At 47.0% G+C, this 57,671-nt stretch carries 51 protein-coding genes (1 of these 51 only partly in view); 23 read left to right on the top strand and 28 right to left on the bottom strand.

What is annotated here, in order from left to right:
* Positions 1-82: 82 nt before the first annotated feature.
* On the bottom strand, positions 83-1,036 hold the full coding sequence (locus RIG68_RS12610) for an L-threonylcarbamoyladenylate synthase (RefSeq protein ID WP_350122611.1): 954 nt from the start codon (positions 1,034-1,036) through the stop codon (positions 83-85).
* Positions 1,037-1,121: 85 nt separating this feature from the next.
* On the opposite strand from RIG68_RS12610, the gene RIG68_RS12615 reads away from it, so the two are divergent.
* Positions 1,122-1,283 (top strand): hypothetical protein, encoded by a 162-nt coding sequence (locus RIG68_RS12615; protein ID WP_193217886.1) that lies wholly within the window; start codon positions 1,122-1,124, stop codon positions 1,281-1,283.
* A gap of 369 nt (positions 1,284-1,652) precedes the next feature.
* Here RIG68_RS12615 and RIG68_RS12620 read toward each other — a convergent pair whose 3' ends face one another.
* Genes RIG68_RS12620 through RIG68_RS12635 form a run of 4 tightly spaced genes read right to left on the bottom strand, consistent with a single transcriptional unit; the run spans position 1,653 to position 6,050 of the window.
* A complete protein-coding gene (locus RIG68_RS12620; RefSeq protein WP_350122613.1) occupies positions 1,653-4,484 on the bottom strand; it encodes a FlgD immunoglobulin-like domain containing protein in 2,832 nt (943 codons plus the stop codon).
* 15 nt (positions 4,485-4,499) lie between these two features.
* Positions 4,500-5,030, bottom strand: a complete 531-nt coding sequence (locus RIG68_RS12625; protein ID WP_350122615.1) for an NUDIX hydrolase — start codon at positions 5,028-5,030, stop codon at positions 4,500-4,502.
* Positions 5,031-5,062: 32 nt separating this feature from the next.
* On the bottom strand, positions 5,063-5,431 hold the full coding sequence (locus tag RIG68_RS12630; RefSeq protein ID WP_350122617.1) for a carboxypeptidase regulatory-like domain-containing protein: 369 nt from the start codon (positions 5,429-5,431) through the stop codon (positions 5,063-5,065).
* Positions 5,432-5,462: 31 nt separating this feature from the next.
* Positions 5,463-6,050, bottom strand: coding sequence for a hypothetical protein (locus RIG68_RS12635; RefSeq protein ID WP_151999463.1), 588 nt, complete (start codon positions 6,048-6,050; stop codon positions 5,463-5,465).
* 82 nt (positions 6,051-6,132) lie between these two features.
* On the opposite strand from RIG68_RS12635, the gene RIG68_RS12640 reads away from it, so the two are divergent.
* Together RIG68_RS12640 and RIG68_RS12645 are read left to right on the top strand one after the other, a co-directional pair.
* On the top strand, positions 6,133-6,510 hold the full coding sequence (locus RIG68_RS12640) for a RidA family protein (protein WP_350122619.1): 378 nt from the start codon (positions 6,133-6,135) through the stop codon (positions 6,508-6,510).
* Positions 6,511-6,543: 33 nt separating this feature from the next.
* Positions 6,544-6,975, top strand: coding sequence for a DUF4174 domain-containing protein (locus RIG68_RS12645; RefSeq protein ID WP_350122621.1), 432 nt, complete (start codon positions 6,544-6,546; stop codon positions 6,973-6,975).
* A gap of 29 nt (positions 6,976-7,004) precedes the next feature.
* On the opposite strand, the gene RIG68_RS12650 is transcribed toward RIG68_RS12645, so the two are convergent.
* Positions 7,005-8,000 (bottom strand): 2-hydroxyacid dehydrogenase, encoded by a 996-nt coding sequence (locus RIG68_RS12650; RefSeq protein ID WP_350122623.1) that lies wholly within the window; start codon positions 7,998-8,000, stop codon positions 7,005-7,007.
* Between the two features lie 11 nt (positions 8,001-8,011).
* On the bottom strand, positions 8,012-10,330 hold the full coding sequence (gene topA / locus RIG68_RS12655) for a type I DNA topoisomerase (protein ID WP_350122625.1): 2,319 nt from the start codon (positions 10,328-10,330) through the stop codon (positions 8,012-8,014).
* A 151-nt stretch (positions 10,331-10,481) separates the two neighbouring features.
* Between topA and RIG68_RS12660 the strand changes: the two genes are divergently transcribed.
* Together RIG68_RS12660 and RIG68_RS12665 are read left to right on the top strand one after the other, a co-directional pair.
* The gene (locus RIG68_RS12660; protein WP_350121079.1) at positions 10,482-11,003 is read left to right on the top strand and encodes a SixA phosphatase family protein; all 522 of its coding nucleotides are present in this window, start codon (positions 10,482-10,484) and stop codon (positions 11,001-11,003) included.
* Positions 11,004-12,140, top strand: a complete 1,137-nt coding sequence (locus tag RIG68_RS12665) for a glycerate kinase (protein WP_350122628.1) — start codon at positions 11,004-11,006, stop codon at positions 12,138-12,140. It begins immediately after the preceding gene.
* On the opposite strand, the gene RIG68_RS12670 is transcribed toward RIG68_RS12665, so the two are convergent.
* Entirely contained in the window at positions 12,135-12,710 is a 576-nt protein-coding gene (locus RIG68_RS12670; protein WP_350122630.1) for a TlpA family protein disulfide reductase, read from the bottom strand. The genes RIG68_RS12665 and RIG68_RS12670 overlap by 6 nt on opposite strands.
* Positions 12,711-12,885: 175 nt before the next feature.
* Here RIG68_RS12670 and RIG68_RS12675 point away from each other — a divergent pair, with 175 nt between their 5' ends.
* The 4 genes from RIG68_RS12675 (at position 12,886) to RIG68_RS12690 (ending at position 17,035) form a co-directional block, all read left to right on the top strand.
* Positions 12,886-15,189 (top strand): Tex family protein, encoded by a 2,304-nt coding sequence (locus RIG68_RS12675; RefSeq protein WP_350122632.1) that lies wholly within the window; start codon positions 12,886-12,888, stop codon positions 15,187-15,189.
* Positions 15,190-15,263: 74 nt separating this feature from the next.
* Positions 15,264-15,524 carry a DUF6364 family protein gene (locus RIG68_RS12680; protein ID WP_350068691.1) on the top strand — a complete coding sequence of 87 codons (261 nt, stop codon included), beginning with the start codon at positions 15,264-15,266 and terminating at the stop codon, positions 15,522-15,524.
* Positions 15,521-15,943, top strand: a complete 423-nt coding sequence (locus tag RIG68_RS12685) for a type II toxin-antitoxin system VapC family toxin (RefSeq protein ID WP_350122634.1) — start codon at positions 15,521-15,523, stop codon at positions 15,941-15,943. The genes RIG68_RS12680 and RIG68_RS12685 overlap by 4 nt, the downstream gene beginning before the upstream one ends.
* A gap of 72 nt (positions 15,944-16,015) precedes the next feature.
* Entirely contained in the window at positions 16,016-17,035 is a 1,020-nt protein-coding gene (locus tag RIG68_RS12690) for a DUF3500 domain-containing protein (protein ID WP_350122635.1), read from the top strand.
* A 5-nt stretch (positions 17,036-17,040) separates the two neighbouring features.
* Here the strand turns inward: RIG68_RS12690 and RIG68_RS12695 are convergent, their stop codons facing one another.
* Genes RIG68_RS12695 through RIG68_RS12705 form a run of 3 tightly spaced genes read right to left on the bottom strand, consistent with a single transcriptional unit; the run spans position 17,041 to position 18,514 of the window.
* A complete protein-coding gene (locus tag RIG68_RS12695) occupies positions 17,041-17,544 on the bottom strand; it encodes a GNAT family N-acetyltransferase (protein WP_350122637.1) in 504 nt (167 codons plus the stop codon).
* The gene (locus RIG68_RS12700; RefSeq protein WP_350122639.1) at positions 17,541-17,978 is read right to left on the bottom strand and encodes a MarR family winged helix-turn-helix transcriptional regulator; all 438 of its coding nucleotides are present in this window, start codon (positions 17,976-17,978) and stop codon (positions 17,541-17,543) included. Before RIG68_RS12700 ends, RIG68_RS12695 begins: the two co-directional genes overlap by 4 nt.
* Positions 17,979-18,025: 47 nt before the next feature.
* Positions 18,026-18,514, bottom strand: a complete 489-nt coding sequence (locus RIG68_RS12705) for a cupin domain-containing protein (protein ID WP_350122641.1) — start codon at positions 18,512-18,514, stop codon at positions 18,026-18,028.
* A gap of 64 nt (positions 18,515-18,578) precedes the next feature.
* On the opposite strand from RIG68_RS12705, the gene RIG68_RS12710 reads away from it, so the two are divergent.
* A complete protein-coding gene (locus tag RIG68_RS12710; RefSeq protein ID WP_350122643.1) occupies positions 18,579-19,385 on the top strand; it encodes a tetratricopeptide repeat protein in 807 nt (268 codons plus the stop codon).
* Positions 19,386-19,425: 40 nt separating this feature from the next.
* Here the strand turns inward: RIG68_RS12710 and RIG68_RS12715 are convergent, their stop codons facing one another.
* A complete protein-coding gene (locus RIG68_RS12715; RefSeq protein ID WP_350122645.1) occupies positions 19,426-20,205 on the bottom strand; it encodes an NIPSNAP family protein in 780 nt (259 codons plus the stop codon).
* 150 nt (positions 20,206-20,355) lie between these two features.
* Here RIG68_RS12715 and RIG68_RS12720 point away from each other — a divergent pair, with 150 nt between their 5' ends.
* The 4 genes from RIG68_RS12720 (at position 20,356) to RIG68_RS12735 (ending at position 26,706) form a co-directional block, all read left to right on the top strand.
* Positions 20,356-22,164: a hypothetical protein gene (locus RIG68_RS12720; protein ID WP_350122647.1), complete on the top strand. Its 1,809-nt coding sequence runs from the start codon at positions 20,356-20,358 to the stop codon at positions 22,162-22,164.
* A gap of 346 nt (positions 22,165-22,510) precedes the next feature.
* On the top strand, positions 22,511-23,521 hold the full coding sequence (locus RIG68_RS12725; RefSeq protein WP_151999445.1) for a glutamine synthetase beta-grasp domain-containing protein: 1,011 nt from the start codon (positions 22,511-22,513) through the stop codon (positions 23,519-23,521).
* 739 nt (positions 23,522-24,260) lie between these two features.
* Positions 24,261-25,547 (top strand): ammonium transporter, encoded by a 1,287-nt coding sequence (locus tag RIG68_RS12730; RefSeq protein ID WP_502880634.1) that lies wholly within the window; start codon positions 24,261-24,263, stop codon positions 25,545-25,547.
* 106 nt (positions 25,548-25,653) lie between these two features.
* Positions 25,654-26,706, top strand: a complete 1,053-nt coding sequence (locus tag RIG68_RS12735; RefSeq protein ID WP_350122651.1) for an outer membrane beta-barrel protein — start codon at positions 25,654-25,656, stop codon at positions 26,704-26,706.
* A gap of 58 nt (positions 26,707-26,764) precedes the next feature.
* On the opposite strand, the gene RIG68_RS12740 is transcribed toward RIG68_RS12735, so the two are convergent.
* Entirely contained in the window at positions 26,765-27,481 is a 717-nt protein-coding gene (locus RIG68_RS12740; protein WP_350122653.1) for an RsmE family RNA methyltransferase, read from the bottom strand.
* Positions 27,482-27,653: 172 nt separating this feature from the next.
* On the opposite strand from RIG68_RS12740, the gene RIG68_RS12745 reads away from it, so the two are divergent.
* The 3 genes from RIG68_RS12745 to RIG68_RS12755 all read left to right on the top strand — a co-directional run bounded on the left by RIG68_RS12745 (position 27,654) and on the right by RIG68_RS12755 (position 31,826).
* Positions 27,654-29,813, top strand: a complete 2,160-nt coding sequence (locus tag RIG68_RS12745) for a glutamine synthetase III family protein (RefSeq protein WP_151999442.1) — start codon at positions 27,654-27,656, stop codon at positions 29,811-29,813.
* A 99-nt stretch (positions 29,814-29,912) separates the two neighbouring features.
* A complete protein-coding gene (locus RIG68_RS12750) occupies positions 29,913-30,692 on the top strand; it encodes an alpha/beta fold hydrolase (protein WP_350122655.1) in 780 nt (259 codons plus the stop codon).
* Positions 30,693-30,758: 66 nt separating this feature from the next.
* The gene (locus RIG68_RS12755) at positions 30,759-31,826 is read left to right on the top strand and encodes a DUF6340 family protein (RefSeq protein ID WP_350122657.1); all 1,068 of its coding nucleotides are present in this window, start codon (positions 30,759-30,761) and stop codon (positions 31,824-31,826) included.
* 1 nt (position 31,827) lies between these two features.
* On the opposite strand, the gene RIG68_RS12760 is transcribed toward RIG68_RS12755, so the two are convergent.
* Complete coding sequence (locus tag RIG68_RS12760; RefSeq protein WP_151999439.1) at positions 31,828-32,001, bottom strand: Lacal_2735 family protein; 174 nt, start codon at positions 31,999-32,001, stop codon at positions 31,828-31,830.
* A 196-nt stretch (positions 32,002-32,197) separates the two neighbouring features.
* Here RIG68_RS12760 and RIG68_RS12765 point away from each other — a divergent pair, with 196 nt between their 5' ends.
* Together RIG68_RS12765 and RIG68_RS12770 are read left to right on the top strand one after the other, a co-directional pair.
* On the top strand, positions 32,198-34,612 hold the full coding sequence (locus RIG68_RS12765; protein WP_350122659.1) for a TonB-dependent receptor: 2,415 nt from the start codon (positions 32,198-32,200) through the stop codon (positions 34,610-34,612).
* A gap of 17 nt (positions 34,613-34,629) precedes the next feature.
* The gene (locus tag RIG68_RS12770) at positions 34,630-35,709 is read left to right on the top strand and encodes a DUF4249 domain-containing protein (protein ID WP_350068730.1); all 1,080 of its coding nucleotides are present in this window, start codon (positions 34,630-34,632) and stop codon (positions 35,707-35,709) included.
* On the opposite strand, the gene RIG68_RS12775 is transcribed toward RIG68_RS12770, so the two are convergent.
* The 6 genes from RIG68_RS12775 to RIG68_RS12800 form a co-directional block, all read right to left on the bottom strand.
* Positions 35,706-37,190 (bottom strand): toxin-antitoxin system YwqK family antitoxin, encoded by a 1,485-nt coding sequence (locus RIG68_RS12775; RefSeq protein WP_350122662.1) that lies wholly within the window; start codon positions 37,188-37,190, stop codon positions 35,706-35,708. The genes RIG68_RS12770 and RIG68_RS12775 overlap by 4 nt on opposite strands.
* Positions 37,191-37,335: 145 nt before the next feature.
* Positions 37,336-37,941 carry a hypothetical protein gene (locus tag RIG68_RS12780; protein WP_350122664.1) on the bottom strand — a complete coding sequence of 202 codons (606 nt, stop codon included), beginning with the start codon at positions 37,939-37,941 and terminating at the stop codon, positions 37,336-37,338.
* On the bottom strand, positions 37,935-38,942 hold the full coding sequence (locus RIG68_RS12785) for a 3-oxoacyl-ACP synthase III family protein (protein ID WP_350122666.1): 1,008 nt from the start codon (positions 38,940-38,942) through the stop codon (positions 37,935-37,937). The genes RIG68_RS12780 and RIG68_RS12785 overlap by 7 nt, the downstream gene beginning before the upstream one ends.
* A 52-nt stretch (positions 38,943-38,994) precedes the next feature.
* Positions 38,995-41,043, bottom strand: a complete 2,049-nt coding sequence (locus RIG68_RS12790) for an OmpA family protein (RefSeq protein ID WP_350122668.1) — start codon at positions 41,041-41,043, stop codon at positions 38,995-38,997.
* Positions 41,044-41,153: 110 nt separating this feature from the next.
* Positions 41,154-41,852 carry an SOS response-associated peptidase gene (locus RIG68_RS12795; protein WP_350068745.1) on the bottom strand — a complete coding sequence of 233 codons (699 nt, stop codon included), beginning with the start codon at positions 41,850-41,852 and terminating at the stop codon, positions 41,154-41,156.
* 71 nt (positions 41,853-41,923) lie between these two features.
* Positions 41,924-42,919, bottom strand: a complete 996-nt coding sequence (locus RIG68_RS12800) for a YheT family hydrolase (protein WP_350122670.1) — start codon at positions 42,917-42,919, stop codon at positions 41,924-41,926.
* 266 nt (positions 42,920-43,185) lie between these two features.
* Between RIG68_RS12800 and RIG68_RS12805 the strand changes: the two genes are divergently transcribed.
* The 3 genes from RIG68_RS12805 to arsC all read left to right on the top strand — a co-directional run bounded on the left by RIG68_RS12805 (position 43,186) and on the right by arsC (position 45,858).
* Positions 43,186-44,844, top strand: a complete 1,659-nt coding sequence (locus RIG68_RS12805; RefSeq protein WP_350122672.1) for a pyruvate dehydrogenase complex dihydrolipoamide acetyltransferase — start codon at positions 43,186-43,188, stop codon at positions 44,842-44,844.
* Positions 44,845-44,969: 125 nt separating this feature from the next.
* On the top strand, positions 44,970-45,506 hold the full coding sequence (gene hslV / locus RIG68_RS12810) for an ATP-dependent protease subunit HslV (RefSeq protein WP_151999427.1): 537 nt from the start codon (positions 44,970-44,972) through the stop codon (positions 45,504-45,506).
* A 7-nt stretch (positions 45,507-45,513) separates the two neighbouring features.
* Positions 45,514-45,858: an arsenate reductase (glutaredoxin) gene (gene arsC, locus RIG68_RS12815; protein WP_350122674.1), complete on the top strand. Its 345-nt coding sequence runs from the start codon at positions 45,514-45,516 to the stop codon at positions 45,856-45,858.
* 51 nt (positions 45,859-45,909) lie between these two features.
* Here the strand turns inward: arsC and RIG68_RS12820 are convergent, their stop codons facing one another.
* Positions 45,910-47,049 (bottom strand): cystathionine gamma-synthase, encoded by a 1,140-nt coding sequence (locus tag RIG68_RS12820; RefSeq protein ID WP_350122676.1) that lies wholly within the window; start codon positions 47,047-47,049, stop codon positions 45,910-45,912.
* A 70-nt stretch (positions 47,050-47,119) separates the two neighbouring features.
* Between RIG68_RS12820 and RIG68_RS12825 the strand changes: the two genes are divergently transcribed.
* Positions 47,120-47,800 (top strand): TVP38/TMEM64 family protein, encoded by a 681-nt coding sequence (locus tag RIG68_RS12825; protein ID WP_350122678.1) that lies wholly within the window; start codon positions 47,120-47,122, stop codon positions 47,798-47,800.
* Between the two features lie 157 nt (positions 47,801-47,957).
* Here RIG68_RS12825 and RIG68_RS12830 read toward each other — a convergent pair whose 3' ends face one another.
* From RIG68_RS12830 to RIG68_RS12860, 7 genes are all read right to left on the bottom strand, one after another.
* The gene (locus tag RIG68_RS12830; RefSeq protein ID WP_350122680.1) at positions 47,958-49,274 is read right to left on the bottom strand and encodes a hypothetical protein; all 1,317 of its coding nucleotides are present in this window, start codon (positions 49,272-49,274) and stop codon (positions 47,958-47,960) included.
* Between the two features lie 173 nt (positions 49,275-49,447).
* Positions 49,448-49,705 (bottom strand): hypothetical protein, encoded by a 258-nt coding sequence (locus tag RIG68_RS12835; protein ID WP_350122682.1) that lies wholly within the window; start codon positions 49,703-49,705, stop codon positions 49,448-49,450.
* 266 nt (positions 49,706-49,971) lie between these two features.
* On the bottom strand, positions 49,972-50,649 hold the full coding sequence (locus tag RIG68_RS12840) for a M15 family metallopeptidase (RefSeq protein ID WP_350122684.1): 678 nt from the start codon (positions 50,647-50,649) through the stop codon (positions 49,972-49,974).
* An 88-nt stretch (positions 50,650-50,737) separates the two neighbouring features.
* Positions 50,738-51,967, bottom strand: a complete 1,230-nt coding sequence (locus RIG68_RS12845) for a DUF4249 domain-containing protein (protein WP_350122686.1) — start codon at positions 51,965-51,967, stop codon at positions 50,738-50,740.
* Between the two features lie 210 nt (positions 51,968-52,177).
* The gene (locus tag RIG68_RS12850; RefSeq protein ID WP_350122688.1) at positions 52,178-53,086 is read right to left on the bottom strand and encodes a hypothetical protein; all 909 of its coding nucleotides are present in this window, start codon (positions 53,084-53,086) and stop codon (positions 52,178-52,180) included.
* Between the two features lie 353 nt (positions 53,087-53,439).
* Positions 53,440-55,008 (bottom strand): M81 family metallopeptidase, encoded by a 1,569-nt coding sequence (locus tag RIG68_RS12855; protein ID WP_350122690.1) that lies wholly within the window; start codon positions 55,006-55,008, stop codon positions 53,440-53,442.
* A 211-nt stretch (positions 55,009-55,219) separates the two neighbouring features.
* Positions 55,220-57,671: the 3' portion of a S9 family peptidase gene (locus tag RIG68_RS12860; protein WP_350122692.1), read on the bottom strand. 302 nt of this gene lie beyond the right edge of the window; the window shows 2,452 of its 2,754 coding nt (coding positions 303-2,754); the start codon falls outside the window, past its right edge; it ends in the stop codon at positions 55,220-55,222.

Here is a 57,671-nt window from a genome sequence, read left to right on the forward strand (position 1 = left end):
TGAGAATGTGGGCTAATGATAGATGTAAAATTACTTTTTTTCAGCGAGTTTGAAAGAGGTTCGCCGGGTCTTTCGTTTTCCGCTACGCCTGGGCACGCTTCAGGCGGTCATTAATGGCCTTCCCCAAACCGATTTCCGGGACATATTCGGCAACAATGCAGTTCGCAGTGGTTTTGTCCATTTTTCGCATGGCTGAAAACAGATTGGCAGCCGCTTCATCAATGTTTCCCGTTTTCGACAGGATGAACTTATGGTTTTCGGGCACCTCAGGGTAGTCTTTCTGAAATGAAATAACCGCCACTTTCAGCGGGTTTAATTTGGAGATCAGCTCTTCCAGGTCGCCAATAACTACCCTTTTAACAGGAGCATAGTGGCTTTTTAGCATGCCTGGTGCGGTGGGGTCGGAGCTCATATTGGTTCTTATGCGCACTGTGCCAATGAGCTTTTCTATTTCGTCAATTCGCTTACCACCCAGTCGATAAACAACCGGCTTATTGTTTTCGAACCCGATAATGGTTGACTCGATACCGACACGGCACGGCCCCCCATCGAGGATGTATGGGATGGACTCGCCAAGCTGGTCCTGCACATGGTGTGCGGTTGTGGGGCTTACATAGCCAAATGGGTTGGCGCTGGGTGCCGCCAGCGGGTAATCAAGTTGCTCCAGTAATTCCTTCGTGAGCGGGTGGTCGGGGATTCGCACCGCCACAGTTTTTAACCCGGAGGTAAGCAGCAGCGGAATCCTTTTTTTCTTTGGAAGCAGTAGCGTAAGTGGGCCGGGCCAAAATGCCTCAGCGAGGTCAAGCGCTACATCCGGGATGTCTTTAACAAAGGTCTTAACTTTTTCGAGGCTATTGGTGTGTGCAATAAGCGGATCGAAGGAGGGCCTGTTTTTTACCTGAAATATTTTTAAAACAGCGGCATCATTAAAAGCATTTCCCGCAAGACCATACACAGTCTCAGTGGGCAACCCTATAAGTTGCCCCCGATCCAAAAAGGATTTTGCTTTGTCTGTGTCGATCCCTATTTCCGCCATGAAATTTCATCAGATACTGCGAATCTACAATTATTCTGTTTATTTCGTGATGTATTAAATTACACGCAAAAAATATTTTAAAGCTATGAGTCAAAGAACAAGATCTATCATAAAACTAATCGCTGTACTCGTTGTGCTGCTACTTGTTTTGGGTGAGTTGAGTATTGTCATTATCCCAGCTATTGCTGCCTACAAATTTTGGCTGATGGTCATCGCCTTTATGTTGGTGCTGATTAGCTCCAAATAGGATAAAACAAAGATTATCTTGCAGATGCCTCTGATGAAGTTTTGACTATTCAAAGGTATGAATTAACGCTGCCTACGATTAATAGCCTAATATTTTGCAGAAAGTAAGGAAATACTTACATCAGTTTTTTGCTTTCATAGCACTATTTTGATGTGTTACCTTCCTGAAAGGCGTGCAAGTGTTGTTTTTTGCACCAAAACTTACATGTATAATATCGCCAGGTTTAATACCTGAATAGTATCATTGCAGCGCTCTACCTTTGAGTTAATTAATCAAATGGAAAACGATCCAATTGATTAGGTTCTTTAAGGTTTAATTAAGGTTGATGGTGGGCCCCGAGCAGATTTTGTCTGCCGGGGTTTCTTATTTTTAGTGGTTGAGTATCAGCCTGACAGTTTTTTGTTCACCAGAGGCCAATTGTATCCGGCAAAAGTAAACTCCATCCACCACTGCCGTGCCCGTTACGTTCGTTCCATCCCATGTCATAGTAGTGGCCCCTTCAAACTGTGTGCCCCAAACAAGCGTTTTGATCTGCTGTCCGGCGGCATTGTAAATGATGGATTTCACAATTTGTTTTTTTGGTATTTCGAAAGGAATGCTAATCAAATCAGTGAAAGGGTTGGGGTAGGGGGCACCGACAATAAATTTCTCAGAAGACGACGGTCTTTCGATCACCAAATGATCGGATATAAAAGTTTCAAATATGCCATTTCCATGGGTAGCAATCGCCAGTCGCCCGTCAAGCGGATTGTAGCTCAGCATAGGCACCACGCTATAGCCAACCACGTCTGCACCTTCTCTGGCCCAGGTGGTGGTGGTTCCCGATAGCGCTTCGGTTGCGTAAAGCCCCGACCCGGTGCCAACAGCAGCCATTAGCTCACCGCCTTTCATAGGGATGAGCTGCCCCCAACGGACACTGGGGCCATTTCCCGTTCCATCTGCATGCTCTTCTAGGTTACCACTTATGTCGGTGAATGAAAGGCCGCCATCGTCTGAAAAGAAGACACTGGGAATGCCGTAGTTGGAAAAGACCACCATGATGTTGTGGTGATCGGACGGGTCAATGGAAATGGAGCTGATGAACGCTTGCGGGAAATCAGCACCTGTAATTTCTTCCATATCAAAGGCTGTGTCTCCTGCTGAAGTCAGCTTGAAAAGCCTGCCGGTACTGTTACCATACAGTAGCCATTTTTCTCCCGTGGTGCTTATTTCCATAGCTGTAATTTGCCCTTCGGGGATAACCGACGACTCGATTCGCTGCCAGTTAGTGCTCGTCTTTTCCTGCGAGCCGTTAGTGATCTGGCTTAGGTTTGAGTTCCTCCAAATGATGTTTCCACCGGCCAGGAACATGATATTGTTATTGCCCGGGTCAAGCCTGAAAGGGTTCACGAACAGGTAGCCATTGTCGCTGTCAAGCCCCCCATTTGTTGGGTCTACCCTGGCATAGCCGGTGAGTTCGAATTTAGTATTGAACGTAAGCCGGTAGATTTGCGCCATTTGTGCCGACACATACCAAAATGTGCCATCGGAGGTGGTTTGGCAATAGCTGCCATCTCCAGAAAAAACCTGGTCCCACGGAGGGTTTTCGCCGGGCGCACTTCTCAGGTAGGTACCATTGTCCTGCATGCCGCCCACCATCAGGTCGCTGTACTCATATTTGGGGATGTCGATGGTGAAAAACTGGGAAGTCAGGTAGCCATTGTTGAGGCTTAGCCAGTTGACTTCTTTCGACAGTCCACTCCAGGTAATCGACACGCCGGCGTCGTGACCAGAAAGCATTTTTGCCGGATCAGCGCTGTAGAAGGTGAGTACATGCTGGTCGGCGTGGTGGTTTGGGTACTGGCTGGCATTGTTTTCCGGGTCGTATCCTCCAATCCACTCGGTGTTGTCCTTGCTTTTAAAGCCGTCGGACGAACGAAACAGATTGGTACCGCCCATGAACACGATGTTTTCATCAGTTGGGTGAACCTCCAGTAGCATATTGTAGCCGTTTTGGGTGTCAAACTCACCCACTCTGCCACCAAAGTCTGGTATGTTGGCCGATAGGTTCTCCCAAATATACTTATTGCCAGAAGGCAGGTAGGTGGCTTTCCACAGGTTAGTGGCGGCGGCATCAACTAAAAAGTAGATGACTCTTTCGTTGGAAGGCGACGGTGTGATGACTATCCTTCTGTATTGAGCTGGAAACCCTGTGGGGGTAATGTCAACCCAGGATAGTCCATCTTCTGATCTGTAAATGCCGGCTTTTGCCCAGTTGTTGTCGGCATTGCTTGTGGTACTCAATGCTCCATACTTAATCCCGTTTTTTGTAACTGACACGTCGCTAAAGAACGGAAAGGTTTTGTCATTCAAATCGGTACCGGGTGGCTCGCTCAGCAGGTCTGCACCCAGCACAGTTGCCCAGGTCTTGCCGCCGTCGGCAGAGCGGATGATGCCTCCAATGGTGGCGGCGTACAGTTCGTCTTCATTGCTGTTGGCCGTATTGATGGCCAGTTTGTAGATATACTGAAAAGGACTTCCAAAAGTGGTGACATCCCCTGATACAGTAGCACTCAGTGGTTGCCAGGTGAGCCCTTTGTCGGTCGATTTGAAAATACCGTCGCCTCTGTACGGTGTGGAATTATTCGCTCTGGCTGAGTTGAAAAGGGAATATTCGCCCGTGCCGAAGTACCAGGTATCGGTGTGGCCAGCCCGAGTGTCCTGCACCAGGCAACTCACGCTGTTGATCATCTCGGGGGGAGTGATTCTTTTCCATATAATCCCCTCATTTTCAGTTCGCCACAATCCACCGGAAACGCCTCCCGCCAGAATTACCTTTTCATTGCTGCGGTCGATGGCCAGCGCACGGGTACGGCCGCCTACGTTGAAGGGTCCTCGTGGGATGTATGCCCTTTCCTCGGTTCTCGCAAAACCACCGAGCTTCATTTCTCCGCTTGTAGGCAGATGTCGGGTAAACTTGAGGGCCTTGCTGTGAATACCTGCGGGGATTGCTCCTGACACCGGATCCGCCAGCATCATGCGTTCAAAGTTGGCTCTGGCATCCGGATCTTCCTCAACGCCCAGGCTGGTGGGCGTAAACGGCGTGGCCAGCACTTCAACTGACTGCTGGTCGCCGTCGTTTGAAAACTTTCCTAAAAAGTAAATCGAAAGGAGGCCGCTGCCAAGTAAAAGTGCGGAGATAAAGAGAGCCCTTCTGTTCATATCAACTTCACGGTATCAGGTTAGCGATTCCTTTAGCTTGTGTGTTTTCTTAACCATTCGGAGAATCGATTCTTCAAAGCCCGCTTCTGCTGTAACAGACGACAAGGACACCCACCTTACATCTCTGCTTTCGTTGCTTACAACAAGAGGAGCAGAGGCTTCAGCCATGGCAATAAACCTGATGTCGTAGTGAAAATGGACAGGCTCGTTGCCTCTTTCAGGAATAAGGTGGATATCGATATCAAAAATATCTTTGGTGAGCCATTTATAGTCACCAAGCCCTGTTTCTTCTTCGAGTTCTTTGGCGGCCACTTTCAACACGTCCTCTTCACCATCGGCATGACCGCCTGGCTGCAGCCATTTGCTGAGCTTTTTGTGGTGCAACAGTACTACCTGATCGAGGGCTGGAGAAACCACCCAGGCAGAGCCGGTGATGTGGCCAGAAACCAAATCTCTGCGGAAGCAACCTGGAAAATTTTGAAGAAGAGATACAAACCTTGGAGCGTAATGAACCTCACTTGAATGCGCTGTAACGTAATGGTCCAAGAGGCTGATCAATTCTTTTCGGGACATCCGGTCTACTGAATCACAATGTTTACCTTGTTCATTCGTCCTTCTTGTAAGGGAGCTGTTTCGGCGCCTTCGCCGTTGTTGTCAAGGTCTCCTTTTCTGGCCACAACAAAGTAAGGCTTTGGCTCCAGTTTGGTAAAAGTTACTCGTCCTTTGCCGTCGGTCAACTGCGACTCCTGCACAGGGTTTTCCTCTGCAATATAATTCTCTTCTGTGTCATAAAGGGTTACAGTAACGCCCTCTTCTGCATTACCAAGACTATTTAGAACAGTGATTCTCAGGTTGGTGGGGAGCAACTGAGTGGAAGACGTGAGCAGCACGAAGCACGCAATCATTAAAATATTAATGCCTGTAATTTTGTAAGCAATTCTTTTCATTGTTTTGAGATTTATAACGGTTTTAAGTTCATCAGTCGATAGAAAACAAATGTGAGATCAATTCTCTATGGTCTTCGGCAGGCTCATACTGTCTGTCGAAGTAGATATTAGCCAATAGCTTAATATAGCTTGGCTGATCATCGATCATTATGTACTCCACAAGAATGTTACCAAAAAGTTGTTTGGACAGCTGATCAGTAGTACCCATAGGTGGTTTTAGGTAGTGTTTCTCTCTGGTTTCAATCGTGTCGTTCTTCTCCGTGATCGTCACATCGCTGTTTACCTGCCTGTAGCCCAAGGTTTTGCTGATTTCCGCCAGGTAGTCGAACAGAAACTGAAACTCCGGCTTATCGAAATCTGGCGAGTATGTCAGCGCAAATCCGTTGGACGCCGAGGAGGCAAACACGTGCACATTGGGTTCACTTTGAATTCCTGATTTTTTGAAATGGTAGGAGCGGCTGTAGTCCGAAATCATTTTGGTGGCACGGCCATCCAACTTCCATTGCTCATAGCCTTGCAGGTATTTTTCATTTCTTACAATCACCTCATGAAGGATGATCGAAGTTTCGCTGCCCCGGCTATTGAATAATTTCTGATATAACTGATCGAAGAATGCCATTTCCGAAAGATAACGAGATGCAGGGTGGATTAGTTAAAACAAGAATAGATTTTTATAGATTGGTCCAAATTATTGAGCAAACATGAAGAAAATACATTCAGACGAGGCACCTAAGGCCATAGGCCCTTATTCGCAGGCGATCAGATCCGGAGGCCTCATATTCTGTTCGGGGCAAACACCCATTGTGCCCGACACCAACAAAATGGTTGAAGGGGAGATAGGGCCGCAGACCCAGCAGGCATTGATGAATTTGTCGGCAGTGTTGAAAGCCGAAGGCTTGTCGCTGAGCGACGTAGTGAAAACGACTGTGTTTCTTAAAAACTTCAGGGACTTTCCAGCGATGAATGCTGTATATGCAGAAGTGTTTGGAGAGCATCAGCCTGCCAGGAGCACAGTGGAGGTGAGCAGGCTGCCCCTGGATGCATTGGTGGAGATTGAATGCATTGCTGAGGCCAGTTGATAACAAAAGGCGGCAGAGGCGGGTTATCATACCATGTTATCTATCGCATTGATTTTGATGTTGTCAGTTGGATTGAGTGAGGCTCAGCCTGGCGATCCACTTGAGCAGTTTGCCTGGAAAAACAGGGTCATCCTTGTCTTTCATTCCGAGTCACACGTGGGCACTGCTCTTGAGCAAGTGGCGCTATTCAAAAAACGGCAAAAAGAGTTTAATGACCGTGATCTTGTGTTAGGGGTCATTGATGGTGGAAGAAAGGGGGCAATTGATGGAACGCTGATTGATGCTAAAGATGCCGCAGGTTTGCAGCAAACCTTTAACCCAACCAATGGTGATTTTTTAGTCGTTCTGATTGGGAAAGACGGCAGCGTTAAGCTAAAGGAACAAACTGTGGTGCCGGCCAGCACAATTTTCAACTTGATAGATTCTATGCCCATGCGGCGGTCCGAAATGAGGAGAAACCAGTAGCGTCAGCTAGCCCCACCAAGGGGAGGCAACTAGCTTTTATATAAAGTGACTTCATTAACGAGTGTTCGCCTCTCGTTGAAGCTTCGAATGTTTTGCAGAGTAGTCAACGCAATTTGTTCCAACGCCTCACTGGTAAGAAACGCCTGATGTGCTGTAATCAGCACGTTAGGGAAGGTCATGAGGCGGGAGATAACGTCGTCGTCGATGATGACATCAGAGAAGTCCTGAAAGAAGAGGTGCTCCTCCTGCTCGTAAACATCGATGCCCAGGGCGCCAAGCCGACGACTTTTCAATGCATCGATAGTAGCAGGTGTGTCGATGAGCGCTCCCCGGCTGGTGTTGATTAAAAAGGCTCCCGGTTTGATGTGCTCCAGTGCTTTTTCGTCTATCAAGTGGTGTGTTTCAGGTGTCAGCGGGCAGTGAAGCGATAGGATATCAGACTGAGCCAGCAGCTCGTTCAACGGGTAGTACGCAATGCCCTTCTCAGTCAGTTCCGTGTTTGGGAAGGGATCGCAGGCAATGACCCGGCAGCCAAACCCCAGCATGATACTGGCAAAGGTAGCCCCAATTTTACCAGTGCCAATCACTCCAACAGTTTTGCCGAAGACATCGAACCCGGTCATGCGCTCCAGTGAGAAATTGCCCTCTCTCACCCTGTTATATGCTTTGTGCGTTTTTCTGTTCAGGGCAAGTAATAGTGCGACCGCATGCTCGGCCACGGCGTGAGGAGAATAGGCGGGTACTCTCACCACCTTGATGCCTGCTTTGGCAGCGGCTTCCAGATTTACCTGATTGAACCCGGCGCACCTGAGGGCTATCAGCAAAACCTTCTTACTTTTCAACACATCAATGACTTGCTCATTGATCGTGTCGTTCACAAAACAGCAAACAACTGCTCCCTCTGGAATGACCACTGCCGTGATGGGATCCAGAGACGCTTCTATGAAAATGAAGTCGAATTCCTTATTGGCTTTTTCGAAGTATTCTTTGTCGTACGATTTGGTGCTAAAGAATACGATTTTCATGTTCGTTTACGCTATTTGGACTTTCTCTTGAATCCTCCCTTTTTGGCAGGCGCTGCTTCGGCCAGCTCCACACATTCGGCGTAGGTAAGCTCCTTAGGTTCTTTACCTTTCGGAATTTTCACGTTCTGTTTGCCAAACTTGATGTAAGGGCCAAAACGACCGTTCAGCACCTGAACTTCTTCGTTTTCAGTGAATTTCTTGATGAGCCTGTTGGCCTCCAATTCTCTCTTAGCCCTGATGATCAATACAGCCTCTTCCTCGGTCACCGTCATTGGGTCAAAATCTTTGGTAAGCGAATAGAATTGACTTTTGTGACGGATATACGGGCCAAACCTGCCGATAGCAGCCACCATTGGTTCCTCTTCAAACATCCCGATTTCCCTGGGGAGCTTAAACAGCTCAAGGGCATCTTCCAATGTTATATTCTCCATCAGCTGCCCCTTTTTCAGGCTGGCGTATTTGGGCTTCTCGTCTTCTGTTGCCTCACCTATTTGTGCCAGAGGGCCAAAACGCCCGAGCCTTACAGTCACCTTCTTGCCGCTGGCCGGGTCAATGCCCAGCTCTTTGCTGGCACCTACTTCCGACCGGTCAACCTTTTCGGTGCTTTCCACCCTTGGGTGAAACTTGCCGTAAAAGGAGTCAATCATAGTTTGCCATTGCACTTTGCCGGACGCTATGTCGTCAAACTCTTTCTCCACCCGGGCAGTAAAAGTGAAATCGATCACGTTAGGGAAATGGAGCACCAGGAAGTCGTTGACCACCATGGCCAGGTTGGTAGGGAAGAGCTTCATTTTTTCGGCACCATAGTTTTCAGTACCTGTTTTGGCCGTGATTTTGCCGTTGGCTAGCGTCAGCTCCCTGTATTTTCTCTCCTTGCCGTCACGAGACTCCTTAATAACGTATTCTCTTTTTTGGATGGTGGAAATGGTCGGTGCGTAGGTCGACGGACGGCCTATGCCCATTTCTTCCAGCTGTTTTACCAGGCTTGCTTCAGTGTACCTGGTAGGTGGTCGGGTAAACGATTCTTTGCCAGTTATTTCCCTCAAAGTCAGCTTTTCACCGACCTTCAATGGCGGCAGCATTCCTTTAGCTTCTTCTTCATCCTCCTCGTCGTCGGTCGACTCGATGTATACTTTAAGGAAACCTTCAAATTGGATCACTTCTCCGGTGGCAGTCAATACCTCATCGGTAGTGGAGATGCCAATGGAAGCGATGGTTTTTTCTATTTGCGCATCCGCCATTTGAGAGGCGATCGCTCGTTTCCAGATCAGGTCGTAAAGCCGCTGTTCATTTCTTTCAGCACCTGCGGTGTGCGCTGAGAAGTCGGTAGGCCTGATGGCTTCATGAGCTTCCTGAGCACTTTCTGACTTGGTTTTATACTTTCTGTTTTGAACAAAATCGTTGCCATACGAAGACTTAATTTCGTTGGTGGCCCCACTAACAGCTTCCTCTGAGAGGTTGAGCGAGTCAGTTCTCATATAAGAGATTTTACCCGACTCATAAAGTCGCTGAGCAATGGTCATGGTCTGACTCACCGAGAAGCTCAGCTTACGACTGGCCTCCTGCTGAAGTGTTGATGTGGTAAACGGAGGGGCAGGCGATCTTTTGGTGGGCTTTTTCTCCAGGTTCTTGATGGAGAACTCTGCGCCGTTACATTTTTCAAGAAAAGCCTGTGCTTCTGCTTCAGTTTTAAACTTTTTGCCAAGCTCTGCTTTCAATACTTTACCACCTGCAAGCAGGAAATTAGCCGTGATTTTGAAAGAAGATTCAGAATTGAAGTGCTCCACTTCTCTTTCTCTTTCTACCACAAGTCGGACAGCCACAGATTGTACCCGGCCAGCTGAGAGACCAGTTTTGATTTTTTTCCAAAGAATGGGCGAAAGCTCGAAACCAACCAGGCGGTCGAGTATGCGGCGGGCCTGCTGAGCATTCACCAGGTCAATGTCAATACCTCTTGGATTTAGTATGGCAGCGTCAATCGCCTTCTTGGTAATTTCTCTGAAAACGATCCTTCTTGTATTCTTGTCGTTCAGATCCAGCGCCTCCTTTAAGTGCCACGAAATGGCTTCTCCTTCACGGTCATCGTCACTAGCCAGGTAAATCATCTCAGCTTCCTTCGATAACTTTTTCAGCTGCTTGATGACATCTTTTTTGTCGGCCGTTATTTCGTAAGTCGGCTTAAAACCATTTTTAATGTCGATTGCTTTGTCCCCCTTGGGCAGGTCACGAACGTGGCCGTAACTCGACGTAACTGAATAGTCCTTCCCTAAGTATCCTTCAATTGTTTTTGCCTTTGCTGGCGACTCGACTATTACAAGGTTTTTCGACATTTCTATGGGTTTTTTCCTTTCTACCAAAATGGTGAGGCGGTCAAATATCTTTAAAAAAAAACAAAAAAATCAAATGGCGGGAATTTTGGTAGGCTCGTTTTGCTATATTTCCACCGCCATACTGACTGATATTTAACCACGTTATAAGAGAATGGTTAAGAAATTATTGATAGTGCGACATGCCGAAGCTGGAGAGTCCGACCATGGGTCAAAGGACATCGAAAGATACCTTACCAGGTCAGGCCAAAGAGAGGCAGTTCATACCGGTATGTACATAAAACGGCATGATTTGATCCCCAACCTAATGGTTACCAGTGCGGCTGTCCGGGCGTTTCAAACTGCGCAGATTATAGCGGAGCAAATCAAGTATCCGGCGGAAGAAATTCAGGAAGACCCAGAGCTGTACGATGCCTCGGTCAGAATTTTTTTAAGAATTGTGAATGAGCTGGATGTAAATTGCCAAAGTGTGCTATTTGTTGGACACAACCCCACCGTTAGTTATATGGCGGAGCTTCTGACAGGAGAAACTGTCGGAAACATGGAGCCGGGCAGTCTTGTTGAAATTCATTTCCCCATGGATTCATGGAAAGAGGTGTCGCAAAACACTGGCAAGCTGATCCAGTATATTACGCCCAGCCAGATAGAAGAAGACGAACATAGGCCGGATAATTAAATGCCGGCACTCAAAATACTTGTTGCTCCCAATGCGTTCAAAAGCGCCGCTACAGCCGTCGATATTGCTCAGGCGATCAGGAGAGGGCTTCAAAAAAGTAAATGCCATTCAGATGTAGTATGCAAGCCAATAGCCGACGGTGGTGATGGCACCTTGCCTATCCTGGTTGATGCACTACAGGGGGAGATTTTCAAAAAAGAAGTCTCGGGCCCATTGGGAAGGTTGGTGCAGGCTCCTTTTGGGTACATAGCCGATAAAAAGCTGGCTATTATTGAAATGGCCGATGCCTCGGGCCTGCGCTTACTTTCAGAGAAAGAGAGAGGCGCCATGAAAGCAAGCAGTGCCGGTACTGGCGAGCTAATGAAAAAGGCAATCGATCTGGGGGCTACACATATTATATTGTGTATTGGTGGTAGTGCAACCACCGATGGAGGCATGGGCATTCTCACCGCCCTTGGTTACAAATTCCTTAGTAGTAGTGGAGAAGAACTCGCCGGATCGGGCGAAGCGCTAGAAAAAATAGCTCAGGTTGAAGAGCCGAAAGGGCTGGAGGGATTGCATATAACTGTGCTGTGCGACGTGAGCAATTCGCTGTATGGGCCTTCAGGCGCTGCTACAGTGTATGGGCCTCAAAAAGGAGCAACGCAAGAACAGGTAGCTCAATTGGACAAGGGGCTGCAACATTGGGCCTCACTTATTAAGCGGTATAGAGGAATAGATGTTACTTCCCTTAAAGGAGGAGGTGCTGCCGGAGGTGTCTCTGCCGGGTTGGTAGGTTGGATGCATGCTGAGCTGAAGCCCGGTGCTGAGTTTGTCTTGGAGCTTTTGGAAATGGACAAGGCGATCAAACAAGCTGACCTGGTGATCACGGCTGAGGGAAGCCTTGATGAGCAGACCGCAGAGGGCAAAGGGCCGTTTGCGCTGTTGGAGATGGCAGAGAAGCATGGAAAGCCCGTAGCTGGCCTGGCAGGACGTATTCCACGGGAAATTCCCGATAGTGAGCTCCGAAGATTTTTGGCGCTGCTGCCCATTGGGAATCAGCCTGAAAGCCTGGAAACTGCGATGACCAACACGCTGACTAATATAGAAAGAACGGCCTTTAACATTGGCAATATTTTGGCTTTACGGCAGCTATAAACTTAGTAGCAAGTTTCTAAAGTATTCAGTGTCGTAGCTAGCCATGCCAAACTGCTGCACTTTTACCTGGCCATCAGGCGCAATCACAAAAGTGGTGGGTATCGACTGAGAATGAAAAACAGCTGGCAGGCCGCTCACCAGGGTATAAACCGGAAATGTATACTCCTTCTTCTGAATAAATTTAATTGCCTTTTCCCGCTCGTCGTCCAGCGAAATCATAACAAACACCACTTTGTCACTCCCCACTTTGTCGTAGAGGTCTTGAATTTCTGGCATTTCTGCCATACAGGGAGGGCACCACGTTGCCCACAGATTGATGAAAACGGTTTTGCCCTTAAGGTCACTAAAAGAAGAAACTTTCCCTTCCAGGTCTTCAAGTTGAAATCGATAATCCGACTCTGTGAGTGACAGCGTACTTTCGGGCTCGCTCGGCGACATGATGCCTGTAGCCAGAATACCTCTTTGCAGAGTGCCGATGACTTCCGTATGCAGACCTGTGAAATATAGTGTGGCCATAACTCCCAGAATTACAGCCCATTCAATAATTTCCCTTTTCTTTTTCTTATCCATTTTATCTTAATTCATTAGAAGTCAGCAGGTTTTTGGCCTCCGCAGCAATCAATACAAAAAAAGTCTTCATTTGATTCCGAAAGCCTTTATTTTCGAGCCCTGTTTCGAGTAATTTCGAAAATCACTTTGAGTAAAACACGTATTTAATAGACCCTAATCAGAAGGCAACGAAGACATGAGCCAGGCACATTACCTCAAAATCGCAGCTGAATTAAGCATTTCCCCTAAACAGGTCGTAGCTACCGCAGAGCTTCTCGACGAAGGCGGAACTGTTCCTTTTATTTCCAGGTACCGGAAGGAAAGAACAGGAAGCCTCGACGAAGTTTTCATTGCAAAAATACGTGACAGGATAGGACAACTGCGTGACCTTGACAAAAGAAGGGAGGCCATCCTCAAGTCGATTGATGAGCAAGGCAAGCTGACAGATGAGCTAAAGGCACAGATTGATGCTGCCGAAACCATGTCGTCGCTGGAAGATATTTATCTGCCCTACAAGCCCAAGCGCCGCACCCGGGCTACCATAGCCAGAGAAAAGGGACTGGAGCCGCTGGCGCTTTGGATCTTTGAAAGACAAGCTGGTGAATTGGCTGGTGAAGCCGAAAAATACCTGGATGAGGAAAAAGGAGTGGCATCAGCAGAAGAGGCTTTGCAGGGAGCACGTGACATTATTGCAGAAATCGTGAATGAAGACCCCGATGCCCGAAAGAAAATGAGGGAGTTGTTCAATCGCAGCGGTGTTGTCTATTCGAAGGTAATGAAAGGCAAAGAGGAAGAAGGACAGAAATACAAGGACTACTTTGAGTGGTCTGAGTCTCTCGACAAGGTACCCTCTCACCGCCTGCTTGCTATGAGAAGAGGCGAAAAAGAGATGATCCTTATGCTGGATATGTATCCACCGGAGGAGGAAGCGACTTTGTTGCTTGAAAGACAGTTTGTGAAGGGCAGCAACCCCGTGGCCGATCAGGTGAAAGAGGCTGTACATGACTCATATAAGCGCTTGCTGAAGCCAAGCATGGAAACGGAGGCACGGCTCGGGTCAAAAGACAAGGCTGATGTGGAGGCCATTAACGTATTTGCTGAAAACCTGAAGCAACTGCTGATGGCTGCGCCACTAGGGCAAAAGAGCATTCTCGCTGTCGACCCGGGATTCAGAACGGGTTGCAAAGTAGCTGCCTTGGACAGTCAGGGTAAGTTGCTGGACTTTGAGGCCATTTACCCGAATGAACCTCAGAAGGCGGTGCAGAAGGCTGCTGCGACAGTGGCCTATATGGTAGAGAAGTATAAAATTCAAGCCGTAGCCATAGGAAACGGAACGGCAAGCAGGGAAACTGAGCAGTTTATCAAATCTATCGGATTGCCTTCGCATGTGCTGGTGGCCATGGTGAACGAAAGTGGCGCCTCTATCTATTCTGCGTCGGATGTAGCCAGGGAAGAATTCCCCGACCAGGACGTCACAGTTCGTGGTGCCGTGTCCATAGGTCGCAGACTCATGGATCCACTGGCTGAGCTGGTGAAGATTGATGCTAAGTCGATAGGAGTTGGCCAGTACCAGCACGACGTGGATCAAACAGAGCTAAAGAAGTCGCTGGACGATGTGGTGATGAGTTGCGTGAATGCTGTGGGCGTGGAGCTGAACACGGCAAGCAAGCAACTGCTAACTTACGTTTCAGGCCTTGGGCCACAACTGGCACAAAACATTGTTGAGTTCAGGAATGCCAATGGGCCTTTCAAAGACAGGGAGTCATTGAAGAAAGTACCCCGCCTGGGAGACAAGGCCTATGAGCAGGCTGCCGGCTTCCTGCGCATCAGAGACGGTAAGAACGTGCTGGATACCAGTGCGGTTCACCCGGAGCGGTATAATTTGGTGGAGCAAATGGCCAAAGACCTTGGTTGTGGTGTTACTGATTTGATGACCAGCAATGAGCTACGACGTAAATTGGATTTGAAAAAGTATGTGTCGGAGGAGGTGGGGCTCCCTACTTTGACCGATATTATTGAAGAGCTAGCCAAACCCGGTCGTGACCCAAGGGAGTCGTTCGAGGTGTTTTCTTTTACCGATGGAGTGAATGAGATGGCCGACCTTAAAATGGGCATGAAGCTCCCGGGCATCGTTACCAACGTGACCAAGTTTGGCGCTTTTGTGGACATTGGGGTGCATCAGGACGGCCTGGTTCATATCAGTCACCTGGCCGATAAATTTATCAGCGATCCATCTGAGGCGGTCAAGCTACAGCAGAAGGTCATGGTGACAGTAGTAGAGGTTGACCTCGCCAGAAAACGGATTGCCCTGTCGATGAAAGCTGACCCCTTTGCCACAGGCCCTGCGCCCAGAAAGGCAAGTGATAAACAGGACGAACGACCAGAGCCAAGGAGACAGGAGCGAAGAACCTTTCAGCCTCAAAAGCCACAAAAATCAGACGAGCCGGATGGAGATTTGCAGGCGCAGTTGGCGAAATTGAGAGGAAAGTTTGGGGGCTGATAAAGGAGCTTTGAATCCGATTTGTTTTTTATACGTATAGATTTTTTATCTTTGTCGTATAAAACAATGAAGGTATGGATGCTAAGATCACTTTGAGTTTTGATGCCGCCGTTATTGCCTCAGCCAAAGCGTTCGCCGAGGAGAATAATATCAGTTTGTCCAGGCTAACCGAATACCTTTACAGGCAAATGACGTCCCGGCACTATCAGTCCCTGGAAGATTTGGAAGTATCCCAATGGGTGATGATGGTGGCCGATGGGCAGGCAGAATATAAAACTTCAAAGCCAAGGAAGGCGGCAAAAAAAGAGTACTACGAAAGCCGCAAAAAGAAGTGAAGGTGCTGATAGATGCCAATGTGTTGGTTTCAGTGCTCAATAAGGAATACCCAGTATTTTCCAACGCAGCCAGGGTGTTGAGTTTGGCAGGACAGCAGGGTTTTGAGTTGTACGCCACTCCGATGAGTCTGGCCATCGCTTTTTATTTTTCGTCTAAGAAAAGTGGCGTAGTGCAAGCCAAGAAGAAGCTTGCCATTCTGAAAGAGCATATTCTCACTGCTGTGATCGATGATAGCGCTGTCAATAATGCTTTGACCAATAAAAGTGTTCATGATTTTGAAGACGGCATGCAGTACTTTGCTGCGCTGGAGGCAGGGTGCCAGTGTATTGTTACTGAAGATAGAGATGATTTTTACTACTCCACGATAGATGTTGTGAGTTGTGAAGGGTTTTTAAAGAAGTACTATTTTAATACTTGACCATTACAAAGGCTGCCTTAGCTAATCGATTGGTTGCTAGTGTTTTTCCAGAGATAATCGGTATCTTATGGTATGAATTCACACCCTAAGTTCTACCTCTTCTCTATTGTACTGGTTTTTTCTTTCATCGCCAGTTCATTTAGGTTCCATGGCTTCAGTGCCGACATTGCGAATCTGCTGCTTGAGTCGGCGAACGACAAGCAGAAAGCTAAACTGCTGATGGCCTTCGACGATAACAAAAGATTCGATTGGGCCTATGTGCCTCCTTATCAGGTAGCCAGAAATGGGTTGCCATTAAAGGAAATGGACAGCAATCAGAAAGACCTTGTGACGCAACTATTAACTATGTCGCTCAGCGAAGCTGGCTACAACAAGGTCAAACTGATCATGAGCCTGGAGGAGGTTCTTGCTGAGCTGGAAAGCAACCCGAGAAGGGATCCGGAAATGTATTTTGTGTCTATCTTCGGCAAGCCAGGCACTAGTGAACCATGGGCCTGGCAATTTGATGGGCACCATATCTCTCTCCACTTTACTATAGTAAATGGAGAAGTTTCCTACACTCCAAGGTTTTTGGGCTCTAATCCGGGTGAGGTGAAAAATGGTCCTAAACAAGGCCTGCGGGTGCTTAACAGGGAAGAAGACCTGGCTTTCGAACTGTTGAATTCGCTGAAGGGAGCACAAAAGCAGCAAGCTATTTTTAGTGGAAGTACGTTCAATGATATTGTCTCTAAAACTGTAGCGCAGGTAAAACCACTTGAAAGGGTCGGCATTGCTTACATTCAGCTCTCGGATCAGCAGCAAAAGATGCTTTGGGCGGTCATCGACGAGTACCTGTCTGCAATGCCGACGAAAGACGCCAGTAACAGAAAAGAGAGAATATTGAAAGAAGGAGCCGATCTCATTATGTTCGGATGGGCAGGTAGTGAGCAGCCTGGTAGTCCTCATTATTACCGGATACAAGGGCCTTCTTTCCTCATTGAGTTTGATAACTCACAGGGTAATGGAAATCATATTCATACCGTTTGGCGAGATTTCGATGGTGACTTCGGTAGAGATTTAATCAAAGAGCACTACGCAAGGGTGAAGCACTAGAACGATCAATGTAACGCTAGCTCATATTTCTGCTCCATCAAGGGTTTGCCGAAATCGGAAAATGGCTTTTCCTCGGTCAGGCGAAAGCCATATCGCTTGTACAGCGAGGCTGCTGCCGGAAGCTCATCCACTGTGAGAAGGTAAGACGACTCGTACCCAAGACTACTCAGTTCGCTCATGTACAAATCCATTAGCTTCTTTCCCAGTCCAATACCCCGGTAGGGCTTTTCCATAATGAAGTAACGGAGCTGGGCGGCTTTGTTTCTGTGCATGAGTGCAAGAAATCCAACTATCTTTTCATTGTGTTCACAAATCCACACCCTATCGAGGGTGCTGTCATATTGCTTGTAAAACTCCACGAAACTTTCAGCCACGTAAGATTCGAAACCCAAACTGTAACCGTATTCTTTCGAATAGATGTCGCCGTGCATGTAGATCACATACCCAATGTCACCGGGCCTCAGCTCAGTTCGTATCGTCACACTTTCAAGAGAGATGGCAGCTTTCATAAAGTCTTCGCTAAAATTGATTTGATGCTTTGGAGCTGAGTAGAAAGAAGGTCAATCTCTTTTCGGCTCAGTTTTTTCAGTAACAGCGCTATGTCGTCATGCGAGGCTTTGTCGAGCCTGGCAAACTCCCGCTGCCCGGCTGGCGATAGTGAAAGCAAAAACGCTCTGCCGTCTTCGTCCGACCTGGTTTTCTTCAATAGGCCTTGTTTCAACAGCTTATCTATTATTCTGCTTAAATATCCCTCATCCATTTTAGTGGTAGCTTTTATATGCCTGGCAGTGCAGCTTCCTGTGCTATTTATTTCGAACATGACCCGTGCTTCGGACAGAGAATATGGGCTGTCGAGTATATGCTTGTCGAGCAGCCCGATAACACTTGTGTAAAACCTGTTGAAATCACGAACGGCGGCTATTGCTTTTTCACCTTCAATCATGAGGTGAAGAAAATGATATTACTTGACAAAGTCAAGTAATTGAATGCTCAATTCCTCGTAAGGGAAGTGATGATTGATTGGTGCTGGGGATATTCTTTAATCAACTTATTCCTTTCAGCCATTTCGAAGTCCTGAAAGTCAAAACCTGGAGCGACAGTGCAGCCGACCAGAGAAAATTCCCCGCCGGCAGCCACTCTTGAGGCAAACCAGCAGTTAGCTGGAACGACTGCCTGAGGCTTTTGGTCTGCTGAAATGTCAAGGCCAAGGCGAACCTCTTCAAGTATGCCACTTTGATCAATGATGTATATCGAAAGTGGGTCGCCATCATAAAAGTGCCAGGCTTCATCTGATTTTATCCTATGAAATGCAGAAAAATTCCCGGCCTCCAACAGAAAGTAAATGGCGGTGGAAATGCTCCTTTGCCCGGCTTTGGTGGCGGTGGTGTCAGCACTTCTATATGTCTCTTTAAAATAACCACCTTCAGGGTGAGAGTCGAGATTTAGTTGCTCTATGTAGTAACTGGCGTTTCTGTTCATTCACTTTCTGGAATTAATTAGTCAAAGCATTTGCATCAACTAAACGATTAGTTTATCTTTCAGCATGAGAAACGCTGGCCTTCTTTTTCTACTGGCTCTCTGCCTTTTTGCCTGCGAAGACAAGGAGGAGGCAGCTTTTGAAGCGTTTGAAAATGAAGATTTTGAGCAATCTTTGACAATTTTTAAAGAATTGTCAAGTCTTGATCCCCAAAACTGGTATCACCTTTACAATATTGCACGAAGTCTTGAGGAGTTGGGTAGGTACAACGAAGCCATTACCTGGTATGGAAAATCGCTGAAATACAATGAAAAGGCCAATGAGATTCTGATAGCGAGAGCCCGGTGCCTGTTGAAAACAGAGTATTTGGATGGAGCAAAAACCGACCTTTTTCGGGTGCTGAGGAGAGACGAGGAAAATTTTGAGGCAAACTATCTGATGGGGCGGGTGATGATGGCAGACAATGATCCATGGGCTGCGCTAAGCTACTACAACAAAGCCATAAAAGAGGATGACAGTGATGTTACGCTGTTCTATCATCGGGCAATAGTGATGGGTACTGTCGGTAATGGCTACATGGCCCTAAGGGATATTAACTACGTAATCTCTCAAAAGCCCAATTTCAACCAGGCCTATTTCAACAGAGGAATTTTGCAAATGAGGGCGGGTAAATACGCCGAAGCCATTGACGACTTTGACACCGCAGAAGCACTTGAATATGCGCCGGCCGATTTGTACGTTAGGCGAGCCGACTGCAAATCCAGTGTAGGGCTCAGTAGTGCCGCCTGCACCGACTACAAAATAGCTTCCGACATGGATCCGAAGCATTACAAAAAGGTGTTTATAGAAATGTGTGCAGTGTCTTCCAATTAGAGGCTTAGCCCCTAATTGGAATAACCTGTAGTGAATTCAATCAATAGTCAGAATATTCGGCAGGTACCAGAAACCTCGTTACATTCTTTGAAACATTGTTTTGGTATTTTGGCATCACCTTTAACTTTTCCCACTCCGGTGCAGTAGAAAAAGCTTTCCAGTGCTCATCTCTGCTTGCTTTGTTCTCAAAGGTGGTCATGTACATGAGGTTTGGCATGGTGGAGCCTGAAATCACTTCTCCATAGAACACTGCATTGAATCCAAGCCTGTCGAAAAGCGCTACCTCTCCATCATTAAACATTTCTACTTTGTTTAGGTGGATTTTTTCGGTAGCCGATTCGTAGCTCCTAAGCTCATACACACGCTCACTTTTTGGGCCGCTGAGATTCGGCGTTTTCATAAAGGGCATTCCTGTAAAAGCCTGAAGCAACGTGCTCTCAATCCTGGCATAAGGAGGCTGGTTGTAAGCAGCATTGATGTATTCGCTTCCGGCTGTTTGATACTGTGCGTCCTTCGAAAGCGTATTGGCGAGGGCGCTGAATTGATCGTACGAAGCAAACGGGATCAACACATAGACTTTTCGAACGGTGTCTGTCTCACTTAGTATGGCTTTAAATACGCCAACTGACTTGATATTGGCCCTGTGAAGAGCTGGGACAAAGGCGTCTTTTAAATAGTTGTCAACCACTTTCTCCTGAGCATCAGAAGCAAGGGTATATACTTTTAGTTGGTAAAACTCCCTCTTCGACTTCTGAGCGAAGGAAGCGGATGAAAAGGCCACCAGAAAGGTGATAATTAATGCAATGCCTGAAATTTTCATCTTATTGATGTTTAAGTAAGTGTGAATTTTGGTATTGTAAGTTGCAATCTAATAACTCACGTTATGGATTCATCTAGAATTGGCGAAATAGTGGTGTATTTTACATTTGTGGCAGAACATTTTTAACTTAGTGGTAAATTGTCGTCACCAATGAGAAAGTCTTGTGTATCTACCGCCACTATTATTTTATTTTTTTCACTTGCTGTTTCGGCTCAGAAATTAAAGTACAAAGATATCTTTCCCTTAATGCAGGCATCTAAATGGGATGAAGCTGAAAAACAACTGGATTTGTTTATCGCTGACCCCAAAAATAGTGAGGAAGCCAATGCTCATTACAGTCTGGGCAAAATACTTGAGCGAAAGGCATTGTCCGAAAATATCGTTACCGATACTGCCCAGATGTTTATCCACATCGATGCCGCTGATCTCCATTATAATAAGTCACTGAAGCTGATAGATGAAAAGGAGCTAAAGAAAAATGAAGAGTATTATCAGGAGTTCAATAGAAGGGATTTGAGAACTGGTGAGTTTGGGATCAAAGTGTCCGATGTTCATCTGGATATAGAAAACAAGGTGAAATCCCTTCAGGAAAGAAGGAGTAATGTCAGGGCTTTTTTAAAAGAGGCATCGGTGGCGAATAAGTTGTACGATGAGGCACAAAACATACTGCAAAATTTTAAGATTGACTTCCCAGATCAGTCTTCCTTTCTCCTGGGTATGGACAAGGAAGTTGAGCAGGAGTTTGTGAAGCTCGAAGGAATTGTAAAAAATCTTGAAAGCGCTATGGCAAATGCTGAAGCGTCACTAGCTAAGATACCATCACCTGGGCTTGCTCACACTCTTACGGAAAAAACGCTGTACGACCTGGCCGATTTCAGCAAAGGTTCTCTTGACCTTACCAGGGAAGGCAACATAGAGTATTGGGATTTGAAGGCTTGGATAGAGATGACAAAATCTGAGCAGAAATCTAATATCGGCCCATTCAGGCAAGAGCTAATTGCTTATGATCGTGACCTGGTGGCAAAAAAGCAGGCCTTTGTTCAAAACCCATCTGGCGTTAGCGGGCCTTTCGAATTTGACCCGACGATTTTAGCCAAAGTCAGAGGCTTTGGCGCAAATACCCTGACTGAGAAGGTGGTCAGTTTCAAAGTAGAAGAATTAAACTACCTGATTGAAAAACAGCCAAGTGTAATGCCCGACAGCGCTAAAGTCGACGACCTGTATATGGCTGTTTCAAACCTTATTGGAAGGCTGGATAAAATGAAAGGGTTCATTGCCATTGACAAGCAAAAGGCTGAGGGAGGTTTTCAGCGGAACCCTGTTTTTTTTACGAGTCGATATGTTTCTCCCGACCAACTGCTGAGCTATGCCAATGAAAGGGAGAGCTTTGTTGATACAGAACTGAGCTTGTGGAGCAAGAGAGCAGAGGACTTGAAAAAGAGAAAGAGTTGGTTGATTGCTGAAAATGCTGACTCAATTGCACTGACAATCAAGGACAGCGTTGCCATAACAACTGGATTTAGCACAATACACATTGCAGATAGTGCGGGGCTTTATGTAAACGGGCTGAAGCTCGTCGGTAAAGACTTGAACTTTGTAGTGGCAAAGGCGACACCGGCGTACACAGTGGAATGGATGTTGAACGAAAAATTGCCGACACCAAACAAAGACTTTTTCTTTAAACCTAAAAACGCCGGGCATGCCCCAACCGCTGACGGATTCAGGACTTTTTTTATTCACTACCCACTGAAGGAGAAAACACACCTTTTCATCACCACCGTCGACAATGCAGGGAAAGCGCTCTGGAAGGCCTCTCTCGATCTCGATCATCCTCCGGTATCAGTCTCCTTTAACAAAATGGTGATGGAGACGATCATTTACCTCGAAAAACCTGCAGGAGACCCAACTGCCGATCTTGCCTATATTGTCATAGACAGAACCGGTAAAGTAAGGAAGTAGCTGTCACTTGTGTTTTATTGACACCTTTAAGCCTGCCAGCGCAAGGCTTTTTGTACTTTAGCAACTCCGAATATTATTCTGGTAATACCCACTAATTCCCTTCTTACAGTAGGCTTGACAGAGGTCTTGGATACGATAATTCTGATTTTGAAATTGCACACGATTGAATTACTTTAAATTTAACAATTCCGTAGCCGAACGACGTATATTTTGCCATATATACAATATTTAACCAATTTTTGTAAAAATTTCAATTTTGCCGTAACATTGCCTTTGATAATCACCTTAAATCAAAGGTTTTTTTGCAAATCACTTAGTAACTGGTTCAAAATTAAACTTAACTATTATGTCAAAATCCAAACTAGAGTACATTTGGCTGGATGGATACAAGCCTACTCAAAGTTTAAGAAGTAAGACTAAAATCGTTGATGGTTTTAGCGGTAAGCTTGAGGACGCCCCCATGTGGTCATTTGACGGAAGTTCAACAGAGCAAGCTCTTGGCGGCTCCTCAGATTGTTTATTAAAACCTGTCTTCGTTTGTCCTGATCCTGCCATTGAAAATGGATACCTTGTGATGACCGAAGTTCTCAATGCCGATGGAACCGCTCATGTCACAAACGGCAGAGCAACGATTGATGATTCTGATGACGATTTCTGGTTCGGATTTGAGCAAGAGTATTTCCTTATGGATCCTGAAACTGGTAAGCCAGTTGGATTCCCCGCTGGAGGCTACCCTGCTCCACAGGGACCTTACTATTGTGGTGTAGGTGGTAAGAACGTCTTTGGAAGAGAGTTTAAGGACGAGCACCTTGATTTGTGTTTGGCTGCAGGTCTCAACGTGGAAGGAACCAATGGTGAAGTAGCCACAGGGCAGTGGGAATGGCAGATTTTCGCCAAAGGAGCCACACAGGCTGGCGATGAAGTGTGGGTAGCAAGATACCTGATGGAAAGACTCTCTGAAAAGTATGGCTTGTATATCGAGTATCACCCTAAGCCGCTCGGTCAGCTTGACTGGAATGGTTCAGGCATGCACGCTAACTTCTCCAACACCTACCTCAGAACCGCTGGTTCCAGAGAGAAGGTTGAGAAAGTTTGTGAGGCCTTCAGAGGTGTGGTAAAAGAGCATATTGCTGTCTATGGAGCTTACAATGATCAGCGTTTGACTGGTAAGCACGAGACCGCTTCTATTCACGATTTCTCTTATGGCGTATCGGATAGGGGTGCTTCTATTCGTATTCCGGTTTACACCGCAAATCACGGATGGAGCGGCTACCTGGAAGACAGAAGACCTGCGTCGAATGCTGATCCCTACAAAGTAGCTGCAAGGATCATCAAAACTGTGAAAACTGTGAAATAAGGTTTTCAGACTTGTTTCTTTTTGCATAATGGCCTTCTGAATTCAATTCAGGAGGCTTTTTTTTCATCTCTTCATAATTGACACCATTATCACAATGGTGCCTTTTTTTACCATCAATCCCAGGATGCGACAGCATTGATTCTATCAATCGATGCTCAGGTGTTTTACCCCGATTGCTAAAATTTTGAATTGGAGGGTATTGACCACCTAATATTCGGCAATTCTCCAGGAGGTCGAAACTAAAGTTAGATATACTACTTTTTGGGCAAAATAATTATTTGAAGCGACGACTATTGCCAGATCGTTTTTAGGCATCGTTTCCATTGAGTAGTATTTTGATAAATTATCAATGAACAGCCATATATAATATGAAAAATTTAAAAAACATACACTTTTTGAATATATCATAATACGAAACCTCTACTGTTATGAATATGTTAAAATTGGAGTCGATATGGGTGATACTAATAGCAATTATTTTAACGAATGTAAAAATGACAAGTGTATAGGGTAAAAAGTAAACGTGAAAATGATTGATTTGCAATAAATGATATAAAATTGGGTCAAAATTGAATCACTAGTTAGTAACTATTGAAAATTATTCATTCAAATACATTTAAACCTAACACTAACAAGTAGTAGTATGATGAAAGTCTTTACACCCGTTCTTGCTTACGTTAGCTCAGCTCAGGACTCTCTGGCAGTCGACAGTGCTGTGGCCGAAGTAGCCGAGGCCACCATGGTGGTAGCCTCTGAAACCGCAGCTGAAGTTGTGGATTACAGCACGCAAATTGCTGATGTACTATTGACAGCCAACAACATCTGGATGATGCTGGCTACAGCGTTGGTATTTATTATGCACCTTGGATTTGCTGGGGTAGAAACTGGGTTTTCCCAGGCAAAGAATACGGTCAACATCCTATTCAAAAACACAATCACTCCTATAATAGGGCTTTTGACTTATGCTCTTTGTGGTTTTTTCCTTATGTACCCAGGATTTGATGTGCCTGGCTGGTTTGCTTTTGATGGAGCCGGCTGGTCAATGTTCTGGTTTTCTCCAGCAGACGCTGATGTAACAACAGAATATGCAAGTGGAGGATACACCTACTGGACAGACTTCTTGTTCCAGGCCATGTTCGCTGCTACTGCTGCAACTATCGTATCTGGAGCGGTGGCTGAACGCATCAAGATTTCTACTTATCTGATTTTCACCATTATCTACGTTGGATTTGTGTATCCACTAATCGGTTCATGGAAATGGGGTGGTGGTGCGCTCGACGACATGGGCTTCTATGACTTCGCTGGTTCTACGCTTGTTCACTCAGTAGGTGGATGGGGTGCGTTGGCGGGTATTATCCTTCTCGGACCTCGTATTGGAAAATATGTTGACGGCAAAGTAGTTGACAAGCCAGGTGCTAGCGTACCTCTTGCAGTAATAGGTGTATTTATGCTGTGGTTGGGCTGGTTTGGTTTCAACGGTGGTTCTGTGTTGTCTGCTGATCCCGGACTGGTTTCATTTGTTCTTGTTACTACTTCATTGGCAGCTTGTACTGGCGGTATCGGTGGTTTCATTGGTGGCTACCTGCTATTCAAGAGGCTTGATATTGGTATGATGCTTAACGGTATTCTGGCTGGCCTTGTAGGTATTACAGCAGGTGCTGACGTGATCAACCCGGGTTGGGCACTTTTTGTAGGCCTTGTGGCAGGTATCGCTGTAGTGTACTCAGTTGTACTTCTTGATAAGCTGAAACTGGACGACGTAGTGGGTGCTGTTTCTGTTCACCTTGTTTGCGGTATATGGGGCACACTTGCGGTGGGTCTGTTCTCTACTAACCCTGAGCATACTTTCTGGATTCAATTGAAAGGTGTGGTTATCTGTGGCCTGGCCGCATTTACTGCTGCTTTCCTCATCTTCTTCATTCTTAAGAAAACATTCGGTATCAGAGTGTCTGAAGAGCATGAGAAGTCTGGTCTTGACAGCCATGAGCATGGTATCAGAGGCTATACTATCATCTATCCTGATTGATAATCAATCAAAACTCACAATAAAAAAAGAGGCCTCCTTGCTTGCGGCGGCAACCTAACGAGCAAGAGAGGCCTTATCCAAAAACTTTAAAAAAACGTTAAAGCTTATGAACACTGTTACAAAATTATTATTCCGTGGCGTATTCGCTACAATATTTACACTATCGTTGTCAGTGAGCGCTTTTGCGCAAGAGGAAGAAGAGGAGACTTCTCCGTTTTCATTGTCGGGATCAGTAGATACTTATTACAGGGCTAACTTGAATTCTACCAATGATAGGACAAATGGTGGTGCAACTGCGCCAGGTACATCGTTCGCTAACCTGCCAGGCTTTTCTTTGGGCATGGTGAATTTGATAGGAGCATATGAAGGCGAAAAGGTAGGCATGGTAGCGGATTTGGTTTTTGGACCCCGTGGTGCTGATGCAGTTTTTGGCTCACCCGCAGCCTTAAACATTGTTAACCAACTTTATGTGTATTGGAATGTTGGAGAAAAGGTAACGTTGACTTTGGGAAACTTCAATACATTTCTGGGTTACGAGGTAATCTCTCCTACTGCTAACTTTAACTATTCCACTTCTTACATGTTTTCGTACGGCCCCTTCTCTCATACTGGATTAAAGGCCGACTTTGATTTAGGTGGTGGATTTAGCCTGGCAGCAGCTATCATGAACCCAACTGACGCAACGGATTTTAACCCTGACAACACCTATTATGGTGGTGGCCAACTGGGTTACTCATTCGACGCTGGTAGTGCTTATTTGAATACCGTATTTACGGACGGCTTTTTCCAAATAGACTTAACCGCAGGAATGGACGTGTCTGACGCTGTATATATTGGCGTTAACGCAACTTCTGCCTCCGACAATTTCTACGGAGCTGCTGGTTATTTTCAGGTAGCTGCTTCTGATGCACTTAAATTGGGCGTTAGAGGTGAATACTTTGGAGACAAGGGAGTAGGCGTGCTTACAACTGATGAGAGTGTTTTTGCGGCCACGCTTTCAGCGAACTACAGCGTTGGGCCACTTACATTCATTCCTGAATTCAGGATTGATTCTTTCTCTGAGGATGATGCTGTTATTACCGACTTTTCTGATCCTTTGGACGTAAAGTATGCTAACTCGCTTTCCAGCTTTGTGTTGGCGGCAGTATTTACGTTCTAAGCTGCAAGCGAGAAATTGATGAATAAAAGAGAGCCCGTGAAAGCGGGCTTTCATCGTTTTAAGGCGTTGGTATTTGGTTGGCAACATGCAATAAGTGACATGCCACAATGCCGGCTGTTTCTGTTCTCAGCACCGACTCTCCCAGGCTTACGGGCAAAAATCCCCTGGAAATAGCCCGGTCTATTTCGGCCGCTGAGAAATCTCCCTCGGGGCCGATCAGTATCAGGTAGGAGGTATGCTTCTTCACTTTTGCTATCAGATAGTTTTCTATGGGCTGGTTGGCAATAGCTACGAAGTTTTGCCTGCCCTCTTGCTGTGTTTGTATCAATTCATCCAGTTTAACCAAACCATTCAGTTTTGCTTTGATGAAGTTCTTGGATTGCTTCAAAGCGCTGATGGTGATTTTCTCTGCTCTCTCCAGCTTCAGTTTGGTTCGTACTGAATGTTCGCATTCTAGGAAGGTGATTTCGTCCACGCCCAACTCGCACACTTTTTCCAGAAACCATTCAATTCTGTCAGGCTGTTTGGTTGGTGCTATGGCAATGTGAATGTGAAAGGGTCTCGTAAAGCTTTCAATACTGAGCACCTCCAGCTGAGCCGCTCCTGGTTGGTCACCCACAATTCTGCATAAATAACGTTCGCCCATTCCGTTGGTGAAATAAACCTGGTCACTTTTTTTGTGCCTTAGTACTTTCAGGCAGTGTTGCGACTCTTCCTTATCGAGTGTAACGACATCATTCACTGAGGATTTTTGAGGGTGATAGAAAATGTGCATAGCGTTATCTTGGGGATGCAAAATACATTGCCTGCAATTAAGCATCAAAGAATTCAGTGCGGCCGGTGTAATTTGACTAAAACGTTTATCAGGATCAAAAAATGATTAATTTCGAAGTTGGCAGAAATGGGCGCTCGTACAGGTTTTTTTAATACTAAAATATCACTTAAAAATGGCAAGACTGAGGTTTAAGGCACTGGAGGCCCTTAGCATGAGAAAGAAGGTAGAGTTCAAGCTTCCTTCGTTAAAGATATCCGATTACTTCGGCCAGAATGCTTTTGGAAGACCTCAAATGCGAAGTGCTCTTGCGCCGGAGATTTTTGAGAAAGTAGTGCATGTGGGGCATGGAAAGCGGGTAGATAAAGAAACGGCTGACGCAGTGGCTGCGGCCGTAAAAACCTGGGCCATGAACAGGGGTGTGACACACTACACACACTGGTTTCAACCATTAACGGGCGCCACTGCCGAAAAACATGATACTTTTTTCGATTCCACCAAAGGTATTGAAGAATTCAAAGGAAGCGCCCTTGTTCAGCAGGAGCCCGATGCCTCCTCTTTTCCAAGTGGGGGGATAAGAAGCACGTTTGAAGCCCGAGGCTACACTGCCTGGGATCCTAGCTCCCCCATTTTTATTTGGGACACTACGCTGTGCATACCTACGATATTTGTGTCGTTTACCGGGGAGGCACTCGACTATAAGGCACCGCTGCTGAAAGCCATTGAAGCCATTGACAGAGCCTCCACCAAAGTTTGCCGGTTGTTCGACAGGGCAGTGGCTAACGTAACGCCCACGCTTGGCTGGGAGCAGGAATATTTCGTCGTGGACAGGGCACTTTACAACGCCCGGCCTGATCTGGTGATGTGCGGGCGAACGGTGTTTGGCCACAACCCGGCCCGAGGTCAGCAATTGGACGACCATTACTTTGGCACCATCCCCACAAGGGTGCAAGAGTTCATGAAAGAGTTTGAGGTAGAGGCTCACAAGTTGGGCATCCCTATTCGCACCAGGCACAACGAGGTGGCTCCTTCTCAGTTTGAGGCAGCTCCGATGTTCGAGGAGGCTAACGTGGCTACCGACCACAACCAGCTATTGAGGGACATCATGGACAGGGTGGCTTTCAAGCACGACCTAAAAGTGTTGCTGCACGAAAAGCCTTTTGCAGGTGTAAACGGAAATGGCAAGCACAACAACTGGTCGCTCATGACCGACACTGGCGTGAACCTGCTCCAGCCTACCAGCAGTGCCAGGGAAAATCTGCTTTTTCTGACCTTCTTCGTGGTGTCCATCAAAGCGGTGTACGAGCATGCTGATTTGCTCAGAGCCAGCATTGCTTCCTTTGGTAACGACTTTCGGTTAGGGGCTAATGAGGCGCCCCCAGCGATTATTTCAGTTTTCATTGGGCAAACACTGAGTAATGTGCTGGACGAGCTGGAGAAAAACGGGAATGTGAAAATTGAAAAGGGTGATAATCTTTATATGAAACTCGGGATCGATCAGATACCTGAAATCATCATGGACAATACCGACAGAAACAGAACCTCGCCATTTGCTTTCACCGGCAATAAGTTTGAGTTCAGGGCAGTAGGCAGCGAGTCGAATGTGTCGAACCCTATGATGGTGCTTAACCTCATTGTGGCCGACCAGCTCAACAAGTTCTATTCGGAAGTAACCAAGCTGACCAACAAGGGTAAAGACCGCAGGCTGGCGATTATCGAGATCCTCCGAAAATATATCAAGGAATCGAAATCGATTAGGTTTGAGGGCGATGGTTATTCAGATAGCTGGGTGAAAGAGGCTGAAAAGCGAGGTCTTTCCAATGTGAGAGACACACCCAGGGCATTGGATTTTTACCTTTCTGACAAGTCCACTCAGCTATTCAGCTCCAATAAAATATTGAATGAAAAGGAGGTGAAAGCCCGTCATGAAATCATGATTGAGAACTATATCAAAAAGGCCCAGATTGACTCTCGGGTTATGGGAGACCTGGCTCTGAACCATATCATTCCAACGGCCATTGCTTATCAGAATAAGCTCATTCAGAATGCAAAAGGCTTGAAGGAGCTTGGGGTGGATAACAAAGAGATCATCAGCTATATAGAAGAAATCAGCCAACACATTTCTGCTCTGCGTAAAAATGTGAATGAGATGATTGAAGAAAGGAAGAAGATCAATAAGGTTGAGGATTCAAGGAAGCGGGCTATTGCCTATTGTGATGACATCAGGCACAAATATTTTGATAAGATCAGGTACTCGGTTGATAAGCTTGAGTTGTTTGTTGACGACGAGGACTGGCCACTCGTTAAATACAGGGAACTTTTGTTTCTGAAATAGGTTAGGAGCCTCATACACCATGTGGTTTTGAAAACTCTTCTGAAGGTATTTTTTGTGATTGTTGTCTGTGCCCTTGTCTCCCATTTTATTGGCGGGTGCATGGAATTTCGTATGTCTTCCAGGTCAATGGATGACTATTACGAAGGTTCTCAAAAGCCTGAACTGGTGTCGTTCTCTTTCGACGACAGAACAGTTAACTACGCTGAAGCAGGCGACAAAACGAAGCCATTGGTAATGTTTGTTCATGGCTCTCCCGGTTCCTGGAGTGCCTTTGCCGACTTTCTGAAGGATTCGGTTCTTATTGCCAACTTTCACATTATTGCGCCCGACAGGCCGGGGTTTGGGCACTCTAATTTTGGCAGAGCTGAGCCCTCCTTAAAAAAGCAAAGCCAGTTTTTGTATCAGATACTGAAGAGATACCCTGACAAGAAGGCTATTCTGGTTGGCCATTCGCTGGGAGGCCCGGTCATTGCCCAAATGGCGATGGATTACCCTGACAATGTAAGGGGGTTGTTGTTTGTGGCTCCTTCGATTGACCCAGCACTGGAACCTGATGAGTGGTTCAGGCCGCTGCTGCGCAACTTCGTTATTCGCACTTTCACACCCATAAGTCTGGCGGTATCTAATGAAGAAATTATCTACCTTAAGGAAGAGCTGGAGATGATGACAGATGGCTGGAAAAGCCTACACACGCCTGTCTATATGCTTCAGGGTGACGAGGACACGCTTGTGCCGATGGAGAATGCCTATTACCCCGGAAAATTTATGCCCGATAGCCTTATTCACATTCAACTGCTAGGCGGGGTCAATCATTTTATTCCCTGGTCGCATCCACATGAAATAGTGAAAGGTATCAATTACCTGAATGCGTTGCCTTAGCGTCCATTTGGGAATGTAGTATTTTTGGTATCTTTATTGAGAAGCGTTTCTTTAGACTGGAATATTATGAGACTAACCAATTACACCCTGAAGCTTTTAGTGGCTCTGCTGCCTATAGGCCTGGCTGCCAGCTCCTGCACCAAATCGGTATATATCAATACGCTGAGGCCTGCGGAGATTACCTTTCCGTCTCATGTCAACACAATTTTATTGGTCGACAGGACTGAGTTTGAAAAGAAAGGGCTTGGCATAGTGGAGGGAATACTCACAGGTGAAATGCCAGGCGAGGATAGGGCGGGCCTTCAAGAAGCCATGAATGCCTTTCAGCAGCAGCTTATGGCGAGCCCCAGGTTCCAGTTGAAACGAGCCAGCGAAACGCTGAAGGGCAACAGCATGACAGGCGCATTTCCCGATCCGATTTCATGGGGAGTGATCGAACGTCTTTGTCGGAGCTATGGTGCAGATGCTGTGATCGCCGTTGAAATTTTTGATACCGACTTCATCGTTACCAACGGGAAACGTGATGTGGAACGAGAGGTTGAGAAAGACGGAAAAAAAGTAATGGAGAAGGTAGTCGAGTATTATGCCGAGGGCGTGGGCAATGCAAAGATTGGTTTTCGACTTTACGATCCCCTTGAAAAGACCATTGCAGATCAGCAGCTCTTTAATCCTTCCAATAATTGGAGTGCTACTGGTGCCAATGTCAAAGACGCCATGTCGCAGTTAATTCAAAAGACGGAAGCCACCAGGCAGGTTAGTCGCACGGCTGGTTCTACCTATGCCTACAAAATTGCGCCGATGCCGGTGCAATTGAGTCGGTTTTATTACGCTAAGTCGAAGAAGACACCTGAAGTAAGGCAAGGTGCGAGAGAGGCGCAGGTGGGGCAATGGCAAAACGCCATTGACACCTGGAGAGGGAGGCTTAGCCAGAGTATCAAGCGAAAAGAAGGAGGCAAGCTGGCCTATAATATTGCTGTGGCCTACGAAGTGCTGGGAGATTTTGATAGCGCCAAAGAATGGGCGTCAAGGTCTTACACTAAATACGAGAACAAGAAGGGCCGTGGATACAATAGTACCCTGAACCAGAGGATATACAATGACCAGCTATTGCAGCAGCAGGGGGTCAGGGACTGATCTACTTTTCGGGCAAGTTTTCGATTTTACGCATCAGAGCTTCGGCCTCAGCGACTTTTTCGTCCGATTTTCGGCGGTTTATACTGCTGAGTTTAAACGACTCTTCAAGCAGCTTTCTGTGCTTTTCGATCAGTTTTTCTTTTTCACTTTTCTTTCTAAAGAATCCGAATGCCATGCTTTTATGATTTACAAATCATATAACAGGATGATCGGTATAATGTTTTTAGTGATGGTGTTTTGCTAAAATATTGTCACTAAGGAATGGTAACTACATTTTTTTTTGAGAAAAAATTAATCGCTACTTTCGGGGTTTCGACACCTTTAGCTGTTATTAGATTTTTACCACAGGATTTTACTACATCGAAAACTAAATGAGATACTTTTTAAGGGCTCTCACGGCTCTTTTTATTCTGCTCTTTTGTGCTTTTTCAGACCTCTCGGCACAGAATTTTCAACTAAAAGGCTACGTTAAAAACAGTGTTACAGGGGAACCCATTGAAGGAGCCAATGTGTACATAACCAACTTGTCTACCGGGGTCATGACAGACTCCACAGGTTACTTTGCCATGTTTCTTCCTCAGGGGGTTCACTCGGTTGAATTCACCTATGTGGGCTTCGAATCGAAGAAAAGGAATATTGCACTCAACAGGGCAGTTACTATCAACATGAACCTGGAGGAGTCGTCGCAGCTTTTGCAAGAGGTGAGTGTAAGCGGACAGGCCGAGGATCACAATATTTCCAGCTCAGAAATAGGAGTAAGCAAAATGTCGATGAAGACCATCGAAAAAATGCCATCGTTCATGGGGGAAGTGGATGTAATGAAGAGTTTGCTGATGCTGCCCGGAGTGAGTACGGTGGGTGAAGGCACCACAGGGCTGAATGTGCGAGGAGGTAATATTGACCAAAACCTGATTTTGCTGGATGATGCGCCGGTCTTCAATAGCTCCCACCTGATGGGCCTATTTTCAGTTTTTAATCCGGACATGGTGCGAGACGTTACTTTTTACCGTGGGGCCATTCCTGCGCAGTACGGAAGCCGGGTGTCGTCGGTGCTTGATATCAAAATAAGAAATCCGGAAACGGAAAGGCTCAAGTTGGCAGGTGGCGTAGGACTTATTTCCAACCGTTTGATGCTGGAGGGGCCTATTGGCAAGAACGAAAAGCTCAGCTTCCTGATAGGTGGAAGAGCTTCATTTTCTGATTACCTGCTCAAAATATCTCCCAACAAATCTATTCAGGACACCAGGGCCAACTTTTATGATGTTACGGGCAAGCTGTTGTACAAGCTGAATAACAACAACAAACTCCAGGTGTCGTTCTACAGGGCCCACGACGGATTCAAGCTGGCGTCCGATTCCCTGTCGGCCGTAGAAATAAACGCTTCGTCTTCTCAATTTGCATGGGAAACAGCCAACGCCACGGTTCGCTGGGACCATGCTTTTGCGGACAACTTCATTGCCAATATCGTCGGTGTGTACAGCGACTACAATGCGATCATATCTAGTCCGGAGCCTACCAACGGATTTGACCTTACCTCGGCTGTAAAGTACCGCAAGCTCAAATCAGACTTTAGTTGGTTTAGCTCCGGCGGACATTCGGTGATGTTTGGAGTGGCTGCCACCAAGTACATCATTGACCCGGGTCATCTTGACCCTAACAGCGACCAGTCGAGTGTCAATGAGTTGTTGCTACAGCAGGAAAACGGACTGGAGCTGGCGGGCTTCGTAAGTGATGAAATCGTGTTTAATGACAAAATTACTTTGATGCTTGGGCTTAGGTATTCGTACTTCCAAAACATGGGTGAGAGAAACGTGTACTCTTACGACCCAACCCAGCCATTTTCACTCAAAACAATTACAGATACGACTTTTTTCAGCAGAGGTGAAAAGGTGGCTAGCTACCATGGGGCAGAGCCCAGGTTTTCTTTTAAATACAGCCTGAACCCAAGCAGTTCGATAAAGCTTGGCTACAACAAAATGCGACAGTATTTGCAGTTGGTATCGAACACAACTGCGGCATTGCCTATCGATAGGTGGCAGCTAAGTAACACTTATTCTCAGCCAATCATTGCTGATCAATTGTCGGTAGGCTATTTCAAGAATATTAACAGCAATGAGTACGAGGTATCAACTGAGGTGTTTTACAAAACAACTCAAAATGTAAGTGACTACAAGGACGGGGCCGAGTTGCTGCTCAATCAGGCGCTTGAAACTGCCATCCTTCACGGCAGCGGCTATGCTTATGGAGTTGAATTTCAGACGAAGAAAAACTTAGGCCGCCTTACTGGCTGGCTAAGCTATACTTATTCGCAGGCACGTCAGCAGGTGAAAGGTGAATTTGAGGAAGAAGAAATAAGTGGAGGGGAGTACTACCCCACCAATTTCAACAAACCTCACATTTTGAATATGTCTGCCACCTGGAAGGAGAGTGCCAGGGTGAATTTTTCTGCCAACTTCACTTATAGCACAGGGAGGCCGGTTACATATCCGGACGACAAATACTATGTCTACGGACTTTTTATTCCCAACTATGTGAGCAGAAATCAGTACAAAATACCTGACTATCACAGACTCGACCTGGCGATGACGGTTGGGCCCGACCCCGCCAAGCAAACGAAGTGGAAGGGTAGCTGGACATTCTCCATTTACAATGTTTACGCTCGTAAGAATGCCTATTCAGTCTTTTTTAAGCCCAATAATCAGGCCTCTGTGAATCAGGCGAACGCCTACAAGCTCTCCATTTTTGGCACCATTTTCCCTTCCATCACGTATAATTTCTCCTTTTGATAGCCATGAAGAACCAAATGACTATAAAGCGTATTCTGCAAGCTGCTTACATATTTTCCTTGACTTTACTGGGTTCTTGCATCACACCATTTAGTCCAGATTTGACCAACGAAAGCCCAAAGCTGAGCGTGGAAGGAACGGTGACAGACCTGGCAGGGCCTTATGTGATCAAGCTGAGTTACAGTACTTCGTACACCAGTGGTGATAAAAAAAGTGAGAACACGATAAGAGACGCTAAGGTTTTTATCAGTGACAGCGAAGGCAACGAGGAGGAGTTGGTTTATAGTGGCAACGCAGGTACCTATGTGACAGCGGCGGATGGTATACAAGGAGTTGCGGGTAGATTCTACACGCTTAGAGTTGAACTTTCCAACGGCAAAGCCTATGAATCATATCCTGAGCTGATGCCCCATGCGCCGGAAATAGATACACTATACGCCGAGTACAGGGATGTGACGGGCGAATTTGTGCAGGGTGAATTTGATGTTTACCTGGATGCCAACGACCCCGTAGAAGAGGAGAACTATTACCTGTGGAAGTGGAAGCATTACAACAAGCTTGACTACTGTCTCACGTATGTTCAAAATTTTCCATCGCCACCTACCTGGTATGCGAGGTACTGCTGTAGTGAGTGTTTCGAAATAGAAGCTTGCGCAGGATGTGTCAATATTGGATCGGATGCCCTGGTGAATGGCGGCAGGATCAGCAGAGTGCCTTTGATGTCGTTCGAGTACGACAGCCGGGAGCCATACTATTTGCAGGCCGAGCAATATTCATTGACGGAATCTGCCTACAAGTTTTGGAAAACAGCCAGCGACCTGATCAATAATGCCGGTGGTGTTTTCGACAAACCGCCTGTGACTGTCAATGGAAATCTTTTTAACGTGAACGATCCGGATGAGCAGGTGCTGGGCTATTTTGGAGCGTCTTCTGTCAAGGTGAAGGCGGTGTACTTCAGGCGAGACAATATTCCTTCGTTCCCTTATAGCTCAACACCCCTATATAATATCGACACACGGGGCTGCCAGGAGTGCGAGGAGTCCATCTACAGAACGGAAAGAAAGCCGTCGGAATGGGACGATGCGCCGACGTACTAGTTAGAATAATTGATTTGATCGGTTATCCTGCCCTTACGGTTGTAAAATTTCCATAGGCCGGTGCGCTCATCATTGAGGTATTTGCCCTCTGACTCCACTGCTCCGTTGTCATAGTAGTATTTCCAGGCGCCTTGTTTTTGGGAGTTGAGCAACTGCCCCTCAGAAGCCAGCTTGCCATTTGGATGATAGTACTTCCAGATATCAGCAGTGAAGCCGTTTTTGTAATAGCTTTCCAGCTTAAGGGTGCCGTCGTCATAGTAGGTTATCCTTGACCCGTAGCCGTCTTTTAGGGTGCCGCCTGGCAGAACTTCGCCTTTTGGGGTAAAGTATTCACTGACAGCCAGCAGTCGGCCGTTGTCCCAGTTTTCATCCTGTATCAGTTGTTCATTCTGGTAAAACCTGCCCCAGATTCCATCTTCCAGATCAAGCCTGTAACTACCAATAGCAGATATTTCTCCCGTGATATAGTAGCTGACCCACTGGCCGTCTCTCATACCATTTTTGTACTTGCCTTCGGTTTCGATTGGGCCAGCCTCGTAAAAGTATTTCCACAAGCCAGTTTTTTGATCACGCAGATAATCGCCAATAGAATAGAGGTTGCTATTTTCAAAGAAGCTTGTCCAGGTACCGGTCTTCAGGTCGTAGGCATATTTGCCTTCAACGCTCTTTTTGCCCCGGGCGAAAAACTCCTGATATATGCCTTCTTTTAGCCCGTTCTTATAGTTGACATTCAGTTTGAGCTGACCATTCTCATAATATTGCTGCCAGTTGCCGGTTGCTGTGCCTAACTCATATTCCTCAGTCTTCTCCAGTTTGCCGCTTGGATAGTAGTACGATTGTTTTCCGTCCAGTGAGCCGTTTTTATATTTCTCCTTCGCCAAAACCAATTTGAAAGGATCATATTCTGTCCAAACACTGTCTTTCTTTCCTATCTTGAAGAGTCCCTCAAGTGCCACGCTGCCGTCGGGGTAGAACTCAGTAACAGGGCCGTGAAGCGTGTTTTCCTTATAGTTTACTTTGGACTGTAATTGGCCGTATTCGTCGTAAAATTCGGCCTCACCTTCGAGTTTGTCATTCTCGTAAAACACTGCCGACTTAAGGTTACCTGTTTCATAGTACTCTTTCCAAAGACCTTCTCTTTTGCCCTCATTGTATTTGCCCTCGTAAAGCTTCAGCCCAAATCGGTAGAACCCTTCCCATTCACCAGTTCTCAGGCTATCTTTATACCGGCCTCTTTCTTTGATTTCTCCATTTGAATAGATACTGGCATAAATGCCGTTGAGAATGCCACCTTTGTAGCTCTCCATTTGGTTGCGGCGGCCATCTGCGTTGTAGAAAAACCAAAGGCTGTCCTTCTTATCATTTTTGTAAAAACCTTCCGCCAGCAGTTGGTTGTTGCCCCTGTAAAAAAGCCATAGGCCTTCTTTTTTACCATTCTGTACTTCGCCTTTGTACGTAGCAATTGTATCCGGAAAAGACATCGTTTGGGCCTTTAATCCGGGAAGCAAAAAGCTGGATAGACAAAAAATGCTTATAGAGTATGTAAACAAATAGCTTGCGGGCTTATTCATCCGGGGTTTGATTGTTGTCCGATTACTTTGGCATTCAAAAACAATGCTAGATTATTCAATCCTTTAAAATAGACATAAATTTTTTAAAACCTTTGGTAGCGAATTCATCGAGATTTTGTGTCTCATTGAGAGGTAAATAGTGGCTGAGCCGCAAAAAGGTGGATTTTTCAATTGAAAGTGTTTGCACGCTGTCGGTGGGGTTTAACTCGTGAAAATTATCTGAGAAAATGTCGTTTTCCCAGGGTGAACCATCGATTTGGAAACGAATATTTTCCAGAGTAAGTGCCCCAGTGTTCCTTAAAATATTTGGCTTTCTCTCCTTCCAAAACTCGCCTCCCAAATGAAGCGACAAGGTAAAGTAATGCCCCCACCAGAATAACAGTCGGATATTGAGCACGTCGTGGCGGGTCATAAGCCTTGGGTAGTCCAGCACGATATAGGGGAGGCCTTTATAGTTTTCTCCTCTGGATACCTTTCCTGCTTTTAGTAAGGTGTCTGGTGGTAAATGAAGATCACTTTCACTGCGCATTATTTGCCTGAATATACCCTCAATCCTGGAGAATCGGTCAGCCATCTTCGAAATCACCTTGCGCTTGAGCAGCAGTAGTTCACCGTCGCCCATTAACTCAATTTCTTCCTTAGAAAACCCGTCTTCTACCATCTGATAAGTGCAGATGCCCAGGTAAACCCGCTACCAAATGCAGCGAGGCAAACTAAGTCGCCTTCTTTTATTTTTCCTTCCTGCCACGCTTCACTCATCGCAATGGGAATGGACGCAGCCGTAGTATTACCATATTTCATGATGTTGTTGAATACCTGGTCGTTGGACAGGCCCATTTTCTTTTGAATGAATTGGCTGATGCGCAGGTTGGCCTGGTGCGGGATCAAAAGGCTGATGTCCGTACTTTTGAAACCGTTCTTGTCCAGCGCTTCATTGATCACCTCTTCAAAGCGGGTTACAGCGTGCTTGAACACAAAGTTGCCATTCATGTAGGGGTAGTAGCTAATGTCTTCTGGGTCGTTTTCGACGATTAGCTTATCCACCCAATGCTTGGTACTTGGGCCTATTAGCGCCAGCTCCTTAGCATGTTTGCCTTCTGAGTGCAGGTGAGTGGAAAGTATCCCCTGACCGGGTTTGTCGGCTGCCTGCATCACCACTGCACCTGCGCCGTCGCCGAAAATAACTGAGACGCCCCGTCCTCTGGTGGTCATGTCGAGGCCGCTGCTATGGAGCTCGGAGCCTATTACCAGGATGTTGTTGTACATTCCTGTTTTAATAAATTGATCTGCAATCGATACAGCGTAAACAAACCCTGAACACTGATTTCGGACATCCAGCGCACCAATTTCCTTGATGCCAAGCTGCTCCTGCACCATCACGCCGGGGCCTGGGAAGTAGTAGTCGGGGCTGAGGGTAGCAAAAATGATGAAGTCAATGTCGTCGGGAGTAATTCCAGCATTTTTGATGGCTTTCATAGCTGCCTTGGTACCCATGGTTGACGGAGCTTCATCCGACTTTGGGTCTACAAACCGGCGCTCTTTAATGCCCGTTCTTTCCTGAATCCATTCGTCAGTGGTTTCTATTAGTTTTTCAAGGTCTTTGTTGGTCACCACGTTGTCGGGTACATAGTGGCCAATGCCTGCTATCTTGCTTGCTCTCATTTGGGTGTTGAGTTTTATTTATACAAGAATAATAAACGAAACAATTTAAGTTCTATTCAATAACAAGGACTTCGATGCGGCGGTTTAGCTCACGCCCTTCTTTTTCATTGTCATTCGAGGCCAGGGGTTGTGTCGCTCCATAGCCCACTTCTTTAATTCTATCCTCCGATATTCTTCTTTGCGCCAGGTAGCTGCCCACTGCTCTGGCTCTGAGTTTCGATAAATTCTGCGAGGTGGTTTTTTCTTCCAGGGCGTCGGTGTGCCCGCCAATCTCTATTCTCAGTTCAGGGTTTTCACTCATTACCTTGAAAAGTGCGAAAAGCTCGGGTGTATAAGCAGAGCTGATATAATCGGATCCCGGCTCAAAGTATATATTGCTCAAAATCGCTTTGTTGCCTTTGCTGAATTTCTTTCCCAGGTCACCCAACTCTGTGTATTCCGAAATTGGGGCTGTGGTTTCGGTGCCGGCACTGGCAACTTTTGTAGTCGTTTTGGTTGGAATGGTTGATTTGCCTTGCTGGAATCCCTGTTGATGCGTTTGCTGAGCAAGGATTGTTTCGGTTAAGTCGACGTCAAAAACTTTGTTGACCGTGTCCGTGGGGCTTGTCTGATCCACTGAAATACTTTCTGTTTTAACATGCAGCCCCATGTAGGTCAGGTCGAATACCTGGTCAAATCCAGATGTAAGCAAGACCTCAAACTCCCCATCCTGATTGCTTTCAGCAGAAAGTGTGTTGAGGTACTGGTTGTCGGGCGTTACTTTCACCAGCACCCCTGCCAGAGGCTGCTTTGTAGAGCTGGCGATTACCCTGCCCTTCATCGGAATCTTGATTTCTTCTACGAACAGGTAGGCATCGAGAAAACCAACTGTGCCGGCCCTGTCGGAACTGAAAAAACCAGTTTTCCCGTCTTTGTTGAACTTGAAGAAAATTTCATCACCAGGTGTGTTAATGGGATAGCCCATGTTCTCCGGAGTTCCCCACCTGCCGGTGGTAGGGTTTCGTACCGATTTGAATATGTCAAAGCCGCCAACACTTGAGTGGCCCCTCGAGCTAAAGTAGATGGTGGAGCCGTCTGGTGTGATGTAAGGGCTGTCTTCGTCAAACGGAGAGTTGAGTTCCTGTAGCTCAGTAGGTGCCGACCATTGGCCTTCACCCTGCCTGGTTACCATATAAAGGTCGATGTCTTTGTCGGGCTTTTTTGATTCGGCGGTATAAACCAGTACTTCTCCATTGGAAGTGAAAAACCCGCTGACCTGCATCCCAGTGCGGTCTATCTGATCCAAAGGCTTAGGTTTTTGCCAAACACCATTCACTTTTTCCGATTGATACAGATCACCTTTCTTGTCTTCGTAGTAAAGAAGAAGCTTGGTTTCGTTGTCGAAAAGCTGAAGGTTGACGATGTTTCCTTTCATTTCCTTGAAAGCCGGGTAGCTCACTGGTGGCGACCATTTGTTTTTCCCCTGCCGCTCAAAAAAGTAAATAGTTGACCTTTGCTTTCTTCGGCGGACACTCTCATCGTTGCCTATGCTCGCAAGCATCAGCTTACTTTCGTTGTCAAACAAGATAGGGTTCTCTTCAGAATTGAGCGTATTTATAGGTGCCGGCAAATGGTGCACTGAATAGGTGGACGGAAGCTCAATAAAGGATTTTTTAACAATAGCATCGTCGATAAACGCCTTTGCTTCGTCAGTAATCACTTTGCTTTTGTAGGCCTTCAGGTCGAGGAATTTCTGCCAGGCTTCTATGGCCGCACCATAGTCGTACCGTGCTGCATAGATTCTTCCCGCCCAGTAATAGAAAAATTTATCGCTGGTACCCAGGGTCGCTTCGAACTGAAGAAATTTATCCAGTGGTTTGGCGGGGTAGTAGGTGAGTAGTGAGCAAATTTCGGCATAGTATTGAGCCTTTCTGTCGTCGGGTGATCCGGCCAGGTATTCGTTGAATAACAGAAAGGCGGTCTCCAACTCCTCGTCATAAAAGGAATCCTCGGCTCGCACATAGGTGCTGTGCTTGCCTTGTGAGAATCCTGCATTAGGAAGCAGGACACCCACAACAAAGAGGGCAAATAAAGGAAAGTGTAAATAGGTCAAATTTTTCATGCTGGTATACAGATACAATAGAAACCGGGTTGGTTGATACTTCTTCAAAACGCTATGAATACGAACTTGTTCAAGATACAAATTGTCTCAGGATAATGATAAATCGTCAATTAGTCAAAGAGTGTATAGTTGCCGAACTGATCCGAAGGCGCCGCCGGTAAGATCAAATCAGGTGCATCATACTTTATATTATTAACTCTTGATGACACAGGATGGCGCTGCATTTGCAGTGCCGGAAAGGGAGTTAACATGCTCACAAGCTCCTCGAATGGCGTAGCTTTGTTCAGCCAGGTGCTTTCACGAGACTTTTCAATCATGACAGGCATCCGGTCACTGGCTTCCGTTACCAGCTGATTGGCAGCACAGGTGATCACTGTAAACGAATGCATTTGCTCACCTTCATCGTCTTCAAATTCCTCCCAAAGACCTGCCATTGCAAAAGGTTGATGCTGCTTTTCAAAAAAGTAGTAGGGTACCTGCCCTTTCTTGCTCACTTTTTTCCAATCGTAAAACCCATCAGCTGGTATCAAACACCGGCGCTCCATCAGAGCGGTTTTTGCGCTTGCTTTCTCGGGAATTTGCTCTGCTCTTGTAATGTAAAGCCTCTCACTGATGCTTTTGTTGTTGGCCCATTTGGAAATGAGACCCCAATAAAAAAACGAAAATCCCTTCGGTGAGTCGCTGGTAATAACCGGTGCGAGCTGCGTCGGCGCTATGTTAAACCTTGGCTCATATGAGTCTGTCACATCGGCTTTAAATCGCCTGGCAACTTCTTCCGGTGGCTTACTCAATGTATAGCGTGAACTCATTCGATGATTGGTTTTCCCAAAGCTATCTAATTTGCCGTAAAAATACGACCGTAACGCTGACTGTGAGCCATTTACTTGCCCTGAAGCCACCGCTCGGGGTGCAGGCAAAATTCAGTAGCCACCTGCTCCGACCAGTAAGTGCTGCCGTTTTGAAACTCTGCAAAACCGCAATGCCCGCCATACCGGGGTTTCAGCAATAAAGTGTTTGGGTTGGCGCTGAAGGTGCTTTCCTCGTAGCACTTGTCGGAAAGAAAAGTGTCGTTTAACGCATTGACCACGAGCAAAGGTGTGCTTACTTTTGGCACAAACGGGGCTGAGCTGCACCGTGTGTAGTAGTCAATAGCGCCTTTGTAGCCATGCAGGGGGCCGGTAATTATTTCATCGAATTGAAAGATGCTTTTTATTTTTCGGACGCCCTCAATGTTGAACGACTTGGGAAAAATTTCGGCTTTTCGAACCACTTTCTTAATCAACGTATTCAGGAATCTTCGGGTGTAGAGGTAGTTGTGCCATTTATCTATTTCAATGGAGCAACTCTCCAGGTCAAGAGGCACGGAAAACGCCACGGACGATGCAATCGGGTATTGGTCAGCGTAGGACTCCCCCAGAAACTTCACGGTTATGTTGCCTCCAAGGCTGAAGCCTACGAGTGAAATTTCGGCGTAGCCTCTGCTGACGGCTTCGGCCACCACTGCATCCAGGTCCTCGGTTGCCCCGCTATTGTAGAACCTCGGTAGCCTGTTGAGCTCACCGCTACAGCCTCGTAGGTTCCATGCCATTACGTCCCAGCCGTGGGCATAAAAGGCCTTGGTCATCCCTTTAATATAGGGCCTGCTGCTGTCGCCTTCTAACCCGTGAGTGATAATTACTACCCGGTTGTTGCGATTTACGGTGTGCTGTATGGCATAATCGATGTCAAGAAAGTCACCATCTTTCATTTCCAGCCTTTCCCTTCGCACGGCAGGGGGATTGGAGACTTTTCTAAAAAGGGCAGGGTAAATCGTTTCGAAGTGTTTATTTATTGAAAGAAGGGAACCTTTGTAGCTGGGCTGCTGAAATACCGACATTGCTGGGCGGATCAATAAATTTTCAAAAATATCATGAATACTGCTGCTGTTATTGCTAATATCGTGGAAGATGGGAACCTATGCACACGTTTGTAAATTGATGTTGAGGTAGATTCGCTGGCCGACCAAAACATTTTCCGACGAATATCATTTAATATGTTCATGGCTAAGCCTCAATTTTATAAATTTACGAGTCGCAACATGATAATGCATAGTTGTGATTAAAATTTCAATAACGCTATTTTTGATATAAATAAGGACAACGAATGGCTGAAGTAATCAGAATGCCAAAAATGAGTGACACCATGGAAGAGGGTGTTATCGCTTCATGGCTGAAGAAAGTGGGGGATACAGTAAAATCTGGTGATATACTCGCCGAAGTAGAAACCGACAAGGCAACAATGGAGCTGGAATCGTATGAGGATGGCACTCTCCTTTATATTGGTGTAAAGGAGAAAGAAGCCGCCCCTGTTGACGGAATCATTGCCATCATCGGCAAGAAGGGAGAGAATATTGACGGGTTGCTGAAAGATGTGAAGAGTGGAGGAGCAGGCAACGGAGCTGCTGAAAAGGCCGCAGAAAGTGCCACCCCGGCACCAGCTGCCAGCGCACCCGCAGAAAAAATTGATACTTCAGGCATTAAGGCAACGGTGGTAACAATGCCAAAAATGAGCGACACCATGACGGAAGGAGTTATTGCCTCATGGTTGAGCAAAGTAGGAGATACTGTAAAGGCAGGAGACATCATTGCCGAAGTGGAAACTGACAAGGCCACAATGGAATTGGAGTCTTATGAAGATGGCACCTTGCTTTATATCGGCGTAGAGGCTGGTAGTTCTGTGCCTGTGGATGGTGTTATTGCTATTATTGGTGAGAAAGGTGCTGATTACAAAACATTGCTGAAAGCACATGAAGCGGGCGCTGGTTCGGCTCCGGCTGAGGAAAGTGCTCCCCAGGGAGCAAGTGCTCCTTCAAGTACTGCAAGTGCACCAGCGGCTCCAAGCCAGGCGGCCACGGCAGATCATTCGTCTGACAATGGAAGAATAAAAATTTCTCCTCTGGCCAAGAAAATGGCTGAAGATAAAGGATATGATATTCGTCAGATTGCTGGCTCGGGCGATGGAGGCAGAATTGTGAGAAAAGACGTAGAAAGCTTTAGTCCTTCGGCGCAACCATCAGCTTCGGCTGCTGCACCAGGCAAGGAGACGCCCAAAGTAGTATTGCCATCGATAGTGGGTGAAGAAAGCTTCGAAGACGTGCCGGTAACGCAAATGCGTAAGGTTATCGCCAAAGGGGTGTCTGACAGCAAATTTACTGCACCGCACTTCTATGTGACCATGGAGATTAACATGGACAAGGCGATTGAAGCCAGAACAAGCCTGAACGACATATCGCCGGTGAAGATATCGTTTAATGACATGGTGGTCAAAGCAGTAGCGGCGGCTTTGAGATTGCACCCCGATGTAAACGTGTCGTGGAGAGGTGATAAAATACGGATGAACAAACACATCCACGTGGCAGTGGCGATGGCTATCCCGCCCGATGGGCTGCTGATGCCTGTTGTTCGTTTTGCAGACAATAAGTCATTGTCGCATATTTCGGCTGAAATAAAGGAATTCGGGCAAAAGGCTAAAGCTAAGAAGCTTCAACCTACCGATTGGGAGGGAGCTACCTTCAGTATTTCCAACCTTGGCATGTTCGGTGTAGATGAGTTCACTGCTATTTTGAATGCCCCGGCGTCGTGTATACTGGCAGTAGGCGGCATTAAGGAGACTGCCGTAGTGAAAAATGGTCAGCTTGTGCCAGGCAATATTATGAAAGTGACGTTGACTTGCGATCACAGAGCAGTGGATGGAGCCATGGGTGCTGCCTTCCTGCAGACGCTGAAGAAGTTCCTTGAAGATCCGATCAAGCTGTTGGTTTAAATAAAACACTGTCTTTTTGACACATCGAAGCCAGCAGGTATCATACTTGCTGGCTTTTTCGGTTATTGTACCAATCAGGGAAACTAAACACATCTAAAAAGCGGTTTCTCTTTATCATACACACAATGGAAAAAATCAGATCAACAACCGTGCTGGCGGTTCAGCACAACGGGGAAATTGCAATAGGGGCCGACGGGCAAGCTACCATGGGCAATACTGTAGCGAAAAACAATGTGAAGAAGATCAGAAAATTGCTTGATGGCAAAGTGGTAACCGGCTTTGCGGGCTCCACTGCTGATGCCTTTTCGCTGCTCGACAGGTTTGAGGAAAAGCTGAATGCCTATGGCGGCAATATGAAGCGGGGTGCTATTGAGCTGGCTAAAGACTGGCGAACTGACAGGTACCTCAGGAAACTGGAGGCTATGCTGATCACTGCCAGCAAAGAGGAAATCCTTGTTGTGTCAGGCACTGGCGACGTGCTGGAGCCGGAAAACGGAGTGGCCGCCATAGGCTCGGGTAGCATGTACGCTCAGGCGGCTGCTATTGCTCTCAAGAAGCACGCACCACAATTGACAGCCGAAGAGATAGTGAGAGAGGCGCTCAATATTGCAGCTGACATCTGCATTTACACCAACCACAATTTGATAGTAGAGAAATTATAGAAGACACATGTATACCATATACCATAACCCAAGATGTGGCGCCAGTCGGGAGGCGCTGAAAATATTACACGAAAGAGGAGGGGAGGTAAGGATTGTGGAATACCTCCAGAATTGCCCATCTAAAGTGGAACTGAAAAGCCTGGTAGAAAAGCTGGGCATCAAAGCCGAAGATTTGGTAAGAAAGAAAGAGCCTGTGTTCAAAGAGAAGTATGAAGGCAAGACGCTGACAAGTGCACAGTGGATCACCGCTATGGTCAACGACCCCATTCTTATCGAACGCCCGATCATCGTAAGAGATGGAGTGGCTGTGATAGGCAGGGGAGAGGAAGAGATGGAGAAGATCCTTGCCTGAGTAAAAGATGTCCGTCGACAGTTCGATCACTAACTGTCGACGGAATATTCTTTATCCAATCGCCTTTTTCAAATCTTCGATCAGGTCATCTGCACCCTCAATGCCCACACTCAGCCTGATCAGCGAGTCGCTTAGTCCATTCTTGATTCTTTCTTCACGGGGAATCGACGCATGCGTCATGCTGGCCGGGTGATTGATCAGCGATTCTACACCACCAAGGCTTTCTGCTAGCGAGAAAAGTTTAGTGGAGCTCAGCACTTTGTTGGCTGCCGCTATTGTTTCGTCTTTTAGCGTAAAAGAGATCATCCCTCCAAAGCTGCGCATTTGCTTTTTGGCAATGGCGTGACCGGGGTGGTCTTCAAAGCCGGGCCAGTATACTTTGCCCACTTTTGAGTGGTTTTTCAGGTAGCGGGCAATCTTCTCGCCGTTTTCGCTGTGGCGTTCCATGCGTACATGCAGCGTTTTGATGCCACGCAGCACCAGGAAGCAATCCTGAGGACCGGGAACCGCACCGCAGCTCTTCTGTATAAAGTAGAGCTTGTCTTTCAGGTCTTTGTCGTTCATAACCAGGCAGCCGTGGATCACGTCGCTGTGGCCTCCGAGGTATTTGGTGGCTGAATGCATCACTATGTCGGCTCCCATGTCAAGCGGGTTTTGGAGGTAGGGAGAAGCAAAGGTGTTGTCCACGCACACGATGATGTTTTTACCTTTGGCCAGGTTGGCAACTGCTTGAATGTCCACGATATTCATCAGTGGATTGGTAGGCGTTTCTAACCATATCAGCTTTGTGTTGGCATTGATGTATTTGCTGATATTAGCAGCATCCTGCATGTCAACAAAGTGAAACTTGATCCCAAATTTTTCAAAAACCTTGGTAAACAGCCTGTAGGTGCCGCCATACATATCGCTGGCAGCTATCACCTCATCGCCGGGGGCCAGCAGCTTGATAACGGCGTCGGTGGCGGCAACTCCGCTGCTGAAGCACAGACCAAATTTGCCATTTTCCAGAGCAGCAAGGGCTGTCTCCAACGCCTCACGGGTGGGGTTCTGAGAGCGGGCGTACTCATACCCCTTGTTTTTTCCCGGTGCTTCCTGCACGTAAGTGGAGGTTTGATAGATGGGAGTCATAATAGCTCCTGTGGAGGGGTCTGGCTCTGCACCAGCGTGAATAGCTTTGGTTCCGAATTGCATATAAAGTGAATTATTTGGGTATTATGTGGTTACTTGTGCCGCAAAGTTAGGTTTAGTCAGCTTCTTTCAAATGCTTGTACGAGAAATCATTCGCCGCAGTCCCGCTTCTCTGGTGCTTATTCTTTGGATGGCGGCCATGCCACTTATTTTTAGCACCATCTCAGGTTACCAAAGCTGGCAGCATGCTGAATGGCTCACTGGCCTAACACAGCTGGAGTGGGCTTGGTTCTTTTTGCTGACTGTTTTTACCATGGCCTTTGCTTTTACTCCCACCACGTTTGTGGCTGCTCTCAGCGGCTACTTTCTGGGCTTCGAAAGCTTGTGGTTGCTTGTGCCTGCTTATATGCTGGCGTCTCTGCTTGGTTACACCATGTCGCAGTTAATTGGTGCAAAAGCCGTTCAGGCTGTTTTTGATGCTTACCCACGTTCAACCGCTTTGCTGGATGGCTTGAAGAAGAACGACCTTTTGCTGGTTATTATGTGCCGTATTTCGCCAGTGCTGCCATTTGCTATCATGAACGTGGTGCTTGGCTACACAGGTATACGGATAAAACCTTTTTTGGTAGGTGGTTTGATTGGCATGCTTCCCCGCACGGTGATGGCTGTTGCTATGGGGATGCAAATGGAGGCGTTGGTAAGTGGGAGCCTGTTCTCGCTGTTATGGATCGGCTTACTTGTGGTGAGCTTTGTTGGCTTGGGGTGGGTTTTTAAGCGTTCAATCAATAGTGCTCAAAGCAAGGACGGAGTCTAACCGGCCAGCTATGAAAAATCAACGGCGGACCAAAGGCCCGCCGCTCATCAAACTGTAAACTGTAAACTGAAAAATAAGACAATCAAGTAACCAACCTATGGTTCTTCATTGTACCAACCTAACCTAAATTGTTCCAACTCTTATTGATGGAGCCATGCTAAAAGCTCACCTGATATTGTAAGACAAACATGCCTTTGCTGCCGTCTTTTACGATTTCTCCTCCCTGTGCCGCAAATACTGATCTGCTTTGATACACAGCACTTATTTTGTTGCTATGCGAACCGTGAATAAAGTAATTGCTGCCCAGTTCCAACATGCTGACATTGTCGGCGGTGTAGCCGTAATTGGAAAGCTGAACAGCTGCGAAAGGCTGTAGTTTCCCGCCTTTTGTGATCATATTCTGACCAAAGAGGTACCCCAGTTGAGCGTACACCGTGTTGCCGGTGCCAACCATTGGAAAAGCGTTGCCTGCGCCGCCCGGATTGGGGGCGTTTAAGCCCGTGGCCGGATTGTTTACGCCTATGTTTCTGATGTAGCCGCTTCCAAAGTCATAGTTGGTAAGGGCTGCATAAGCTGTGATGGCGGCTGTTTCAGATATTGGTTTGTCGTAGTAAACGTCGAGGCCATATAGTGCCATATTGCTGCGAACTGTTGCCCCGGCACCATTGAGGGCCCACATGGCATCTTTCTGGAAAATAACACCCGCTCCTATATTGAAAACGCTTTTGTTGCCCAGATAGGAGCCAGTCGAATAAGGCGTTAGGTTACTTTCGCTGTCAAGAAACATGTACTTGACATAACCCTGCAATTGCTTTTTTGGGGGCTCATTTGAAAATGTAAATCGAGTGCCTGTGGGTGCTGAGGTAGCCCCGGTAACTGTCATGGGCTGCGACAGGGCTATACGATAATCTAATTTTCCCAGCTGTCCTTTGGCGTACAGGCTAAGCTTGCGCAGAAACTGGTCATTGACACCGTTAGTAGCCTGCTGGTAGAGCGGAGCGTCTAACGTCAAAATGGAGGCCACACTTGGAGAGGCATAGCGGGCCAGGCCACTCCAACCAGTCAGCCCGCCGCCAATGGAAAGCTTTTGCCTGACGACGGCAAACTCACCGATGGCGTCGTGGAAAAATGCTCCTTCGTACTTATTGGAGTGAAAGTTGAAATTGTTCTGCCCAAATTGAGCGTAGAAAAACACCCTGTCTGTTAGCTGGCCATAAGTTTGAAAGCGAAGCCTTCTGATGCTCAGGTCGGTGTAGCTGTCCTTTGAATAACCGCTGATGGTTGTGCCAGGGTTCATTTGCGTACCCCTGAACCAGGTTTGCAGCAGGCCAGTCATTTGGATGTAATGGCTCCCATCTTCATTCATATTGAACTTCAACTGGTTGTTGGAGAACACGGGCTGATTTTGCGCCGATAAACTTAAAGCACCTAAAATGATGAGTAGGGTGCTGCTATAAACTTTGAGGATTTTCATATTCCTGAATGATAATTACTAGAGTGATGGTCAATAAGTGATAGTAAATAGTATTTGTGGATGCGGCTGGCTTGTCGATACCCGTACGGTGAGTAGTGGGGTAGAAGAATAATTCGGACATGCGTCGCCTCACTGGCAGGTGTATCCGATGCAATTCAAAGCGGCCTTGAGGATTAGCAGTGATGCCTTAGCTGGCAGTAGAGAAGGTAAAGCCTTTGATCGGGAGCGACCTGGACCGATTCTGTAGCGTGTTCTGACAGAACAGAAAAGGGAATATCAAAATTGAATGGTGGCAGTGTACTAGCGGTACTGGCTCCGCCCATGTCGAAGAGCTTGAGTTTGAGCAAAGAGACATTTGACTTTTCCTCAAGTTGATTGACCAACTCAGACTCTACCTCGAACAAATCTTCTTTTCCAGACAAGTTTTCCATCCACAGAAATTCCGTAGTTGATAACAGCAGGAACAAAGAAACCACAATGAGGAAATGTTTCTTTAATAATTGATTGGCAGTTATTGAATCCGTTTGTTCTGAGCCACTTCGATGGTATAGAAACAACAGTGTAAAATTAGTTGTTCGAAACTTAAAAGCACAAAGGATGACGGGAATATGTTATAAGGCGCAAATATCAATGGTAGGCCAGGCCACAGTATGTGTCAGCGGTAAAGCCAGTGCCGCCGGTATCCCCTATGCTATGCTTACTTTAGCTTTTCGAACGGCACATTGGTGATCCGATAGCTGCGCCAGTCGTTGAAATCGAAATGCCACCACTCGTATTCATACACTGTAAAGCCCTCTGCTTCCATAGCTGAGCGCAGCAGGTCTCTCATTTGGCGCTGCTGATCGGTGCCACCGGTGTAGTCGGGGTAAGAGCGCTCTGTCATTTCATCATACACTCCCGTCATTTCTATCTCTTCTCCTGTGGCAAGGTCATACATGGTCAGGTCAACAGCGCAGCCCCGGTTGTGTCGGGAGCCCAGATTGGGGTCGGCTACGAAGATGCGGTCTTCCACTGGAGTGATGTCCCAGAATATTTTTGTCACACTCCAGGGACGGTAGCCATCGAATACCATCAGTCCAAACCCTTTTTCCTTCAAGGAAGCATTGATTTTAGCCAATGCCTCCGCCGCTGGTCGTTGGAGAAAGGCCCTGGCCTGGGTGTAAACCGGCCGGCCTACGAGGTTGTTGTCGGTGGCGTATCGGATGTCGAGTTTGATGCTGGGATCCAGCGAAACAAGCTCCACCAGGTCAGTTTTTTTAAAATCGCCTTTTTCCTTCGGAGGGTTTTTAGGCGAAGGGTGGGAGAGGTCAGCTTCCTGGGCGAAAGCAGTTTGAACCAATAAGACTCCCAGGAGGAGGATCAAAAGTCTTTTCATAGTATTAAAGATAATACATCAGGCGGGATTTGAACGGGCCAATTTCACACGAGCTGATTTAACCATTAAGAGCGGCGCATTGTGGGGCTTACCAGAAATTTGGTTTGGTGGTGATACCGCCTTGCGCTCTACAGTCCCCGCACTCTTCAAGGGCGAAGCTGTAGGCATAGGGCTTGCCCATCAAATCATAAGCAGCCTCTATTATCATGGCATTGTCACTGATGTCTTCGAGAAAGACACAGGGAGGCTGTATGGTTGTTCTTGGTATTCTGATATCGCATGTAAACTCCAACTGACATCCTTTGGTAATTGGGGAGGCCTGAAGGTCGAGAGGCAATTCGCCTTTTGTGATGAAAAAGCGTTCTTCATATACTTCTGCTACGCTGAAATTTCCAAGGATCATTTCCGAACTTCCACCTTCCCGGCTTATGTTGCCAATTACCTCGCCTGGCAGAGGATCGAAGAATGTGCCTAGTCTCTCGGTTACCTGCCTAAGCTGGTATAGATAGTCATATTCCTTCGCACTAAGCACTCGTTGCCTGATCAATATGCTATATCGAACGGATATTTTTGGGGAGTATTTTGGTATGATAGTAAGCTCTTCTCCCTGAATAACGTCTTCGGCAAGTGCCGCTGATGTGCCCAGTAGTATTCTGGTGGACGGAACCGTGAGGTAGCATATATTGACTGCCTCTTCAGCAGTTCTTTGCTCAGGTTGATTGTTTTCAAAGGTAAAACCAGAATTGAAATAAGAACGATACTCGTAAGTTTCTGAATACTCCCAGGTATAGTATCGGGAATTTCCTGAATCATCGTGAGTGTTCAGCCTTATACTTAGCCCCAGCTTGTCATTCGAGAGACCATAACTAAGACTGTCAATTGGGGGAGTGTTTATCACCGTGACAGGCTCTGAGGTATAGGTTACACCAGATATTGTCTGCACTCGTAAAGTGTAGGATGCTGTTTTGTTAACGGGGACGTTTTGCAGCGCATATTTGCCCGAGTCCAGTTCCTGCAGGGAGAAACTTTCTCCCTCGGAGGATTCAATCATCACCTGGGCGTTTTTTTCTGGGATGAAAACGCCACGGGAGGTCAATGGCCTGGAATGCGAAAGAGTGACAATGGCGGTGGAGTCTGAAGCATTGACAAAGCCATCTACCACAAAAAGGTCTGCTGTTTCTGTATCGACAGATGGGTTAAATGGATCTGTACAGCTTACTATAACTGGAAGTAGAATAGAGATCGAAATAATGCTTTTGCGGAAAGCAACGCCAAAGGGTAGTTTATATGTCTTTTTTGCTTTCAAAAATATAGTCATGGATTGGACAATATAACACCTTTGAAAGCTAAAACAATTAGTATGGTTGTTGGAAATTGCTGTAGTTGACGAGTGAATTATAAGGTTTGGCATGCCTGAGTTTTCTCTGGAAAAAGCCAAAGCTTTCCGACAGGCAGGAAGAGCTCAGTTGAATCATACTGGCGGTTTTTACAATTTTGGATTCAGATTGCGAGTAGCTGCGGCCAAAAATTAAAGCCCGTATCGCTTCTTGAAGTTAGCCAGAAGCTCACTGTAGATAGCCTTGTTTGACAATGCGGTGGCCAATTCGTGCATGCCAAGTGCCCCGTAAGTGTCGCCCTGATATTCGAGGTGATAGGCAGTCTCCAAGGCAGTGATTGAGGTTTTTATATCACAAACATCAACCAGCGCCCGGTTGGGCTTATCGATGATGATCGTCATGCTATTCGCCGACTTAAGCCCTTCGCCCATTTCACGAACGGTTAATTGAAAACGACTAGATTCACCGCTTTTGCTATACTGGCTGACGTTCAATTTGTAGGTATTGCCTGTTACCATTTTGGTGCCCAGCAACTCACTGGCCTCATTCAGTATGCTTAGCTGGTATTCATTCGACTGGCTGTTCGGATTTCGGGTCCACCACCTCAAACACACCTCCTGCGCCGGGCCGACTTTTAAATTAAACGGTTGTGGATGTGAAAATTGAAGGTAGGGTATGTTGGCGTCGTATATTTCGTGGTGCTGATCGGTTTCAAATAAATGCTTGAGCGTGGGCCTGCTGTCGCCGGAAACACCGTCGTGGTTGTCAAAGTGGTAACCGGGCTTTTCGTAACCTGCTTTTAAATTGAATGGCTCGATGTTGATGGTCGTGTCGCCCTGGAACTCGAAGAAGCTACCAGAGTAGTGGGCAAGCAGCAAGGTGCCGCCTTTAAGCTGCACTGTATCATCCCAGTTGAGGAAATCATAAGTTTTAAGGGGCTCGTTGCCAGCAAGGGAATAGGCACCAGTGGCGTAGATCACTTCAAAAGGATACAGTACGGTTGATTTTGACTTTTCCACATAGCCGGTGATGTGTGTTTTGGGGCTACATGAAAAAAGCGCCAGTACAAAAATTGTTGGTATGAAACGAGAAGAAATCATTGTCTAATGTTTGAGAAAAAATTTAATCTACTATCGGCATTGTATCACAACCTGCCCATCAAGGTCTTGCCGTGGTTTTGCAAGGATGAAAAATTCGACATCGAGGTTAAAGTAGCTTAGCCAAGCAGGCAAGGACTCAGGGGTTGCAATCTTTAGCTCAGATTAGAAATGATGATTTACGTGAATATCCGAAAAAACTACCGGAATGAATAGAAGACATTGATTTAATGACAAGACTTTGGCCGGGAGGCACAGGTTGTTTGAGACGAGCTTACTTTGGCGCTATCGTCCCTTTTGAGAAACGCTTTGATCCTGCGACACATTACCTGGCAATCTCCCCAGCCTTGATCCAATTATTTACTCCCCGACAGCGGAATCAATTGTGCCGACAAATCCGGCGCTTCCATGTCCTTATCGAACGGGAACATTGGCCTGTTGATTCTCTTGAACTCCAGCCTTTCGAGGGCCTGATCCACACCTCCTGGGGTCGTCGCCATGACCCAGTCGGCCCGCATGTCGTAAAGCTCCGGCACCAGATAGCCGATTTTCACCACTACAATGTCTGATTCACGGGGATTGAGCCCCAGGTTGGTAAAGTCGCTTTCTCTGTGGTAAGGCTTCCGCTTTTTAGTGACGATCACGCTCACACTGCCGATTTTTACGACCACTTCTGTTTCTGCACTGGGGTCTCCGGTTTCGATGGCCGTAACTGTTCCGGTCAGTTGAATGGGAGGAGAGAACCTGGCATCAACAGCTGCACCTGCCATGCCGGAGACTTGCCCGCCAACTCCAGCAGCCACCGCCTTCTCCACGAACTCAGGTCCGGGGATAGAGGCATAAATAAGCAAAGGGCCATCAGCTTTTTGAAACTCTGGCCGGGCCAGAATCTGAGCCAAGGTCCAGGTAACGTCACCGGCACCACCTGCAGTGGGGTTATCACCCATATCGCTGATCATGAAAGGATGCTTATCGCTGGCAATGGCCATGTCGAGGCTTTCTTTCAGCGTAGCTGTAGGGGCGATGAACTCAAACTCATTTCTTACTTTCCAGAACGCTTTGGCCAGAGACTCGGCTGTGGTGGTTACTTTGTCTTTATCGTCGCCGGTCACCATCACCACTGCATGATTGCGGGGCTCGTCGGCCCAGGCATACCCGATCCAGATGGCTGCGTCCACGATGCCTTCCTGGTCAGCCGCCGGAGCTACTTTGGCATAAAGGCTTTTGCCGGGATCAACCCTGGTGCTGGTTTTTTCACCGGGCAGCAAGATCGGCACTGGTATCCACGCCTTGTAAGCTGGTTTGCCTTTGCCGCTTTCAATTCTTTCCAGCAGATTTTCCACCGCCCGCTTGTCCGACTCCCTTGAATCTTCATGCGGAGCCATGCGATAGCAGGTGATAATATCGCTGTTTTGTGCCAGCGTTTTTGATACGTTGCCATGAAGGTCCATCGACGTGGAGATGATTGTTTCATAACCCACTACTTCCCGCACTCTGGTGATGAAATCTCCCTCAGGGTCGTCGAGGCCGACCACGCTCATGGCGCCGTGGATATCGAAGAAAAGGCCATCGTAGGGCAGGCTGTCCTTTAGCATGGTAAGTGTTTTGCCCACCAGCGATTCATAGGCTTCCCTCGTCACAGCACCGCCAGGAATGGCATGGGCCCTGAGGGTCGGAATCCAGTTGGCTCGCTTGCGTTGAGATGAATCGGGGTCAAGAAAAGAATAGAAAGAAAAAACGTCGTCGCCTACTCTGGCACGAAACATTGCTTCGTCGGTAAGTGCGGGAGAGAAAGTGCTCGACTCAATGGCCAGGCCGGCAATGGCGATGCGGGGGAGGGGCTTGGTGTCGTCTGGTTTGTTTGACTGGCTGCATGAGGAAGCGAAGAGGATGGCTGCGAAAAGGAAGACGCTTAGTCTTTTCATAACGGTTGGTTTGGTTGTTTATTCAAATGTAAGGTGGCGTGTCTTTAAAGCAAAGCAGGATTGTGAGGTATGGCTCATTCCTTTTGAGAATAGATTGGTCGGCGCTATTGTGTAGTGTCCCTGCGGGGCTTGTGGCTTTTTCCATGCCTTTTGGTACCGATATGCCGTCCCTACCGGACTCTGAGGGGGTGACCAACGGGGGTGGTAGGTGTCACTTCTTCCACTGCTCCAGCTGCCTTTGCTGCTCGGTGTAGGGCACGCCCTGTCTTATCCAGTCCTTGGCTGGTTCTCCTTTAAGGTAGTGGCCAAACCACTGCAATATCCGGTTTTGGTAATCGTAGCGGTTTTTGTCTTCTCTCAGTCCATGTCCCTCTTTGGCATACACCAGCAGCACCATCTCCTTGTCCGCCCGGCGGGCAGCATTGTACATTTCTATGCCTTGCCGCCAGTCGACATTGGTATCGGCATCGCCCACTTCAAAAAGGAGGGGAGTGGTCATTTTATCGATGTTCATGACTGGCGAGTTGCGCATATACCCGTCGATGTTTCTCCATGGTGGTCCCATCATGCGCTCCTGGCTCACTTCGAAATGGTAGTTTTCGGGCGTGCCACCAAACGACCAGGCCACCATGCCATACATGCTCACCAGGTTTGTTAAGCCGGCTCCGGCCACAATGGCTGCGAAAATGTCGGTATTGGTGGCAGCAAACGCTGCCTGATAGCCTCCCCAGGAATGTCCCACGAGCCCCACTTTTTTGGGGTCAACCAGGCCTTTGTCAACTACGGTTTTTACAGCGATCTCCATGGTTTTGGTGGAAGAGATGCCGGGGTCGCCTGCATCGAAAAGGATGTCGGGCTGCAGCACGAAGTAGCCCTGGCTTGTCCACACCCGGTGGTTATAGTAATGCCACTGCGACGGAGCGATGTAGCGATGAATGTTTTGCGACAGCAACTCATACACATAGGTGATCATGGGGTACGTTTTGCCCGGCTCATAGTCATCGGGATAGAACAAAGAACCCTGCAGTTTGGCGCCATTGGCATTGGTGTATTCAATGAGCTCAGCTTTGCCCCACCGGTAGTTTTTCTGAAAAGGGTTGGTGGCCGACACCTGAACACCTTCCGAGCTACCGTCTTTGGAAACGAAATAGTCGGGAGAGTCTTCAAAGCTTTCCAGTACGTAGGCTATGGTGACAGCTTCTTTGGCTTTGATCAGTCGACTTGCCCGCACATCGTTCCAGTGAATGCTTTTGAGTTTGCTCTGGCTCAGCACGGCAAAGCCCTCTTTTTTGCTCCATTCACCGGTTTGGTGGATGTACATGGGCTGCCGGAGGTCGATGTAGTCGTTGTCGTCGTTCACTGGCGCATACCGGCTGATGGTTTTGTGCTGCGCTCCGTTGGTCAGGTTGGTGGCTTTCGAGCCGTCTACCTTCAGCGACCAGATGTCGTACTTCGAATGCACGTAGACCATGTTGCCCGCAGCATTCCAGCCGACGAATCGGTAGGGTGGCTTTTGTTCTACCGGATGGTCGTCTTCTTTGTCGACGAACGAGGCAGGAAGGCTGCCGGTAAGGTTAATGCTTTTGCCCGACTGGGAATTGAACGCATGGTAGTTGTCATCTTTCAGATAAACCACCGTTTTGCCATCGGAGCTTACATTGTAGAGATGGTTCACCCGCTCCAGAATCTTTTGTTTTTTCCCAGTTTGGATGTCGATAGCGTAGACGTCGGCATTGGACCGACCAAACATACCATCAAACTCGTAAGGCGTTTCGTCAAGCCCTAGCACCACCGACACGCCCCTCTGCCAAAGTGTTTCTTCAGTCAGGTCATCGCCCAGCTGCACAAATTTGCTGCCCGTCAGGTGCCACGCAGCCAGGTAGCTCCGTTCCCTTTTTCGCTCTGCCAGTTGCTTTTGTTCCGGGATGATGTTTACATCGTTGCTGTTCCAAATCTCCAGTGCTGGTGCCTCTTCAAAAAGGGCCTCCTTTTCGGGGTCGGGTGTTGCTTCTTCGCTTTCTTCTTTTTTAGCGGGTTTCTTCACCCAGGCAATCGTTTCAAAAAAGACGGAGCTGCCAGCGTTGTTCCATTTTAAACTTGCATTGTTGACGATGCGGGCGTCGGCCGGAAAATTGGGAATTGCTTGTTGGTCAAATGTGAGGGTAGGCGAGGCAGCACCCGCCAGCTTTTTCCATGCCAAAATGACGTGCGTGGAGTCCTCGTAGTTCTCGTGAATCACCGACTGGTAAACGGCGAGGTCGTCGCTGTTTTTGCGCCAGCTGAGTCCTTTGTAGTAGGCGGCGGCGCTGTGCAGTAGTTTTACTGTGTTGGTTTTCCCATCAAAAAGCTGGACGCCGTTGCCTTCTTTGCCTGCTGTTTCCATGACCATAGCCAGCAGGGTGCCTTTGTCTTGCCATTTGTATTCGGCCACATTGCCAAAACTGAAATCTTTGCTGGTGGCGAGGTTTCTCACCACAATATCATTTCCTTTTCTTTTCAACACCACGAACTGACCATTGTCGCTGAAATTGAACCCAGCCACTTCCTTTACCACCACGCTGTCGCCCGTTGCCAGGTTGATCAACCCAAAGCTAGTGTGCACAGGCTTCTTGTCTTTCTCCAGCTTCTTTCGTTCGGTTTCAGGCAGGTTGATGAGGTAGCCC

The sequence above is a fragment of the Imperialibacter sp. genome (assembly GCF_040222385.1).
In the GTDB taxonomy this organism is placed as follows: Bacteria; Bacteroidota; Bacteroidia; order Cytophagales; family Cyclobacteriaceae; genus Imperialibacter.

Coding starts and splice junctions, on each gene's coding strand:
- RIG68_RS12755 (WP_350122657.1), top strand. CDS start 30,759: ATGAGACTAACCAATTACACCCTGAAGCTTTTAGTGGCTCTGCTGCCT.
- RIG68_RS12780 (WP_350122664.1), bottom strand. CDS start 37,941: ATGGTAGAAGACGGGTTTTCTAAGGAAGAAATTGAGTTAATGGGCGAC.
- RIG68_RS12840 (WP_350122684.1), bottom strand. CDS start 50,649: ATGAAAAGACTTTTGATCCTCCTCCTGGGAGTCTTATTGGTTCAAACT.
- RIG68_RS12620 (WP_350122613.1), bottom strand. CDS start 4,484: ATGAACAGAAGGGCTCTCTTTATCTCCGCACTTTTACTTGGCAGCGGC.
- RIG68_RS12610 (WP_350122611.1), bottom strand. CDS start 1,036: ATGGCGGAAATAGGGATCGACACAGACAAAGCAAAATCCTTTTTGGAT.
- RIG68_RS12845 (WP_350122686.1), bottom strand. CDS start 51,967: ATGACTATATTTTTGAAAGCAAAAAAGACATATAAACTACCCTTTGGC.
- RIG68_RS12825 (WP_350122678.1), top strand. CDS start 47,120: ATGCTTGTACGAGAAATCATTCGCCGCAGTCCCGCTTCTCTGGTGCTT.
- RIG68_RS12765 (WP_350122659.1), top strand. CDS start 32,198: ATGAGATACTTTTTAAGGGCTCTCACGGCTCTTTTTATTCTGCTCTTT.
- RIG68_RS12850 (WP_350122688.1), bottom strand. CDS start 53,086: ATGATTTCTTCTCGTTTCATACCAACAATTTTTGTACTGGCGCTTTTT.
- RIG68_RS12855 (WP_350122690.1), bottom strand. CDS start 55,008: ATGAAAAGACTAAGCGTCTTCCTTTTCGCAGCCATCCTCTTCGCTTCC.
- RIG68_RS12750 (WP_350122655.1), top strand. CDS start 29,913: ATGGAATTTCGTATGTCTTCCAGGTCAATGGATGACTATTACGAAGGT.
- RIG68_RS12715 (WP_350122645.1), bottom strand. CDS start 20,205: ATGAAAATTTCAGGCATTGCATTAATTATCACCTTTCTGGTGGCCTTT.
- RIG68_RS12630 (WP_350122617.1), bottom strand. CDS start 5,431: ATGAAAAGAATTGCTTACAAAATTACAGGCATTAATATTTTAATGATT.
- RIG68_RS12720 (WP_350122647.1), top strand. CDS start 20,356: ATGAGAAAGTCTTGTGTATCTACCGCCACTATTATTTTATTTTTTTCA.
- RIG68_RS12680 (WP_350068691.1), top strand. CDS start 15,264: ATGGATGCTAAGATCACTTTGAGTTTTGATGCCGCCGTTATTGCCTCA.
- RIG68_RS12835 (WP_350122682.1), bottom strand. CDS start 49,705: ATGGAAAACTTGTCTGGAAAAGAAGATTTGTTCGAGGTAGAGTCTGAG.
- RIG68_RS12700 (WP_350122639.1), bottom strand. CDS start 17,978: ATGATTGAAGGTGAAAAAGCAATAGCCGCCGTTCGTGATTTCAACAGG.
- RIG68_RS12760 (WP_151999439.1), bottom strand. CDS start 32,001: ATGGCATTCGGATTCTTTAGAAAGAAAAGTGAAAAAGAAAAACTGATC.
- RIG68_RS12670 (WP_350122630.1), bottom strand. CDS start 12,710: ATGGATAAGAAAAAGAAAAGGGAAATTATTGAATGGGCTGTAATTCTG.
- RIG68_RS12645 (WP_350122621.1), top strand. CDS start 6,544: ATGTTATCTATCGCATTGATTTTGATGTTGTCAGTTGGATTGAGTGAG.
- RIG68_RS12775 (WP_350122662.1), bottom strand. CDS start 37,190: ATGTCTTTTCCGGATACAATTGCTACGTACAAAGGCGAAGTACAGAAT.
- RIG68_RS12640 (WP_350122619.1), top strand. CDS start 6,133: ATGAAGAAAATACATTCAGACGAGGCACCTAAGGCCATAGGCCCTTAT.
- RIG68_RS12615 (WP_193217886.1), top strand. CDS start 1,122: ATGAGTCAAAGAACAAGATCTATCATAAAACTAATCGCTGTACTCGTT.
- RIG68_RS12740 (WP_350122653.1), bottom strand. CDS start 27,481: ATGCACATTTTCTATCACCCTCAAAAATCCTCAGTGAATGATGTCGTT.
- RIG68_RS12735 (WP_350122651.1), top strand. CDS start 25,654: ATGAACACTGTTACAAAATTATTATTCCGTGGCGTATTCGCTACAATA.
- RIG68_RS12660 (WP_350121079.1), top strand. CDS start 10,482: ATGGTTAAGAAATTATTGATAGTGCGACATGCCGAAGCTGGAGAGTCC.
- RIG68_RS12805 (WP_350122672.1), top strand. CDS start 43,186: ATGGCTGAAGTAATCAGAATGCCAAAAATGAGTGACACCATGGAAGAG.
- arsC (WP_350122674.1), top strand. CDS start 45,514: ATGTATACCATATACCATAACCCAAGATGTGGCGCCAGTCGGGAGGCG.
- RIG68_RS12790 (WP_350122668.1), bottom strand. CDS start 41,043: ATGAAAAATTTGACCTATTTACACTTTCCTTTATTTGCCCTCTTTGTT.
- hslV (WP_151999427.1), top strand. CDS start 44,970: ATGGAAAAAATCAGATCAACAACCGTGCTGGCGGTTCAGCACAACGGG.
- RIG68_RS12710 (WP_350122643.1), top strand. CDS start 18,579: ATGAGAAACGCTGGCCTTCTTTTTCTACTGGCTCTCTGCCTTTTTGCC.
- RIG68_RS12675 (WP_350122632.1), top strand. CDS start 12,886: ATGAGCCAGGCACATTACCTCAAAATCGCAGCTGAATTAAGCATTTCC.
- RIG68_RS12800 (WP_350122670.1), bottom strand. CDS start 42,919: ATGTCGGTATTTCAGCAGCCCAGCTACAAAGGTTCCCTTCTTTCAATA.
- RIG68_RS12785 (WP_350122666.1), bottom strand. CDS start 38,942: ATGAGAGCAAGCAAGATAGCAGGCATTGGCCACTATGTACCCGACAAC.
- RIG68_RS12665 (WP_350122628.1), top strand. CDS start 11,004: ATGCCGGCACTCAAAATACTTGTTGCTCCCAATGCGTTCAAAAGCGCC.
- RIG68_RS12725 (WP_151999445.1), top strand. CDS start 22,511: ATGTCAAAATCCAAACTAGAGTACATTTGGCTGGATGGATACAAGCCT.
- RIG68_RS12730 (WP_502880634.1), top strand. CDS start 24,261: ATGGTGGTAGCCTCTGAAACCGCAGCTGAAGTTGTGGATTACAGCACG.
- topA (WP_350122625.1), bottom strand. CDS start 10,330: ATGTCGAAAAACCTTGTAATAGTCGAGTCGCCAGCAAAGGCAAAAACA.
- RIG68_RS12705 (WP_350122641.1), bottom strand. CDS start 18,514: ATGAACAGAAACGCCAGTTACTACATAGAGCAACTAAATCTCGACTCT.
- RIG68_RS12695 (WP_350122637.1), bottom strand. CDS start 17,544: ATGAAAGCTGCCATCTCTCTTGAAAGTGTGACGATACGAACTGAGCTG.
- RIG68_RS12795 (WP_350068745.1), bottom strand. CDS start 41,852: ATGAGTTCACGCTATACATTGAGTAAGCCACCGGAAGAAGTTGCCAGG.
- RIG68_RS12650 (WP_350122623.1), bottom strand. CDS start 8,000: ATGAAAATCGTATTCTTTAGCACCAAATCGTACGACAAAGAATACTTC.
- RIG68_RS12690 (WP_350122635.1), top strand. CDS start 16,016: ATGAATTCACACCCTAAGTTCTACCTCTTCTCTATTGTACTGGTTTTT.
- RIG68_RS12635 (WP_151999463.1), bottom strand. CDS start 6,050: ATGGCATTCTTCGATCAGTTATATCAGAAATTATTCAATAGCCGGGGC.
- RIG68_RS12820 (WP_350122676.1), bottom strand. CDS start 47,049: ATGCAATTCGGAACCAAAGCTATTCACGCTGGTGCAGAGCCAGACCCC.
- RIG68_RS12745 (WP_151999442.1), top strand. CDS start 27,654: ATGGCAAGACTGAGGTTTAAGGCACTGGAGGCCCTTAGCATGAGAAAG.
- RIG68_RS12770 (WP_350068730.1), top strand. CDS start 34,630: ATGACTATAAAGCGTATTCTGCAAGCTGCTTACATATTTTCCTTGACT.
- RIG68_RS12830 (WP_350122680.1), bottom strand. CDS start 49,274: ATGAAAATCCTCAAAGTTTATAGCAGCACCCTACTCATCATTTTAGGT.